This is a genomic window from Pseudomonas sp. GL-B-26 (assembly GCF_019947405.1).
In the GTDB taxonomy this organism is placed as follows: domain Bacteria; phylum Pseudomonadota; class Gammaproteobacteria; order Pseudomonadales; family Pseudomonadaceae; genus Aquipseudomonas.
This window is the reverse complement of record NZ_JAGYGJ010000057.1, coordinates 1-43,217: the sequence shown is the minus strand read 5'-3', so window position 1 is coordinate 43,217 and position 43,217 is coordinate 1. Positions and strand designations below refer to the sequence as shown.

General features: G+C 60.4%; 24 protein-coding genes, 2 rRNA genes and 3 pseudogenes. 9 read left to right on the top strand and 20 right to left on the bottom strand.

What is annotated here, in order from left to right:
• Positions 1–82 precede the first annotated feature (82 nt).
• Genes KGB23_RS26585 through KGB23_RS26570 form a run of 4 tightly spaced genes read right to left on the bottom strand, consistent with a single transcriptional unit; the run spans position 83 to position 4,778 of the window.
• Positions 83–580 carry a GNAT family N-acetyltransferase gene (locus tag KGB23_RS26585; protein ID WP_223433188.1) on the bottom strand — a complete coding sequence of 166 codons (498 nt, stop codon included), beginning with the start codon at positions 578–580 and terminating at the stop codon, positions 83–85.
• Between the two features lie 11 nt (positions 581–591).
• Positions 592–2,688: a biotin/lipoyl-binding protein gene (locus KGB23_RS26580; protein WP_223433187.1), complete on the bottom strand. Its 2,097-nt coding sequence runs from the start codon at positions 2,686–2,688 to the stop codon at positions 592–594.
• Entirely contained in the window at positions 2,689–4,008 is a 1,320-nt protein-coding gene (locus KGB23_RS26575) for an efflux RND transporter periplasmic adaptor subunit (protein ID WP_223433186.1), read from the bottom strand.
• Entirely contained in the window at positions 4,005–4,778 is a 774-nt protein-coding gene (locus KGB23_RS26570; protein ID WP_223433185.1) for an efflux RND transporter periplasmic adaptor subunit, read from the bottom strand. Before KGB23_RS26570 ends, KGB23_RS26575 begins: the two co-directional genes overlap by 4 nt.
• A 496-nt stretch (positions 4,779–5,274) precedes the next feature.
• On the opposite strand from KGB23_RS26570, the pseudogene KGB23_RS26565 reads away from it, so the two are divergent.
• A pseudogene (locus KGB23_RS26565) lies at positions 5,275–5,963 on the top strand (NYN domain-containing protein).
• Here the strand turns inward: KGB23_RS26565 and KGB23_RS26560 are convergent.
• The 11 genes and pseudogenes from KGB23_RS26560 to KGB23_RS26505 form a co-directional block, all read right to left on the bottom strand.
• Complete coding sequence (locus KGB23_RS26560) at positions 5,944–7,500, bottom strand: efflux transporter outer membrane subunit (RefSeq protein ID WP_223433184.1); 1,557 nt, start codon at positions 7,498–7,500, stop codon at positions 5,944–5,946. The pseudogene KGB23_RS26565 and the gene KGB23_RS26560 overlap by 20 nt on opposite strands.
• Positions 7,497–8,567, bottom strand: coding sequence for an HlyD family secretion protein (locus tag KGB23_RS26555; protein ID WP_223433183.1), 1,071 nt, complete (start codon positions 8,565–8,567; stop codon positions 7,497–7,499). Before KGB23_RS26555 ends, KGB23_RS26560 begins: the two co-directional genes overlap by 4 nt.
• Positions 8,568–8,593: 26 nt before the next feature.
• Positions 8,594–10,129 carry an MFS transporter gene (locus tag KGB23_RS26550; RefSeq protein WP_223433182.1) on the bottom strand — a complete coding sequence of 512 codons (1,536 nt, stop codon included), beginning with the start codon at positions 10,127–10,129 and terminating at the stop codon, positions 8,594–8,596.
• 215 nt (positions 10,130–10,344) lie between these two features.
• The gene (locus KGB23_RS26540; RefSeq protein WP_223433181.1) at positions 10,345–11,271 is read right to left on the bottom strand and encodes a LysR family transcriptional regulator; all 927 of its coding nucleotides are present in this window, start codon (positions 11,269–11,271) and stop codon (positions 10,345–10,347) included.
• Positions 11,272–11,471: 200 nt separating this feature from the next.
• Positions 11,472–12,338 (bottom strand): ABC transporter permease, encoded by an 867-nt coding sequence (locus KGB23_RS26535; protein ID WP_223433180.1) that lies wholly within the window; start codon positions 12,336–12,338, stop codon positions 11,472–11,474.
• A gap of 20 nt (positions 12,339–12,358) precedes the next feature.
• Positions 12,359–13,219, bottom strand: a complete 861-nt coding sequence (locus KGB23_RS26530) for an ABC transporter ATP-binding protein (protein WP_223433179.1) — start codon at positions 13,217–13,219, stop codon at positions 12,359–12,361.
• A gap of 5 nt (positions 13,220–13,224) precedes the next feature.
• Positions 13,225–14,250 carry an ABC transporter substrate-binding protein gene (locus KGB23_RS26525; protein WP_046047244.1) on the bottom strand — a complete coding sequence of 342 codons (1,026 nt, stop codon included), beginning with the start codon at positions 14,248–14,250 and terminating at the stop codon, positions 13,225–13,227.
• Between the two features lie 18 nt (positions 14,251–14,268).
• Complete coding sequence (locus tag KGB23_RS26520) at positions 14,269–15,165, bottom strand: TauD/TfdA dioxygenase family protein (protein WP_223433178.1); 897 nt, start codon at positions 15,163–15,165, stop codon at positions 14,269–14,271.
• 302 nt (positions 15,166–15,467) lie between these two features.
• Complete coding sequence (locus KGB23_RS26515; RefSeq protein WP_223433177.1) at positions 15,468–16,835, bottom strand: HlyD family type I secretion periplasmic adaptor subunit; 1,368 nt, start codon at positions 16,833–16,835, stop codon at positions 15,468–15,470.
• Positions 16,825–18,981: a type I secretion system permease/ATPase gene (locus KGB23_RS26510; RefSeq protein ID WP_223433176.1), complete on the bottom strand. Its 2,157-nt coding sequence runs from the start codon at positions 18,979–18,981 to the stop codon at positions 16,825–16,827. The genes KGB23_RS26515 and KGB23_RS26510 overlap by 11 nt, the downstream gene beginning before the upstream one ends.
• A 42-nt stretch (positions 18,982–19,023) precedes the next feature.
• Positions 19,024–19,660, bottom strand: a pseudogene (locus KGB23_RS26505) (TolC family protein).
• Positions 19,661–19,853: 193 nt separating this feature from the next.
• On the opposite strand from KGB23_RS26505, the gene KGB23_RS26500 reads away from it, so the two are divergent.
• Positions 19,854–29,834: a retention module-containing protein gene (locus KGB23_RS26500; RefSeq protein WP_223433175.1), complete on the top strand. Its 9,981-nt coding sequence runs from the start codon at positions 19,854–19,856 to the stop codon at positions 29,832–29,834.
• A gap of 148 nt (positions 29,835–29,982) precedes the next feature.
• The gene (locus KGB23_RS26495) at positions 29,983–30,321 is read left to right on the top strand and encodes a tryptophan synthase subunit beta (RefSeq protein WP_123369205.1); all 339 of its coding nucleotides are present in this window, start codon (positions 29,983–29,985) and stop codon (positions 30,319–30,321) included.
• 48 nt (positions 30,322–30,369) lie between these two features.
• Here the strand turns inward: KGB23_RS26495 and lapD are convergent, their stop codons facing one another.
• Positions 30,370–32,316, bottom strand: coding sequence for a cyclic di-GMP receptor LapD (lapD, locus tag KGB23_RS26490; protein WP_223433174.1), 1,947 nt, complete (start codon positions 32,314–32,316; stop codon positions 30,370–30,372).
• Positions 32,317–32,330: 14 nt separating this feature from the next.
• On the bottom strand, positions 32,331–33,023 hold the full coding sequence (gene lapG / locus KGB23_RS26485) for a cysteine protease LapG (RefSeq protein ID WP_223433173.1): 693 nt from the start codon (positions 33,021–33,023) through the stop codon (positions 32,331–32,333).
• Between the two features lie 231 nt (positions 33,024–33,254).
• Here lapG and KGB23_RS26480 point away from each other — a divergent pair, with 231 nt between their 5' ends.
• From KGB23_RS26480 to KGB23_RS26460, 5 genes are all read left to right on the top strand, one after another.
• The gene (locus tag KGB23_RS26480; RefSeq protein ID WP_223433172.1) at positions 33,255–33,965 is read left to right on the top strand and encodes a GntR family transcriptional regulator; all 711 of its coding nucleotides are present in this window, start codon (positions 33,255–33,257) and stop codon (positions 33,963–33,965) included.
• Between the two features lie 677 nt (positions 33,966–34,642).
• A complete protein-coding gene (locus tag KGB23_RS26475; protein ID WP_150656920.1) occupies positions 34,643–35,419 on the top strand; it encodes a DUF3050 domain-containing protein in 777 nt (258 codons plus the stop codon).
• Positions 35,416–36,345 carry a diiron oxygenase gene (locus tag KGB23_RS26470; RefSeq protein WP_223433171.1) on the top strand — a complete coding sequence of 310 codons (930 nt, stop codon included), beginning with the start codon at positions 35,416–35,418 and terminating at the stop codon, positions 36,343–36,345. Before KGB23_RS26475 ends, KGB23_RS26470 begins: the two co-directional genes overlap by 4 nt.
• Positions 36,346–36,358: 13 nt before the next feature.
• The gene (locus KGB23_RS26465; RefSeq protein ID WP_223433170.1) at positions 36,359–39,775 is read left to right on the top strand and encodes a non-ribosomal peptide synthetase; all 3,417 of its coding nucleotides are present in this window, start codon (positions 36,359–36,361) and stop codon (positions 39,773–39,775) included.
• A gap of 22 nt (positions 39,776–39,797) precedes the next feature.
• Positions 39,798–40,265, top strand: coding sequence for an SRPBCC family protein (locus tag KGB23_RS26460; protein WP_223433169.1), 468 nt, complete (start codon positions 39,798–39,800; stop codon positions 40,263–40,265).
• A 57-nt stretch (positions 40,266–40,322) separates the two neighbouring features.
• Here KGB23_RS26460 and KGB23_RS26455 read toward each other — a convergent pair whose 3' ends face one another.
• A complete protein-coding gene (locus KGB23_RS26455; protein ID WP_223433168.1) occupies positions 40,323–42,203 on the bottom strand; it encodes a methyl-accepting chemotaxis protein in 1,881 nt (626 codons plus the stop codon).
• Between the two features lie 242 nt (positions 42,204–42,445).
• Here KGB23_RS26455 and KGB23_RS26450 point away from each other — a divergent pair.
• Positions 42,446–42,785: pseudogene (locus KGB23_RS26450) on the top strand (RNA polymerase subunit sigma); the annotation flags it as partial.
• A 107-nt stretch (positions 42,786–42,892) separates the two neighbouring features.
• Here the strand turns inward: KGB23_RS26450 and rrf (KGB23_RS26445) are convergent.
• Positions 42,893–43,008 (bottom strand): 5S ribosomal RNA (gene rrf, locus KGB23_RS26445).
• 106 nt (positions 43,009–43,114) lie between these two features.
• Positions 43,115–43,217 (bottom strand): 5S ribosomal RNA (gene rrf / locus KGB23_RS26440); the annotation flags it as partial.

Sequence of the window (43,217 nt, the reverse complement as noted above, 5' to 3'; positions counted from 1 at the left end):
AGCGGTGGGTCAGTCGGTACAAATGCCACTGACCCACCGCTTTCGCGAGCAAGCCCGCTCCCACATTTGATTGGTGGTGTATTCAACCCTGTGGATACCACACCAACCGCTCCGCCGCCGGGTTGCGCTCCTCGACCTGAAACCCCAGCGCCAGGTAATGCTGGCGCGCATGGGGATTATTGGCCCAGACCACCGTCGCTACCGGGCAACGAACCTGTTGCGCGGCTTGCTGCACACCTTGCAGTACCTTGCGGCCATAGCCCTGGCCGCGAGCCTTTGGAATGAACGCCAGGTACAGCACACGAATCTCATTCGGGCCAAAATCGGTGGTCAGCGCACCGATGGCCGTGTCGAGCTTCTCGATCACGTAATGCATTGCGTTGGGGAAGCGCTCCCCCAGCCCTTGTTCCTGTACCTGAAATTGCTGAGCCACCACCTGCTCAACCATTTCCGGCTCACCGTCAATCCATTGCAGATCCGGCCGTGCCGACTGATAAAGACTCTGCAAAAAAGCCCCATCGCTGGCCCGCGAAGGCCGAACCACCAAGCCGTCGGCCGCCACTGAATCGGTATTTGCCATCGTTGCGCTCCTTAAAAACCGCTTTCCCTTACGCCTAGCGCTGCCAACCGCCGCCAGGCGACACCCAGCAACGACTCGCCTCGCCCTTGCAACACCACAATGCCGCGCAAGGGTTGCACCGGGGTCGGTACGTCCTCGAGGACGCTCAACCGCGCCCCATATTGAGCCTGTACCGGCTCCGCCCTTTGATGCTGATCCCGGCGCACGGCAATCGGCCCATGGTGATCGGAGGTCAACGCTTCCTGATCGACAAAGGCCGCACCGTTGGTGTCGATTTCGCTCAGTTGCACGGCGATCGCCGGGTGCATCGGATCGTCGGCGATGAAGCGTCCGCTGGCGCCCGTGGCGACACGCCAGAGCTCGACTTCGGCCAGATAACCGCGCAACCGCGCGCCGTCTTCGACCACCCGCGCCAGCGGATCTTTGGTCGATAACCAGCGACCGACCGCCAACTGAGGCAACAGATCGCGCACCTTGCCGGCGTGGGGCGCTCGCAGCAGCAGGCGCTCACGCTGGGCGGCCAGGCCTCGGTATTCGGCGACCGCTTCGGCCAGGCGCTGTTCGACGATACCGGCGTCGGCGGCGGTTTCACTGCGGCTGGCCTGACGGCGCATCTGCAACTGCTGGATCTGGATTTCGCGGCGGACGATGGCCTGACGCGAATCCAGGTCCGGGGATTCCAGTTCAATCAACACCTGGCCCTGGGCAACCGCTTGACCATCGTGAACATTCACCGTTTTCACCCGCGCCGCGACTGGCGCGTGCAAGGCACTGGCGCGGCCAGCCTCCAGCATCGTCGGCAACTCCACGGCGCTGCGCCACGGCACGACCAGCATCAGCAACAGCCCAAGCAAGGCCAGGCCACTGAGCAGCACCCGAGGCGCATGCGCCTGTTCACGGCGAGTCCACCATTGCCGCCATTCACTCATGATCGGCAGGAAGATGAACCACACCAGTTCCACCAGCATCAGGAAAATCCCCAACACCTTGAAGAACAGGTGGTAGACCGCCAGCGCAATCCCGAAAAACAATGCCGCGCGCCACAGCCACGAGCCGTAACCCCAGATCAGCAAACGCCGTTGCATCTTCGGCGACCATGGCTCCGGCGCCGGCGCACCGTAACCGAATAAAAACTCACGCAAGCGCCAGCGACAAAGGTCAAACGCTCGACCTTGAAGGTTGTCGACCTGCCAATAGTCGCTGAGCAAAAAATAGCCATCAAACCGCATGAACGGGTTGAGGTTGATCACCAACGTGGTCATCCAGGTGGCGCTGGCGAGCATGAAGGCCGCCGTGCGTCCGGGACCGTCTGGCAGCAGCGACCAGGCGAGCAGCGCGATGCTCGCCAAAAGCAATTCCGCCAGCACGCCGCCGGCGCCAATCAGCAGTCGAGCGCGACGATCATTGACCCGCCAGGCGTCGCTGACATCGGTGTAAAACATCGGCAGCAACACCATGAACGCCACGCCCATGCTCTGCACTCGACAACCGGCGCGCTTGGCCATGAAGGCGTGACCGAACTCGTGACAAAGCTTGGCGAAGAACAGCGCCACGCCGAACGCCAGCGCGCCACCGAGGCTGAACAGATGCGGAAAAGTCGCGATAAAGCGCTGCCAGTCCCGTGACACCAGAAACACGCCAAGGCCCAGGGTTGCCGGCAACCCGTAGCGCAACGCGCGCGGACCGAAGCGCTCCAGCCATGGCCAGGCCCGATTGAGAAAAGCGTCCGGACGCCACAGCGGAATGCGAAAAAACAGGTATTGGTGCAGCAAGATCTGCCATATCGATTGCCGTTGAGCGGCCGCTTTGAGGCTGTAACTGGCACGCTGTTGGGGATCGAGGGCGGTGATCAGATCGTGGCTGCGCAAAAAAACCAGCAATTGCTCAAGCTCCGCGCCATCGAGCGGTAAACCCGGTTCGCGGTTGGCTGCACGCAGCACTTGCTCGGGATCACCCAAGGACCAATGGCGCAGCAGGCGCATCGCCGCCACGCCAAGTTTGAAATAGCGACCGCGCACCGGATCGGCCAAGGTCCAGCGCGGCGAGCCATCGAGCGCCGGTGATGCAGGCGTCAGCTGCAAATCTGCACGCAGGTTCGGCAGGCTCATCTAAAGCCCCACGCTCTGGCGCAAACCGGCCAGGGGTTTACGTAACAGGTACAGCGCCAGCGGCGCACGGTCACCGAAGACTTTCGCTGTCCCTCGCAACCCGATACGCGGTGGTGTTTGCTGGAAACTGGCGTCGAGTCGATACGCCAATTGTCCGCCAGCCGTGGGCTGTGCTTCATAAGCCGCGCGCTCGAGCCGGGCCAGATGCCGTTGCAACGGATCACTGTCGAGAAACAACGCGACCTGTGCGCCAGGTTCCAGCGCAATCGCATCGCCCACCGCCAGTTCGATGCGTAACTCCGCCTGGGTCGGGTCGGCGATTTCCATCAACCGCTCGCCGGTCTGCACCGGTTTACCGGTCCAGCGTTCCGCATCGGCGAACACCGCAATACCGCCCCGTTCGGCGCGTACTTCGCTGCGCTTGAGCAATTCGCGGGCGTAATCGCGTTCAGCGCGTTTTTGCTCGACTCGCGCAGCCAGCAGATCGATTTTCGAGCTCGATTCGGCATCGGCGAACGAGCGTTGGGAATTGGCCTTCAGCTCAGCTTCAGCAACACCCAAGGCGCGCTCGGCCACGTCGGCCTGGGCCCTAAGCGTGGTGCTTTCAAAGCGCAACAACAGGTCGCCGGCTTTCACCGTCTGATTGGGTTTGACCAGAAACTCGGCAATCACCCCGTCCAGCGGCGCCGCAACAACTCGGCCGCCCAGCGGAACGACTTCGGCCGGAGCCAGCACTGATTGGCGCACCGGAATGAGCAGCCCGAGCAACACCACCGCGACCAGCGCCACCTGACGTTTTCGCGTCCAGCGCAGCCGCCACGGTTTGCGCGGTTGCAGCGCCAGCCAGGCGTGGCTGTAGGTGTCACCCAATTGCGACAGCAACACTTGCTCGGAAGGATTCCACGGCAGATCCCGCGCCAGCCACAGACCGCCAAACACCTCACCTTGGTGATCAATCAGCGGCAGCCAGAACACCTGAGCCGCGGAAAGACTTTGCCAGTCCGCCTGAATCGATTCGCTGAGAACATTCGCCTGAATCACCCGCGCCTGTTTCAGCACCTCGAGCTTGAGCAACTGCGCCACTGCCTGCTCGACAAACGCCACGAACGGTGCATTCGGCTCCACTGCACTGACGCCCGTCACGGCCTGCACTTTGCCGGCAATCAACAGCGCCGCGTGGCGAAAACCGAACAGCGCCTGACCGTCATTGACCAGGCTGTAGGCCAGTTGCGCAGGCGTGCGAGCAGCGCGGGTCAGGCGTTCGAGATCCAGAAACCTTGCGAACACCTGCTCAGCGCCGCCCGTGACCGGGGCGTTCACTTGAACTCCGCGAAACGCGCCGTGCCACTCATGCCGGCCAGCAAACCGTTGGCGTTGGGAAGCGTTGCCACCAACAGCAAGGTCTGACTGCCTTCGTCAATCCGCGCGCCGAGGCGTTTGACCGTGGCATCCAGTGGCTGACCGGTTTCATCGGGAACAAAACTGAAGATCTGGCCAGGCTTGAGCCGGGCCATCCAGCGTGACGGCACCAGCAGATGAATTTCCAGGGTGCGGTTGTCGACCACGTCCAGTAACGGCGTGCCGGCAGCGACGCTTTCATAACGCTTGACCTTGCGCTCGACGACCTGGCCATCGAACGGCGCCAGCACGCTGCAACGTTTGACCTGAACCTGATAAACCTGGGACTGCGCCTGAGTCTCGCTGACCTTGGCCTCGGCCCGCGCCACTTCAAAACGCCCGACCGAATTCAACGCCGCCAGTTGCTTGTTGTGGGACAGCTCTTCTCCAGCGCCACGGCTGGCAGCCTGGGCCGCATTGAGCTGGGCCTGATAAGCCGAACAGTCAAAACGCGCCAGGGTGTCGCCCTTCTTGAACGACTCACCCTCACTGAACGGCAACTCGACAATACGCCCGGACAACTCACTGGCCAGCACCGCCTGATCCCGGGCTCGCAGCACGCCACGGGCCTCGCTGCTGGCGTTTGCACTGCCGCTGCTGTCCAGCAGCGGATCATCGGGCGCAGGTGTTTGCGCCTGTACAACACACGTTACAAAGGTCAATCCAATAACCCACACACGAACACGCCGCATAACCGTTACTCCCTGACGGATGAGCGGAGTCTATGACAGCGTGGGTGGACGTCAAGGAGATAGATGTCCTTGGATAGAAATGTGCTGTTTCAAAATAGACAAATTTCTCAGCACAGATACTTGGGCTTTCCTCCAGTACCTCTCGGTAATAAATCCCACATCAAATTGGGAACATACATTCAATCGATACGGAGAGCAGCGGTGGACACTTCAAACTTTTATCGAAATGCAGCACCTCGTCACTCTTCCTGTAGCAATCACTAATAGATCAGGCCAACAACGCCTTGACCATCACCTAGGCCGGTGATCAAAACTGACTCGCCGGCGCTGGAGTGCATGCCGTCGTGCAGCTCCTGGTCAATCGGTGGTTGACGTGCGTGGCGAGCACGACTTAGGATTGCTCCAACTCAACCCCGTACGCAGAGATTCAGTTCTCTGGCAGTTGGGGTGAAGAAACCGGCCTAGGCCGGTTTTTTCGTTTTTGAGGATTAAGTTAGTGCGCACCGCTTTTTTTGTTGATGGCTACAATCTGTTTTACGGGTTGCTCGCGGGCACTCCCTATAAGTGGCTCAACCTCAAAGGTCTGCTGGCCCATGTCGCACATATCGAAAACCCGCAAAGCTCAATCATCTCCGTTGATTACTTCACTTCTTCCGTCAAACCGATACTCGCCACTCGGGGCAGAATCTCGAAAGAGGCTCAAGACTCCTATGTGCGAGCACTGAAAGCGACCAAAGTAGCAGTGCACTATGGCCGGCACTCGCTCGAGCCGGCGAAAGCTCCGCGCTTCATAGACAGGAAAACAGGTGCTTCACGTCAAGACAAGGTCGACATTTGGAAGCTTGAAGAGAAAGAAACGGATGTTCACATCGCGATCAGCATGTACCGCACTGCTACCAAGCAAGCCGCTCTTGAAGTGCATGACCGTATTGAACAACTCGTACTGGTTTCCAGCGACACAGACATGACTCCAGCCCTTAAAGCTATTCGCGAAGATTTTCCTGACATAACTATCGGGGTCATTCTTCCTCATCGAGCTGAATTGAACTGTCCTTCACCAGGTTCGCTAAAGGAACATTCCCATTGGATGCGTCGAGTCATCTCTGCAGAAGAGTTGCAGTCACACCAGTTCCCGGAACGCGTGCCTACCCGTAAACGCCTGCCATCAAACCGGATTATTGGTAACAACATCTGCCAGCGGATACACCGACTCCCATCCCCCACCCAACGCCTTGTACAACCCGACCATCGCCAACGACACCCCGGTCGAACTTTCCACAAACTGCTCCTGAGTCGCCAACAGCGCGCCTTGCACGGTCAGCACGTTAACGAAATCCACCACCCCTTCCACGTATTGCTGTTGCGCGGTACGCAGGGCGATCTGGTTCTGGCGGACGGCTTCGGCAAGGCTGTCGCGGCGCAGTTGGCTGGCGTTGTAGGCGGTCAGTTGATCGTCGATTTCATGCCAGGCGCGCAGCACGGTTTGCTGGTAGGCGATGGCGGCTTCCTGTTGTTGGGCTTCGCGCAAGTGCAGCACGCCGCGCAGGCGACCGCCGTCAAACAGCGGCAAGCTGAATTGCGGGCCGATACCGAACGAACGCGAACCCCAGGAGCCGAAATCACTGAGCTGCATGGCTTGCGATCCGATGTTGCCCGACAGGGTGATCCGCGGATAGAAATCGCCCTTGGCCACACCGATGCTCGCGGTTGCGGCATGCAGGTGGGCTTCGGCCTGGCGGATGTCCGGACGGCGTTCGGCCAGTTGCGACGGCAGCCCGATAGCGACCTGACGCGGGGTTTGCGGCACCGGGGCGTCTGTGGATAACTCGGCGGACAGCGCTTGCGGCGGCTCGCCCATCAGCAGGCTCAAGGCGTTGATCAGTTGCGACTGGCGCTGCTCCAGCGCAGGCAAACGCGAATCGATGGCCGCTACCTGGGCGGCGGCTTCGGCGACATCCAGGTCGGTGGCGACACCGTCGGCCAGGCGCAGCTGCGAGAGTTTCAGGCTGTGGCGGGCGACGTCGAGGTTCTCCTCGGTGACAGCTCGCGTACTTTGCACACCGCGCAGCTGAATGTAGGCCTGGGCGGTTTCGGCGAGCACCGACAACAGCACGCCGCGCTGGTCGTTTTCCGCGACTTCCAGGGTGGCGTCGGCGGCTTCGGTTTCGCGACGCACACGGCCCCAGAAATCCAATTCCCAAGACGCGGAGAAGCCTGCGTCCCACAGGTTGTACGCCGAGTCACCGTTGTGTCCCGACGGATCGTTCAAGCCTTCGCCGCTGTTGCGTTTACGCCCGTAACTGCCAGTGGCGGCGGTATTCGGGTAACGGTCGGCGGTGATCACCTGACGCACAGCGCGGCTTTGCTGCAAACGGCTGCTGGCGAGTTTCAGGTCGAGGTTGTCGGTCAGGGCACGTTGAGTCAGGGCCGAGAGTTTCGGGTCGTTGAACACCTCCCACCAGCGTTCGTCCATGGTCTCGGCGACGGCTTGGCTGGCGGCGGACGTAGATGGTTTCGACCACTCGGCGATTTGCGGTGCCTGAGGCTTTTGAAAGTCCGGGCCGACGGTGCAGGCTGAAAGGCTTACGATCAGCAAGGCGCAAAAGGTCAGTTGAGGCTGACGGCCTCTTCGCGAGCAAGCCCGCTCCCACAGGGGACCGCGTTTCAATGTGGGAGCGGGCTTGCTCGCGAAGACGTCAGCCCTATCAATGAAAATCTTCATCGTTGCGCGACCTCATGCTCATTGGCGCTGGCGCTTGCAGTATCAATACTCGCCTCAACCGACATCCCAACCCGCAACCGCTCGGCCAATGCCTGACCCGGATCAAGGACGATTTTCACCGGAATCCGCTGCACCACCTTGGTGAAGTTGCCGGTAGCGTTGTCCGGCTTGACCGAGGCGAACGTCACACCCGTGGCCGGTGCGATGCTCTCGACGCGACCGCTCAGGGCCTGGCCGCCGAGGCTGTCGACACGCACTTGCACGTCCTGCCCTGGCTGCACGTCGGTCAGTTGGGTCTCCTGAAAATTGGCGACCACATAGGCCTGCGCAAGCGGCACCACCGCGAGGATTTTGCTCCCCGGCGTGACATAGGCGCCGACCCGAACGGCGCGCTCGCCGACCATACCGTCCTGAGGTGCAACGATGCGCGTGTAGGACAGCTCGTAGCTGGCCATTTCCAGCGCCGCTTGCGCCCGTTTCAGTCCGCCTTCAGCCGCGTCACGCTGAGCGGTGAGGATCTCCACCTGCTTGCGCTCCGCCGCCAGCATTGCCGTCACGTTAGCCAGCCGCGCGGTGGCCTGATCGATGCGGGTCCGCGCTTGTTGAGCGTTCTGCACCGTGCCGGCGCCCACTCCGGCGAGGTGGTTGTAGCGATTCAGTTCATGCTCGGCGAAGGCCATTTCAGCCTTGGCCGACACGACCGTGGCTTGGGCCTGAGCGATCACCGAAGCCTGACGTTCAAGGGTCGCACGGGCATTTTGCAGTTGCGCCCTGGCCACCAGGGTTTCGGCGTCTGCCGCTTGGGCGGCGGCTCGCAGATCGCGGTCATCAATCAACGCCAGCAACTGCCCGGCCTTGACCTGCTGGTTGTCCTCCACCAGCACTTCCTTGATGAACCCGGCCACGCGCGGCACCACCAGCGTGAAGTCCGCCGAGACAAAGGCGTCATTGGTGTTCTGCTGCGTGCGCTTGCCGAACAGGCCGGGCGCCAGCCAATACACCAGCACCCCGAGCGCCACCACCGCGGCGACGCCAACGGCCACTTTTTGCTTTGATTGAGTCGTCATAAAAACCTTCTGTTTCAGTGAAGCATTCAAGTCGGCCCGCGCGGCGGATAGATCCGCGTCGGCAGCCAGAAAATCAGCAGGATCAACGCCAGTGCGACGCCGGCCATGCACAGATAAAGGTCCGATGCCGTCAGCACCACGGCCTGCTCATGCAGCCGGTGGGCAAGGCCCGCGCTGTCGCTGTCGACCAGGGGTGAGTTGCCGAGGCTGTCCACCAGCATCACCGAGTGGAAATGCAGCCTTGAGGTGGTCAACGCCTCCAGTACGCCGGTGGCGATTACCGCCGCCAGGCCTTTTACGGTGTTGAACCAGGCCGAAGCGAAGGGCCCTTCCATCGGGCTGATGCTGCCGGTGGAGAGCATCAACAACGGCAACACCGCCATCGGCTGACCGAAGATTTGCAGCAGTTGCAGGACGTAGAAGTCGTCGCGAATCCACACCGACGTCAGCTGCGACCCCCCGATGCAGGACAGCGTCAGCATGCTCAGGCCGATCCCCAGCACCCAGCGGCAATCGACCCAACGCAGGTTGCACAACGCCGCCACCAACGGCAGCGCGATCAACTGCGGCAACGCGGCCAGCAACATGATCGGCGCGGTCTGAACCGGGCGATAACCTTGAACCTGCGCCAGGTAGCTGGACGGAATAATGATCACCGCCAGCAACACCACCAACACCCCGGCCAGGGTCAGCAAAGCGAACGACAGGTTGCGGATGCCGAGCATCTGCAGCTTGAAAAACGGCATTGGCTGCGACCATTCATTGATCAGAAACAACACCAGCAACAGCAACCCACCCCCGAGTAATCCGCAGATCAGGCTCGACTCGAACCAGTCCAGCCGATTGCCTTGCAAAATGCCGATCACCAGCATGCAGATCGCCGGAAACCCCAGCAGCAAGCCGCGCCAGTTGAATTGTTTGAAGCGCTCCAGGCGTAGCGGGTCCTGGGGCAAGCCATACGCCACCGCGACCATGGCGATCAGGCACGGCACGATGATTTGCCAGAAGGTCCACTGCCATCCGACGTGTTCGGTCCACAACCCGGCCAGTGGCGTGCCGAGGCCTGGGCCGAACGTCGCGGTCAGCGCGTAACCCGCCAGACCATAAAGCTTCACGTTGGCCGGTAAAAAGCGCAGCGCGACGGTCATCAGCATCGGCGGCAACGCACCGCCCGCCAAGCCTTGCAAGGTGCGCATGACCAACAGGCTTTCGTAGTTTGGAGCGAACGGGCACAACACGCCCAACAGGGTGAATGCGCTGATGGCGCAGAGGGTGAACCGTCGCAGCGAGAACGTCACCGAGCACCACGGCGCAAACGCCATGGCCGCCACCGAGGTTGCGGTGTAACTGGCGACCAGCCAGGTGCCTTCGTCGTAGCCGATGGCCAATGCGCCGCGGATGTCGGCCAGGGCAACCTTGGTCACCATCTCGTTCAGGCCCGACACCAGCACCGCCAACAACACGCCCACCAGGCCGATGATGATCCGCGGACCAAAGACCGGTGGCGTGACGGCAGCCGGGCTGGCCGCGGCGAGAGGTGCCGTGACCGTGAGGGAAGTCATGACTGCACGCTCCGGGAGTTTGAATACCGAAGCATTTTAAGAAGTGCGGGACCTTACGAAAATTGACTTATTGGCAGCTTATAAGTGCGCTGGACGCAGCAATACAAAACCCCTGTGGGAGCGGGCTTGCTCGCGAAGGGGCCATCACATTCAACATCAATGGTGACTGATACACCGCTTTCGCGAGCAAGCCCGCTCCCACAGTAGATCCGTGATCAACTTGAGGTGGGTTGCGCGGCCAGCCACGTCTCGTCGCAACAGGCCTTGAGGGTTTCACGTAGCCAGCGATGGGCCGGATCCTTGTCGAAACGTGGGTGCCAGGACTGGGTCAACATAATGGTCGGCAACGGAATCGGTAGCGTAAATGACCGCAGCTTCAAGCCCAGCCGCTGGACGCTCAGCAATGCCTCCTTGGGCACCGGCAGAATCAAATCGGAATCAGGCAAGGCAAACATCGCCGCATGGAAACTCGGTGCAATCACCGCCACCCGCCGCTCCAGCCCCAACGCATTGAGCGCGGTATCGATCGGGCCACGGGCGATGCCGCGACGGGACATGCTGATATGGGAAAACCCGGCGAAACGCTCGGCCGTAATCTCTTCGTTGAACAGCGGATGGTCTTCGCGAACCAGGCCGACGAAATGAGTAGAGAACAGATTCTGAATCTTCACTTCCGGGGTCAACGGCCGGGTATTGCTGATGCTCAGGTCGATCCGCCCTTCCCGCAGCGCTTCGTCATCGCCATCGCCTTCCGGCACAAAACGCAGTTCGCAGTACGGCGCCTGGCGATCCAGGGTGTCGAACAGCTTTCCGCCGTAAACGCCGACGAAAAAGTCATTGGCGCGAATGCTGAACCGACGGCGCAACGTGCCCAGCTCCACCGCATCGGCCGAACGAAACAACAGCGCGGCCTGTTCCACCACGTCACGCACCTGCTCGCGCAACGCCAGCGCCTTGGGTGTCGGCACCAAACCGCGACCGGCGCGCACCAGGATCGGGTCACCGATGGCCTCGCGAATGCGCGTCAGCGTCCGGCTCATGGCCGCCGGGCTGAGGTTCATCCGCCGCGCGGCGCCCACCACACTGCCCTCGTCGAGCAAGGCGTCGAGGGCGACCAACAAGTTCATGTCCGGGAGTTGCATGCTGAGCACTCGTGACTGATCTGGATTGATTCAGACGCAATGCTAGCAAACATCCCCGATCCATGCGGTGGCAGGTCCGGCCCCTTCGCGAGCAAGCCCGCTCCCACAGGTTTTGTGTCGAAAACAAAATCTGTATCCGCTCAAGATCCACTGTGGGAGCGGGCTTGCTCGCGAAGGGGCCAGACCTGCCACCGCAGAATTTAGCGCTGCATCCCCCACTGCTTCACCGTGACCCGCTCCAACGTGCTGAACACCAGGTTTTCCACCAACAAGCCGATCAGGATCACCACCGCCAACCCGGCAAACACCTTGTCGGTGTATAGCTCATTGCGGTTCTGGAAGATGTACCAGCCCAAGCCGCCCTTGCCACTGGTGGCGCCGAACACCAATTCAGCGGCGATCAGCGTGCGCCAGGCGAAGGCCCAGCCGATTTTCAGCCCGGCGAGAATCGATGGCAGCGCTGCCGGAATCAGGATGAACAGCACGAAGCGCATGCCTTTGAGGCCGTAATTGCGCCCGGCCATGCGCAAGGTTTCCGAGACACCGAGGAACCCGGCATAGGTGTTCAAGGCCAGCGCCCAGAGTACCGAATGCACCAACACAAAAATGAGGCTGTTCTGCCCCAGACCGAACCACAGCAGCGCCAACGGCAACAGCGCAATCGCCGGCAGCGGGTTGAACATCGAGGTCAACGTACTCAACAGGTCGCGACCAAACTGCGTCGACACCGCCAGCGTGGTCAGGGCAAACGCCAGCACGATGCCGATCAGGTAACCCTTGAGCAGCACCACCAGCGAAATCCACACCTTGCTCAGCAATTCGCCACTGAGCAAACCGTCATACAGCGCGCTCCCGGTTTGCAGAAAACTCGGCAGCAGCAGGTCGTTGTTCTGAACACGGGCAACCACCTCCCACAGGACCGCGAGCAAAATCAGGATCAGGCTTTTGCGTAACCAGCCTTGTTGCCACAGGCGCTGACCGAGCGGTAATTCACGCTCCAGCGGCACACTCGTCAGCGGCCGCAGCACCGTTTCAAATTCTTCACGCGGGGATGATAAAAGGCTCATCGGGCACTCCTCTCAATGGCTCAATAAGCGATGCGGATGTCGGAGAAATCCAGCTCACGCTCGGTTTGCGGGGACTGACCTTCATCGAACAACAACCGATGAATGCGCCGCGCCGACTCCTGAAAGGCCACGCCGCCGAGGCTGTGCAAGTCGTATTGATGGCTGTGGACTTCCGCCCGCACCCGACCCGGATGCGGCGACAGCAGCAGGATTCGATTGCCCACCACCAGCGCTTCTTCGATGGAGTGCGTGACGAACAGCAGCGTGAAGCGCACTTCTTCCCAGAGCAGCAGCAATTCTTCCTGCATCTTGCGGCGAGTCAGCGCGTCGAGGGCGGCGAAGGGTTCGTCCATCAAGAGGATTTTCGGCTGCATGGCCAACGCACGAGCAATCGCCACACGCGCTTTCATGCCGCCGGACAAGGTATGCGGGTAGGCGTCGGCAAACGCCGCCAGACCGACCTTGTCCAGATAGTACAGCGCTCGTTCCTCGGCCTCTTTGCGCTTCAGGGTTTTCGAAGCAAGCAGCGGAAACATCACGTTCTGTTTGACGGTTTTCCACGGCGGCAGTTGATCGAATTCCTGGAACACCACGATCCGGTCCGGCCCCGGGGCATGAACGGTTTGCCCCTGAAGACGAATCTCGCCTTCACACGGCTGGATGAACCCGGCGACCGCCTTGAGCAACGTTGATTTGCCGCAACCGGACGGACCGAGCAGCACAAAGCGGTCCGCAGGATCGATTTCAAAACTGACCTGATGGGTCGCTCGAACCACCCGCTGAGGCGTGCGGTATTCGAGGCTGACGTTGTCGACCGACAGCAGCGCCTGGGCTGCCGCGATCGGTTTGCTGACCGTGTGGCCTTGCAAAGGGGCGTTCATCTCGGTCAGCTCCCTTGCAGCGGTTTGGCGTCCTGGAAGAAGTAGTCCTTCCACGAGTCCGGTTTGTTTTTGATCGCGCCGACGCGGTAGAGGAACTCGGCCAGCGGGTAAGTATTTTTCGGTGTGACGCTGAATTCGAACTGCGGGTTATCAATGATTTTCAGCAACGCGGCACGGTCGATTTTGGCCTTGGTGACGCGGATGTACGTGTCCGCCGCCGCGCCTTTATCGTTCTGGGCAAACTCGGCCGCCTCAGTCAGCGCCTGGACGAACGCCTTGTAGGTTTTCGGGTTCTCGTCGCGGAATTTCTCGGTGGCGAACAGCACCGTCGGCGAGTTCGGGCCGAGCACGTCATTGGAATTGAGAACAACGTGAACGTTAGGGTTGGCCAGCTCTTGATCCTGGAACGGCGGGTTGGAAAAGTGCCCGGTCAACTCGGTGCCGCCGGCAATCAGCGCTGCGGTGGCGTCCGGGTGAGGAACCGCAATGGTGTACTTGTCGAGGCGATTGAATTCCTTGTCGCCCCACTGCTTGGCGGCCGCGTATTGCAGGATGCGCGACTGCACCGACACGCCGACCGCCGGCACCGCGATGCGGTCCTTCTCGGTGAAGTCAGCGATGGTTTTGACCTTGGGATTGTTGCTCACCAGGTAGTACGGGAAGTTGCCGAGGGAAGCCACGGCTTTGACGTTCTGCTTGCCATGGGTGCGGTCCCAAATCGTCAGCAGCGGGCCGACGCCCGCACCGGCGATATCAATGGAACCGGAGAGCAACGCATCGTTGACCGCCGCACCACCGGAGAGCTGGGTCCAGTCGACCTTGATGTCGATGCCTTCCTGCTTGCCGTACTTCTCGATCAGGTTTTGATCGCGCACCACATTGAGCAACAGATAAACGATGCCGAACTGCTCGGCGATGCGGATCTCACCTTCAGCGTGGGCCACGGTCGGCGCCACCAGGCTGCCGGCGATCAGGCTGAAACCCAGGCCGATGGCCGCAGCCAGCGGTGCAAATGGAAGACGTTTGGACATGTGAGTTTCTCCGACAAATCAGAAAGGCGCGTCGCCCTGGATGGTGGTGCGATACAACTTGCGGCGCAGGTAGCTTGGGCATCCGGCGGCGAGATGAATCAGCGAACGGTTGTCCCAGAACACCAGGTCGTGGGCCTGCCATTGATGGCGGTAGATGTTTTGCGGCAGCACGCTGTGGGCGTAGAGCTCGTCGAGCAGTTGCTTGCTTTCGTCTTCCGGCAAACCAACGATGCGCGTGGTGAAACCCTCGCTGACGAACAACGCCTTACGGCCGTTTTCCGGGTGGGTACGAACAATCGGGTGGACCACTTCAGCGACCTGAGCCAGTTGCTCGGGCGTCAGCGTCGGGCGCCAGTTGCCTTCGAATTTGGTCTCGCTGTAGCGCGCCGTATAGGAGTGCGCCGCCGAGCGACCTTCGACGGCTTTGCGCAGGGCTTCGGGCAGGTTGTCCCAGGCTTTGTGCATGTCGGCGAACAGCGTGTCGCCGCCTTCGGACGGCAACTCCTGGGCGTGCAGCATCGAGCCCAGGCTTGGCAGTTCTTTATAGGAAAGATCGGAATGCCAGAACTTGCCGGCGTCGCCGAGGCCGATGGACTCGCCGTTTTCGATGATGTTGGAAACGATGAGAATTTCCGGATGCCCGGCCAGCAGGAATTGCTTGAGCACGTGGATCTGCAACACACCAAAACGGCGGCTGAAGGCAATTTGTTGCTCGGGGATAATGCGCTGGTCGCGGAACACCACGACGTGATGATCCAGGTGCGCGCGGTGGATGCGGGCGAAGTCTTGATCATTGATCGGGCGGGACAGGTCGAGGCCGATGATTTCGGCACCGACAGCGCCACTGAACGGGCGGATGTCGAAGGTTTGCGACGCGATATTCGCGGCGCTTGGGGAAGCCGTTGCTGCAGACATAAATCACTCCCACGCACGGCACGCTCAAGGGCGCGCGCGTCGATCAAGAAACTCACGGAGGTCCCGTGTTGGTTCGTGTCGTGCGGCGCGCCGATTGGTCGGCAGGTACGCAGGAGAATGACTTTATAGATATAAGAACTGAAATTTAAATACCGTTAGCGCATAACTATATGGCTTTTGAGGTGTGTTGCCTTTTGGGCCTCTTCGCGAGCAAGCCCGCTCCCACATTGGATGTGTGTTGATCACAGAACCAATGTGGGAGCGGGCTTGCTCGCGAAGGGGCCATTAGCCCCAGCCGAGAACTATCGCTCGTGCAGCGCTTCGGCGCGGGCCCGAATAATCGGCTTGAGCAGGTAGCTGAGAATGGTCTTCTTGCCCGTGATGATGTCCACCGAAGCCACCATCCCCGGGATGATCAGCAACGGTTTTTCATCCGTCCCCAAGTGGCTGCGGTCAGTGCGCAGTTTGATGATGTAGTAAGTGGTTTTCTTGTCTTCATCGGTAATGGTGTCAGCACCGATCTGCTCAAGCTTGGCTTTGAGCCCACCATAAATGGTGTAGTCATACGCCGTGAACTTAACCGTTGCCTCTTGCCCCGGATGCAGGAAGGCAATGTCTTGCGGGCGAACTTTTGCCTCCACCAGCAAGGTGTCGTCCAGCGGCACGATTTCCACCAGGTCGCTGCCCGGCTGGATCACGCCGCCAATGGTGTTCACCAGCAGCTTGTTGACGATGCCGCGCACCGGCGATGTCACCAGCGTCCGGCTGACCCGGTCCTCCAGCGCCTTGCCGGTAGCCTGGGCCTTGTTCAGATCAGTGCGCGCTTCATTGAGTTGAGTCAGCGCTTCGCTGCGGAATTTGCCACGAGTCTCGTCAATCTTGCGCTGCACTTCCTTGATCGCCGATTGGGCACGAGGAATGGCCAGGGTGGTCGCGTCCAGTTGCCCGCGGGTTTCAACCTCGGCGCGCTTGAGTCGCAGCACTTCAACCGGCGATACCGCGCCCTGGGCCACCAACGGCTCGGACATGTTGATTTCCTGGCGTTGCAACGCAAGACCGTTGCGGTACTGCGACTGTTTGGAAGTGAACTCTCGCAGCTCTTGCTGACGCTGGATCAACTGCTCCTCCAAACCGCCAATTTCATCGTGCAACTGCTGACGGCGGCTGATGTACAGCGACTCTTCGCTGGCTGCCTGACCGGGCACGGCCTTCAGTACGTCAGCGGGGAAGTTCAGCGGACGGTCGTCGACTTCCGCGCTCAAGCGTTCGACTCGCAGCAGCATCGACAGCCGATCGGCCTCGGTTTCGCCGACGTTGGAGGCGAATCGCGTGTCGTCCAGGCGAATCAGCGGCGCGCCGGCCTCAACGATCTGCCCTTCGGTCACGAACAACTCGGAGACGATGCCGCCCTCAAGGTTCTGGATTTTCTGGATCTTGGACGACGGAATGGCTTTGCCGTCGCCCTTGGTGACTTCGTCGATCACGGCGAAGTTGGCCCAAAGCATCAGGAACACGAAGAAGCCGATGATCGCCCAGATGGTCAGCCGCACCACGCGTGGGGCGTCTTCGATCAGCGCTTTGTTGACCTCGGGAAGTGGCTGGCCATGCAGCGAATCGGAGCCTTTGAAATAACGGCCGATCGAATTCTTGAAACCCGACTTAAGCAACACCGATCTGCCCCTTCTTCAATGCTTCCATCACGGCGGCTTTCGGGCCGTCGGCGAGAATCTGCCCGCGGTCGATGACGATCAGACGATCCACCAGCGACAACAGCGAAGCCCGGTGCGTTACCAGCACCACGGTTTTGCTTTCAACCACCGCCGCGAGGCGTTGCTTGAGGCGTTCTTCACCGGTGTTGTCCATGGCGCTGGTCGGTTCGTCGAGCAGCAGGATCGGCGGGTTGAGCAGCAATGCACGGGCCAGGGCAACGTTCTGGCGCTGACCGCCAGACAGGTTCTGCCCGCGCTCGCCGACTTGCAGCTCATAACCTTGGGGATGAAGACGGGCGAATTCGTGGACGCCGGCCAGTTCGGCAGCTTGCAGCACCATTTCGTCTTCGACATAGCGCGCACCCGACACCAGGTTGTCGCGCAGGGTGCCGGCCAGCAGCTGGATGTCCTGCGCCACGTAACCAATGTTGTGGCGCAATTCGCTGACGTCGATCTGACGGATATCGACGCCATCCACCAACAGCGCGCCGTCGTCCGGCTGGTAGAGGCCTACGAGCAGTTTGGCCAGGGAGCTTTTCCCCGAGCCGCTGCGCCCGATGATGCCGATCTTCTCGCCAGGCTTGATGATCAGGTTGATGTTCTTCAACGCCGCGTTCTGTTGGTTCGGGTAGGTGAAGTTCATCTGCCGGCATTCGATGGCGCCTTGCAGGACCTTGCGGCTCAGTGGGCGTTCCTCGAAGTTGCGCTCTTGCGGCAGCTCCATCATCTGATCGACTGAAGTCATGGTCACCCGCGCCTGCTGGTAACGCGTCAGCAGGCCGGACAGCGAAGCCAGCGGGCTGAGCGCGCGACCGCTGAGCATGTAGCAAGCAATCAAACCGCCCATGCTCAGGTGACCGTCGATGATCTGGTACACGCCGAAGACGATCATGATCACCCCGGCCAGTTGCTGGATCAGCAAGGTGATGTTCATCGCCAGACCGGAGAGCATTTTCACCCGCAACTCGAGGCGGCTGAGGGTGCCGATGGTCTGCTCCCACTGATACTGGCGTTCGCTTTCGGCGTTGTTGACCTTCACCGCATCGAGGCCGGCGAGGGTTTCGATCAGGCTCGACTGCCGCTCGGCGCCCAGCGCCATGGTTCGCTCCATGGTCGCCACCAACGGCTTCTGCAAGGCATAGCCGATCAGCAGGGCAATCGGGAACGCCAGCACCGGGATCCATACCAGATGCCCGCCGAGAATCGCGATGACCATGAAGATCAGCAGCGTAAACGGCAAGTCGATCAAACTGGTGAGCGTCAGCGAGGCGAGGAAGTCCCGCAGGCTCTGAAACTCATGGATGTTCTGGGCGAAGCTGCCGACCCGGGCCGGGCGGTACTTCATGGCCATACCGACGATGCGCTCGAACAACGTGGCCGAGATGATCAGGTCGGTTTTCTTCCCGGCCAGGTCCAGGCAGAGGCTGCGCAGGCTCTTGAGGATCAGGTCGAACAGGTACGCCCCGGTGATGCCAATGGCCAACACCCACAAGGTCGATTCGGCCTGGTTCGGCACGACGCGATCGTAGACGTTCATCACGAACAGCGGCGCGGCCATGGCAATGATGTTGATCAGGAAACTGGCGGCGATGGCGTCGGCGTACAGCCAGCGCGACCGCTTGAGGGTATCGCGGAACCACGAGCGCGCGCGCGGGATCAGCGTGCCGTGATTGACGTCGAATTTGTGCTGGGGCTGGGCGAAGAACACTTTACCGATGTAGTCATCGGCCAGCAGTTCTCGGCTGACGACACTTTCACCGCCATCGCTTTCGCTGAGCAGCAGGCGCGCCTGGTCTTCACCTTGCCAACCGAGCAGGACGGCACTGCGACCATCCTTGAGCAGCAACAGCGCCGGCATGGCAATCGCCGGGATCTGTTCCAGTTTGCGTACCAGCACCCGCCCTTGCAGGCCGGCGCGAGCGGCCGCGCGGGGCAGCAACTCAACGCTCAGGCGCTGCTTGGGCAACGGCAGGCCGGTGGTCAACATCGCGGCGCTGGCCGGTTTCTGATGCAGGGTGCAAAGAGCCAGCAAGCCATCCAGTAACGGATCGTCGTGCAGCGCGCGTGGATCATGAATGAGTTGAACTCGACTGACTTCTGATTCCACGCTCGGCACTCTTGGCTAACATTTGAACAATGAAGGTTCTGCTCAATTCATACCAGGCAGTTGAACCTTGGGCTTCACGTCGTTTTGCACCACGGATGCCAACGGTGCGACCACTCCCTGGCTCTTGAGCAACTCGCCCATGGTCGCCTTGATTCGGTACTGAGTAAATAACTGAATGTTCTTGATCTCCGCCAGGCGACGAGACGCCGAGAACAGCTCGTTTTCACTGTCGAGCAGGTCGAGCAGGTCGAGCAAGGTGCGCTCGCCGAGACTGAACTGCTTCTGATAGGCGGTGCGCACGCGGGTGCTGTGATCGACATATTGCTGGCCGTGAGGCCCCACTTCACTCGACGTCGCAAAACCGTCAAAAACCATTTGTGACAACCGCACGCTCGATTCGCTGCGATTCAGGTTTTCCCAGTGATTGTTGTTGCCGGCGGCACGCGTGGTGATGTTATCAGTGCCTTCGCGACCATAACCGCTCAGCAGATCGACCCGTGGGAGGTATCCCCCTTTGGCTGCCTTTAACTGATAATCCGCGGCCAATCGACTATTAACGCCTGCCTGGATTTCCGGATGGACATCTCAGTGCCTGTTGCGTGGCTTCCGGAAGGGACTGCGCCTGAACAAAACTGGCGGCAAGGACTAAGGGTAAAGCCGTGAGCAGGTGCAAACGCATTATTGGAGTTTCCCGGAATTGCTTGTCTTGAATCACTGCAGAACCTGCCGCTGCATCGAATGATGACAACCGGAATGACCGCGTGTCGGAAAGTTGGATTTTTGAATACCTTTGAAAGTACGTCCGGACTGTTTGGCAAACACGCCGTCAAGTCCATGGAAGTCAACTGAATGCGACACCCGGAGAGTCTTCAATGAGCAGTGTTGTGGCCATCGTCAAAAGCATTGTCGGTCAGGTTTTCGCGGTGTCCCCAGAGGGCGTCCGCCGCGTGCTCGTTGAAGGCGACCGCTTGTTTGTCGGCGATCAGGTAGACACTGGCGCAGCAGGCGCCGTCACGCTCGAACTGGCTGACGGCCGGACCCTGGACCTGGGCCGCGACACTCAGTGGAGCGGCAGCGATCCGGACTCCAGCACTGACCTTGCACAAGCCACCGCACAAGCCGCGCCATCGGTTGAAGAGCTGCAGCAAGCCATCGCTGCCGGCGCCGACCCGACCACTGATCTTGAAGCCACTGCGGCCGGCCCGACGGCTGCCGGCACAGGCGGCGCGGCAGGTGGCGGCCATAGCTTCGTGATGCTGGATGCAACCGCTGGCCGGGTGGACCCGACCATTGGTTTCCCGACTGCGGGCATCGGCACTGCCGCGTTGGCTGCACAGAACACCATCGGCGGCCAGACGGCCGATACCATCGCCAACGTGCAGCGCGAATCGACCCTGACCTTGAGCGCCACGCCGACAACCCCGGCCGCGACCCAGGTCACCGACACCGTTGATACCACCACGGTCACCTTGACCGCCGGCGCCAACGTTACCGAAGGCGGCCAGATCACCTACACCGCGACATTGACCAACCCGGCGCAGACGCCGGTCACCATCACGTTGTCCAACGGCTCGATCATCACCATCGAAGCCGGCAAAACCACCGGTTCCGTGAACGTCGACACCCCGGCCAATGACGTTTATCAGAACGGCAGCACCGTTAGCACCACGATCACTGGCGCCACCGGCGGCAACTTCGAGAATCTGGTGCCGAGCACCACGCCAGCGGTCACCACCATTACCGACTCGGCCGACAACACCGGCCTGAGCCTGACGGCTACCGATTCGGTTGCTGAAGGCGGCTCCATCGTTTACACCGCAACACTGACCAACGCTGCCGGCACGCCAGTGACCGTCACCCTGAGCAACGGCGCGGTGATCACCATCGCCGCCAATGCCACCAGCGGCTCCGTCACCGTCGCGGCGCCGAAAGACGATGCCTACATCGACGCCGGCAAAGTCAGCGCCACGATCAGCACCGCCACCGGCGGCAACTTCGAAAACCTGGTCCCGAGCATTGTCCCGGCAGTGACCGAGGTGACCGACACGATCAACACCTCGACAGTCAGCCTGACCGCCAACGACACTGTGGCCGAAGGTGGCACCGTGGTTTACGCCGCGTCCGTGTCTGCTGAAGTTACCGGCTCGCCAGTGGTCGTGACCCTGTCTAACGGCCAGAGCATCACCATTCCGGTCGGATCGAGCAGCGCCAGCGTGAACTTCACCGCGCCGAACGATGCCCTCGTCGGCGGCGGTTCGCTGAGCGTCAAAATCGACGACGCCAAGGGCGGTAATTACGAGAAGCTGGAAGTCGACAGCAAGCCGGCGAATACATCGATTACCGATACGGCTGACACCACCACATTGAGCCTGACGGCTACCGATTCGGTTGCTGAAGGCGGCTCCATCGTTTACACCGCAACACTGACCAACGCTGCCGGCACGCCAGTGACCGTTACCCTGAGCAACGGCGCCGTGATCACCATCGCCGCCAACGCCACCAGCGGTTCCGTCACCGTCGCCGCCCCGGAGGACGATGCTTACATCGACGCCGGCAAGGTCAGCGCCACGATCACCACCGCCACCGGCGGCAACTTTGAAAACCTGGTCACCAGCCCGACCCCGGCCGTGACCAACGTGGCCGACACAGTCAACACGACGCACCTGACGCTCAGCGCTGAAAAAACGGTACTCGAAGGCTCGCACATCACCTACACCGCGACCCTCACCAACGCCGCGCAAACGCCGGTGACCGTCAAGCTGAGCAACGGCGAGACCATCACCATCGACGCCGGCAAAACCAGCGGTTCGGTGACCATCGCGGCGCCAAGCGACGATGTCCACAAGGATGCCGGCAAGCTCACCGTAACGATGACGGATGCCAGCGGTGGCAACTTTGAAAAACTCGACATCAGCAAAGCGTCAGTGACCACCACCGTCAAAGACACGGTCGACTCCACGGCCCTGTCGCTGTCGGCCAGCAATACCGTCAGCGAAGGTGGCCAGATCACCTACACCGCGACCCTGAGCAACCCGACAGACACGGCCATGACCGTGAAGTTGAACAACGGCGCCGTGATCAACATCGCCGCCGGCGCCACCACCGGTTCGGTCAACTTCGCCGCACCGGCTAACACTCCGTACATCGACGGCGGCAAAGTCCAGGCTAAGATTGCCAGCCAGAGCGGCGGCAACTTCGAAAAAGTCGTCACCGACCATTCGCTGGCGGTCACCACCGTCACCGATTCTGTAGATACCACCGGCCTGAGCCTGAGCGCCACCGGTTCGGTCGCCGAGGGCGGTTCGATCGTCTACACCGCGACCCTGACCAACGCCGCTGGCTCCGCCATGACCGTGACGTTGAACAACGGCGCGGTGATCCACATCGCCAAGGGTGCCACCACCGGCTCGGTGAACTTCGCCGCCCCGAAGGATGACGTTTACAAAGACGCCGGCAAAGTCGAAGCCAGCATCACCAAGACTGCCGGTGGCAACTTCGAGAACCTGGTGGCCGATAAGACGCCAGCGGTTACCGACGTGACCGACACCCTCAATACGTCGACAGTCAGTCTGACGGCCAACAGCACTGTGGCTGAAGGCGGCACCGTGGTGTACACCGCTTCGGTCAACGCGCCAGTGACCGGTTCGCCGGTGGTTGTGACCTTGTCCAACGGCCAGACCATCACCATTCCGGTTGGCGCCAGCAGCGCCAGCGTGAAATTCACCGCACCGAATGACGCACTGGCTGACGGCGGTTCGCTGAGCGTGAAAATCGACGACACCACCGGTGGCAATTACGAAAACCTGGTGGCGAATAAAACCCCGGCAGTCACGTCGGTAACCGACGTCAAAGACACCACCACCCTGAGCCTGAGCGCTACGGATTCGGTGGCGGAAGGCGGTTCGATTGTCTACACCGCGACGCTGACTCACGCTGCCGGCACGCCGGTGACCGTGAACCTGTCGAACGGCGCCGTGATCACCATCGCCGCCAACGCTATCAGCGGTTCCGTGACCGTCAAGGCGCCTGCCGATGACGTCTACAAAGACGCTGGCAAAGTTGAAGCGACCATCAAGGACGCCAGCGGCGGCAACTTCGAAAACCTGGTGACCAGCCCGGCGGCAGCAGTCACTGCTGTGACTGACACCCTCGATACTTCGAAGGTTAGTCTGACGGCCAACGGCACTGCGGCCGAAGGCGGCACTGTGGTTTACACCGCGTCCGTGTCTGCTGAAGTCACTGGTTCGCCGGTCGTGGTGACCTTGTCCAACGGCCAGACCATCACCATTCCGGTTGGCGCCAGCAGCGCCAGCGTGAACTTCACCGCACCGAACGATGCCCTCGCCGGCGGCGGTTCGCTGAGCGTCAAAATCGACGACGCCAAGGGCGGCAATTACGAGAAGCTGGAAGTTAACGGCAAGTCGGCGGATACCTCGATTACCGACACGGCTGACACCACGACGGTCAGCCTGACCGCTACCGATTCGGTCGCTGAAGGTGGCTCGATCGTTTACACCGCGAACCTGACCCATGCGGCCGGCACACCCGTGACCGTCACCCTGAGCAACGGCGCCGTGATCACCATCGCCGCCAATGCCACCAGCGGCTCCGTCATCGTCAAGGCACCTGCCGATGACGTCTACAAAGACGCCGGCAAAACCGAAGCGACCATCAAGGACGCCAGCGGCGGCAACTTCGAAAACCTGGTGACCAGCCCGGCGGCAGCATTCACTGCTGTGACTGACACCCTCGATACGTCGATGGTCAGCCTAACCGCCAACGGCACTGTGACCGAAGGTGGCACCGTGGTTTACACCGCCTCCGTGTCGGCGGAAGTCACCGGTTCGCCGGTGGTCGTGACCTTGTCCAACGGCCAGACCATCACCATTCCGGTTGGCGCCAGCAGCGCCAGCGTGAACTTCACCGCACCGAACGATGCCCTCGCTGGCGGCGGCTCCCTGAGCGTCAAAATCGACGACGCCAAGGGCGGCAATTACGAGAAGCTGGAAGTTAACGGCAAGTCGGCGGATACCTCGATTACCGACACGGCTGACACCACGACGGTCAGCCTCAGCGCGACGGAGTCGGTGACTGAAGGTGGTTCGATCGTTTACACCGCGAACCTGACCCATGCGGCCGGCACACCAGTGACCGTCACCCTGAGCAACGGCGCGGTGATCACCATCGCCGCCAACACTACCAGCGGCTCCGTCACCGTCAAGGCACCTGCCGATGACGTCTACAAAGACGCCGGCAAAGTCGAAGCAACCATCAAAGGCGCCACCGGCGGCAACTTCGAAAACCTGGTCACCAGCCCGGCGGCAGCAGTCACTGCGGTGACTGACACCCTCGATACGTCGACGGTCAGCCTGAAGGCAACGCCCACCGCAGCCGAAGGCGGCAACGTGGTGTACACCGCTTCCGTGACCTCCAAGGTCACCGGCAAGGACGTAGTCGTCACCCTGGCCAACGGTGAAAAAATCACCATCCCGGTCGGTGAAAGCACAGCCTCGATCACCGTTAGAGCCCCGAATGATGCATTGATCGGCCACGAGCCGCTGACCAACGCGATCAAGGATGTGACCGGCGGCAACTACGAGAATCTGGTCGCCGACAAGACCCCGACCTCGACCGCCATCAGCGACACCCTGGACATCACCAAAGTGACCATGACCGCCAGCGGTCAGGTGCTTGAAGGCGGCAACATCACCTACACCGCCAACCTGACGAATGCCGCTGGCAGCGACATGACGGTCAAGTTGAGCAACGGCGAAAGCATCGTGATCAAGGCCGGCGACAAGTCGGGCTCCATTACCGTTCCTGCACCGGCCGATGACGTCTACAAGGACGGCAGCAAAATCACCGTCCGCATCGACAGCACCAGCGGCGGCGACTTCGAGAAGCTCAACGTCAACAAAGCCATGCACATCACCACCGTCAAAGATACGATCGACACCACCACGCTGAAACTCAGCGCAGACGTGGGCACCGTCGGCGAAGGCGGTCAGATCAACTACACCGCAACACTGAACCACCCAGCGGACACGGCGATGACCGTGACCCTGAACAATGGTCTGGTGATCAACATCAAGGCCGGCGAGTCCAGCGGCTCTGCGTCATTCACCGTACCGAATAATGTCTACACCGGCGCAGCGGACGTCCTTGCCTCGATCAAGGAAACCACCGGCGGTAACTTCGAAAAACTGGACACTGATCACTCGGCCATTGTCACCAAAGTCACCGACACTGCTGACACCACCAACCTGACCTTGAGCGCTAGCGGCTCGGTGCAGGAAGGCGGCCAGATCGTCTACACCGCGACCCTGTCCCAGGCCGCCGGCAGCAACATGACCGTGAAGCTGAGCAACGGCGCGACCATAACCATCCTCAAGGATGCGGTGTCCGGCCATGTCAGCGTTGCCGCACCGAAAGACGACGTCTACAAAGACGCGGGCAAAGTTGAAGCGACCATCAAGGACGCCACCGGCGGCAACTTCGAAAACCTGGTCACCAGCCCGACGGCGGCAGTCACGGGAGTGACTGACACGATCAACACCTCAACAGTCAGCCTGACCGCCAACGGCACGGTGGCCGAAGGCGGCACCGTGGTTTACACCGCCTCCGTGTCGGCTGAAGTCACTGGTTCGCCGGTCGTCGTGACCTTGTCCAACGGCCAGACCATCACCATTCCGGTCGGATCGAGCAGCGCCAGCGTTAACTTTACCGCGCCAAACGATGCCCTCGTGGGTGGCGGTTCGCTGAGCGTCAAAATCGACGATGCCAAGGGCGGCAACTACGAGAAGCTGGAAGTTAACGGCAAGTCGGCGGACACCTCGATTACCGATACGGCTGACACCACGACGGTCAGCCTCGGCGCGACTGGGTCGGTGGCTGAAGGTGGCCAGATCGTCTACACCGCGACCTTGTCCCATGCCGCCGGCAGCGACATGACGGTAAAACTGAGTAACGGCGCGACCATCACCATCCTCAAGGATACGGTGTCCGGCCAGGTCAGCGTTGATGCGCCAAAAGACGATGCCTACATCGATGCCGGCAAAGTCAGCACCACGATCACCACCGCCACCGGCGGCAACTTCGAAAACCTGGTCACCAGCCCGACGGCGGCAGTGACCAACGTCACCGACACCTTCGACAAGACCGAAGTCAGCATCAGCGGCAGCACCTCGGTAACCGAAGATCAGACCGCCAGCTACACCGTCAGCCTGACAAACCCGGCGCAGACTGAAGTCACCCTGAAAATCACCTACAGCGGCACCGCCGCCGACGGTTCGGACTTCACCGGTGTGTACACCGTGAAGATCCCGGCGGGCAGCAGCACTGCGAGCTTCAACGTCGCGACCCTGGACGACAGGTTCACCGAAGGCACTGAAAACTTCGTGGTCAAGATCGACTCGGCCACCGGCGGCAACTTCGAAAACCTGGCGATCAGCGCTTCCAACGGCAGCGTCAGCACCTCGATCATCGACAACGATGCGCCACCGGTGCTCGACCTGGACGCCAACAACTCCAGCGGCGCCACGGGTGCCAACTACAATGTGACGTTCACCGAAGGCACCACCGGCCAGGGCGTATCGATCGGCGACACCGACCTGGAAATCACCGACCCGGACAGCACCCTGCTGACCGGCGCTACCATCGTGCTGACTAACTTTCAGCCGGGCGACGCACTGAACCTGGGCAATAAAGTCAACGGCATCAACATCACGCCCACCAGCACGGATGGCACCATCACCTTGACCCTGACGGGCAACGCGACGCGCGCCGACTACACGCAACAGATCAAAAACATCAGCTTCACCAACAACAGTGAGGACCCGAGCACGGTGCCGCGGATCATCACCGTGACGGTGACTGATGGCAGTAACAACTCCAACACCGCGACCACCACCGTCAACGTGGTCGGCGTAAACGACGCACCGACCGCCGCACCGGTTAACGTCACCGGCACCGAAGACACGCCACTGATCCTTGGCTGGTCGACCTTCGGCGTCAGTGATGTCGACAGCGCCGCCGCCAACCTGGGCGTGAAAATCACCCAACTGCCGGGTGATCACCAGTTGCAGTATCTGGACGGCGCGACCTGGAAAGACGTGACGCTCAACCAGACCTTCAGTAAGGCCGACATCGATGCCGGCAAGCTGCGCTTCATGCCTGACGCCAACGAATCCGGTGCTAATGGCTACGGCGGCACCGAAGTGGGCAACATCAAGGCCGACTACGCACAGATCAAATTCCAGCCAACCGACGGCTCGCTGCTGGGCAACACCGGCACGATCAAAATCGACATCACGCCAGTGGCCGACGCCCCATCCCTGAGTGTTGCCGACAACAGCGCCAAATCCACAGGCCTGATCAAAGAAGTCTGGACCGGCCTGCCGCTCGGCACCAATGGCAGCGGCGCAGCCACCGATACCCTGAAAAGTGTCATCGACGGCGCGGGCAAACCGAACTCCAGTGGCACGGTGACCAACGTGCAGTCCGACGGCAGCGTCGCGGCTGGCACGGCATCGAAAACCTCCGGGCTGATCTACCTCGAAGCCGGCAAGATCTACACCTTCAGCGGCACCGGTGACGACAGCCTGCTGGTGACCATCGGCGGTAAAAACGTGGCGGCCACGACGTGGGGCGCGGGCGGCAGCCTGAACGGTTCGTTCACCCCGACCACCAGCGGTTACTACACCCTGGACATTTACCACCACAACCAGAGCGGCCCGGGTAACTATGACGTCAACCTGTCGGTCAACGGCAGTGCCGCGGTCGACCTGAGCAGCGCCGGCGTGCCGCTGTACACCGGCATCGCGGACCTTGCCGCTTCCGGCGTGACAGTGTCCGATTTGCACGGCACCAGCGGCGAAGGCTACTACGAAGGCTACAAACTCAATGAAGCCGCGGAAGGGACCAGCGTTCATCTGTCCGCGATCAAGACGGCCCTGACGGATATCGATGGCTCCGAAAGCCTGAGCGTGAAAATCAGCGGCATTCCGGCGGGCTCGGTACTCACCGATGACGCCGGCCACACCTTCACCGCCAGCGCGACGTCCGGCGAAGCCAACGTCACGGGCTGGAACCTCGGCACCCTGACCGTCACTCCGCCGCCGTACTACAACGGCCAGTTCAACCTGACCGTGACCTCGACCTCCACCGAATCGCTCGGCGGTTCGGCGCAAAGCACCGCGACGATCCCGGTCACGGTTTACCCGGCGGTCTACAACGCCACCACCGCCACGGCGGCGGATGACACCATCACCGGCACTGACGGCAACGACATCATGGTCGCCGACATCGGCGGGCTGACCGTGGTGCCGGGCACCAACTACAACATCGCGTTCATGGTCGACAGCTCGGGCAGTATGAACGACGCCTCGGTCAAGGCCGCGAAGGACTCGCTGACATCGGTGTTCAACACCCTCAAACAGAGCATGGGCGGCAACTCGGGGACGGTGAATATCTTCCTGGTGGACTTCGACACCCAGATCAACAGGTCGGTGTCAGTCAACCTGAAGGATCCGAACGCACTGACCTTACTCAAATCTGTTCTGGATTCCATGTCGTCCGGCGGCGGTACCAACTACGAAGACGTGTTCAAAACCACGGCCAACTGGTTCCAGAGCGCCGACGCCGTAGCCAACACCGGGGCGAAGAACCTCACGTACTTCATCACCGACGGCAAGCCGACCTACTACCAGAGCGGTGAGTCGACCAACCCGACCTTGTTCGGCAACGTGAAGCTCGATGAAGTCATCACCACCGCCAATTACAAATTGGGACAGAGCTACTCCGCTTATCTGGACAGCACTCACTACCTGACCATCGACACTTCCGGCACGGTCACGCTGCAGACGTACAAGAACTCATGGGGTGGTTACTGGAGCAGCGACGAGCTGGGCACCCTGCATGCCGAGGGCAACGGCACATACGAGCTGTCCTATCGCGACGGCAACGGCAGCAGCACCGGCTCCAAAGCCATCGACAACTCGACCGACAGCTTCGCGCTGCTGGGCAAGGTCTCGACGGTAGAAGCCATTGGTTTGAACAAAGACGTCACCCTTGGCGATCTGAAGCCGTACGACTCGGATAAAACACCGCAAACCAACATCGACCCGAAAGACCTGGCCAACTCGATCATCGGTCACACCGAAGCGACAATGCCAGGCGCCGACACGGTCAATGGCGGCGATGGCAATGACATCCTGTTCGGCGATCTGGTGAGCTTCAACGGCGTTGCCGGCGAGGGTTATCAGGCGATGCAGGCGTTCGTCGCCCAGCAAACCGGCGTGGACGTCAGCAAAGTCACCACCAGCAACGTGCATCAGTTCATCACCGAGCACTACACCGCGTTCGATGTGTCCGGGGCGCATGACGGTAATGACTCGCTGCTGGGCGGTGCCGGTAATGACATTCTCTTCGGCCAGGGTGGCAACGACCTCCTCGACGCCGGCAAGGGCAATGACATCCTGCTCGGTGGCTCGGGTAATGACTCGCTGATGGGTGGTTTGGGCGCCGACACCTTCGTCTGGAAGGCTGGCGACACTGGCAGCGACGTGATCAAGGACTTCAAGGCCAGCGAGGGTGACCGCATCGACTTGCGCGATCTGCTGCAGGGCGAAACCGGCAGCACCATCGACAACTTCCTGAAGATCATCACCGTGGATGGCGTTTCGTCCCTGCAAGTCAGCTCCGCCGGCAAGTTCAACGGCGCCGACGCCGCAGCGGCAGCGGCAGCACCGGATGTGACGATCAAGCTGGAAGGCAACAACTGGTCCAGCGCCAACATCAACTCGTTGATTGCCGGCAGTGACCCGACCATCAAAATCGATCACAACAACACCTGATCCAACGAAAAACGGCCGCCCTCATGGGGCGGCCGTCACGTTTGCGCCCAACATCCCGGTGACGATTTCGTCGCCGCACCGCATACTCGCGTCCAGTTGGCCTATGCTGCTGACAGCATGACGCCGGTCCATTTCCGAGGGATGTTCAATGTTCTACGTGCAACGCGATGCGCAAGGTCAGTTAGTGCGCGTGGAAGCCACGGCCTACGCCGAGGCCACGGAAACACTGCCGGCCGACCACCATGAAATCCAGGCCTGGTATGCCAATGAAGTAGTGGAAACCAGCCTCAAACAACTCAAGCAGAGCGACCTGGAAATGATCCGGGTACTCGACGACTTGATCCAGGTGTTGACCAGCAAGGGGGTGATCCGCGTCACCGACCTGCCGCCGGCCGCACAAGCCAAGCTGATGGACCGGACTCAGGCCCGTGAGGCGTTGGGTGGGTTGAGTCAATTGATCGATGATGATGAGACGGGGTTGATCTAACGCCTCAGACCGATCGCTCCCACGCTGAGCGTGGGAGCGATCGGTAGGTTACTGCCAAGGCTTCGGCTCACCAAACAACTGCCCCTGAACCCCATACAACCCCATCTCACGAATCACCACCAACTCTCCTTCCGTCTCGACCCGCTCGGCAATCAACGGCAAATCAATGCTGTGCGCCGCCCGCTGAATCGCCTCGATGAACAGGCGCTTGTCGCTCTCCTGATCAATCGCCCGGATGTAACTGCCGTCGATCTTCAGATACGCCAACCCAAGCCGCGCCAGGTTGCCGATCATGCTGAAGCGCCCGCCAAAGCGTTGCAGGCTCAGGGAGAACCCGAGTTCGTGCAGACGTCGCGTCAGCTCTTCCAGCATGGCTTGCTCCGGCAACTGCTCCTCGCCGATTTCCAGGGTCAATCGCGCCCCGAGATCCGAATGCTGACGCAGGATGTCGAAGACTTTATTCAGTGCCTGCGGATCGGCCAGCGTCGCTGAAGACAAGTTCAGCGCCAGCGACTCTTTATGGTCGGCCATCTGCTCAAGTACCAGCTCCAACATCAGCCGATCAAGCCGCGCGGTCCAGCCAAAGCGCTCGAGCCACGGCAGGAAGCGCCCGGCGGGAATGGTCTGGCCCTCGTCGTCGATCAAACGCGACAGCACCTTGTGATGCAGCACCAACTGCGTGTCCTGGGCGGCCACCACCGGCTGGAAATACAGCTCGAAGCGCTGCTCGTTCAACGCCTGTTCCAGTAAGTTGTGCCAGGCATGATGGTCGTCGCCGACGCTGGCCGACGCACTGTGATCCAGGCAGACCCAGCTCGAATCGCCCTGGCTTTCCGCCTGAGCCAACGCCTGATCGCCCAGCCCGAGCACCGCTTGCGGGGAGTCGCCATAAACAAACGGCGCCAGCCCGATCGAGGCCACCGAGGCCACGTCGGTGGCGCCCGTCGCGTGCAGGCTTGCCAACGCGCTGTCGAGGTTCTGCGCCAGTTGCAACGCTTCTTCACGCACCAGCCCCGGCGCCAGCACGGCGAACTCGCCGCCGCGAATCCGCGTCACGAGGTTCAGGGTTTCCGGGTATTTGGCGCACTCTCGGGACAACTGCTCGCCAACCGCTTTCAACAACTGGTCAGTGCGTTGACCGCCCAACCGCTGGTTCAACCCGGCCAGGTCCCTGACCCGTAATAGCAGCAAATAACCGGAACTCGCCTGCTCCGGATTGCTCACTCGGGCGTTCAGTTGCATTTCGAAATAACGACGGTTGGCCAGCCCCGTCAGGTTGTCCTGATAGGACTCGGCCCGCAGCTTTTCACTGCGCTCGGCCTGTTCCTGGAACAGCGCTTTAAGCTTCTCGACCATCTGGTTCATGGCCTGCACCACGCGGCGCAGTTCCGGCGTGCGCGGCAGTTGCGGCAGGCTGAGGAATTCGCGGCGAGCGATGGCGTGGGATTGCTTGACCATGTAATCCAGCGGCTTCAGTTGCCGGCGCAACAACAGCGCGCCCAGCACCGCGCTCACCGCCCCGCAGATCAGTAACCAGCCAAGACTGCCCAGCGCGCTCTGCCAGAGTTTGGCCAACGCGAACATCGGGTGACTGACCACCTCGACCCGCGCCGCCTGCTCCCAGCCACGGCTGACGAGGGCATCACCACCGGCCGCCTCCAGCCCGATCATCTTGACGAACCAGTCCGGCACATTGTTCACCGCTGGAATGCCGCTGCGCTCGACGATGGTCTGATCGGTCTTGAGGTCGACCACGCGGATGCTCGCGTAATAACCGCTGTCGAAGATCGAACTGACCAGCAACTCGACCATCGCCGGATCGTCGATGTTCGGTGTCAGGGACAGTGCCAATGCTGTCGCGGCATCCTGGGCGTGGGAGCGCAACTGGTTGACGTATTGGGTGCGCGAGCTTTCCAGGCTGACCACGAAGCTACCGGTGAAGGCGATTACCAGGAACAGACAGATAGCGATCAACAGCTGTTTGAACAAGGACATCTGAGCGCGTGCTCCTAGTTAGTCGTCTCGACTGGGAAACCTTCGGCCTGCATTTTCTTCAACACATCCTGCCAACGAGACAGGCGTTTGGTGTCACCGACTTTCTTGTTGCCCTTGGCGCCCGGCAACCACAACCCTTCGGCATTAAAAGAGTAGACCGGCAGCAAATCGGTTCGCTGGCTGGCCGGTTTGATCGCATCGATCAGGCTGTCGAGTACCAGCGGCATGGCCTCGGGGCTTGAGTAGTAGGTCAACACCATGTGCGCCCGATTCAGGCGCAAGGCCTTGACGTACGTGATGCGCAGCTTGTCGCTGGCAACGCCGAGATGACGCAGGCTGAAATACTTGGCGATCGCGTAATCTTCGCAATCGCCGGCGCCCTTCCACAGGGCCTCGATGGGTGTTTCCCAATAATCGACCTCGTGCCACAGGTCGATGTCTTCCTCGTAACGCATCTGCTTATTGAAGAACTGGTTGACCACTTCAAGCTGTTCCAGCTCGCCGACTTGCTTTTGCGTGACCAATAAGTGCTGCCAGGCATCAATGCGTGGCTGTCCTTCGCCCAATGGCCCGTACAATGCCTGCGCGCGACGGCTGATCAGCGAAAAATCCCAATCGGCATGCAGCCCGCCCAGCATAACGCCGGCCAGCAGCAACGCGCAGCACAGCCAGCGCAAAGTCCGAGGGATCGCGAAACGTACCGCCAATGCGAGGCATCCAGGTCAGGCAGGTGGAAATCGGTCGATGGTGCAGGTTAGCCCGGTAAAAGACAATGGCACGGTGAGATCACTGCTGGCGCGCTAAACTTTGTATGGCAGGTGTCATTAAAAACACCGTGGCCAGGTCAGGGCGACCTTTTGTCCGTTTGACAACCTGTCAGGCAGTCACTAGGGTCCTCGTGGATCCAAATTCATTTCAGTCAAACAGGGTGCGTAGTTGTGACACAGAAGCCCAATCCTCTGAACAGCATCAAGGTCAACGGGCCGATTCCCGCTCACCTGGCACGCTCGGTGATCGAAGAAACCCTGCGTTCGGCCATTCTCGACGGTCGCATACCCTGCGGCACCGCCCTGCGTCAGCAAGATTTGGCCGATCTTTTCGGTGTCAGCCGCATGCCGGTGCGCGAAGCCTTGCGCCAGCTCGAAGCCCAGGCGCTGCTCAACGTCATCGCCCATAAAGGCGCCGTGGTCGCACCGCTGGTTCAGGGCGATGCCGTGGAAACCTACGCGCTGCGGATCCTGCTGGAATCCGAAGCGTTGCGCCTGTCGATCCCGTTAATGGTCAATGAGGATTTCGAACAGGCTGCCCGCTACATCGACGAACTGGAAACAGAAAACAACTACACCGAAATCGGCCGGCTCAATCGGCTTTTCCACATGGCGCTGTACTGCAAGGCGCCGAACCAACGGCTATTGAGGCTGGTGGAAGACGGACTGAACGAAGAGGAGCGTTTCCTGCGCTTCAACCTGGAAGCCATGGGCCTGGGCAAACTGTCCCAGGAAGATCACCGGGCGCTGTTGCAGGCCGTCGAAGACCGGGACGTCGAGCGCGCAGTGAAGTTGCTCGAACAACACCTCAACCGGGGCGTCGAGGTCATCACCCGCTACCTCAACAGCCCCGAAGCGCTGAACAAGAAAACCTCCAGGTAAACTGCGCCGGCAAGCCTGAGCGAGCAGATCGAACTGCTCGTTCTCGCTTGCCGCGCTGCGCTGCGCCCCTCTCCAAAGCCCTGCCCTCGATTTACCCCTCTCAAAACCAACAATGACTCCGAGTCGATGACGCGCCGGTGATAGCGGCTGTCGTGATTTACGCTCACTCTTGGGCTGCCAACAAATAATGAACGGGCGACGCACCGCACGAGCGGAGCAGTCCCCGCACCAAGAACCTACGGAAGGAGTCTTGCCACGGGAAAGGAAGAACCGACGTTGATCCCAGTCAACTTCCGCCCCCTCAATTCACTTCAACGACTCAGTTAGAAAGTTGCTTCGAGTGAGGCATTCACTCTTTATTTTAATTCTGACTTATATAAGCCGGAAGGAGTAACTGCATCCAAATGAAACTCAAATGAAAAGTTTTATTGGAACTTGTCGCGCGCCAGAAAGTTAAACTTTCAAATAATATAAAAATAACTTGCCCGACACTTTATTCATGTATTAGTTTTTCTCCGCCGCCTTCAATACAGGCGCCCGGCCGTCACTTAACGACGCATTGCAACTTACCCACATCAATTCGCTTGAGGCCTCCGCTCGCCAGCGAAAAGCTTTAACTGACGATCGCTTATTCATTAAACCGCAACGGTATATCCAATTCACTTATAGGCTCGCCCATGAAACCGACTAAAGACCGTCTCAACCAGAAGAAAGCAGAACTTAGCGCTCATCCGATCTTTTCTGAAATCAACTCAATGTCGGTATTGCAACGTTTCATGGAAACCCATGTGTTTGCGGTATGGGATTTCATGTCACTGACCAAACGCCTGCAACAGGAACTGACCTGCGTCCAGCTACCCTGGCTGCCACCGCGAGATCCGCAGGCGGCGCGTTTGATCAACGAGATCGTGCTGGGTGAAGAGTCCGATGATCGTCCGGCTCACGGTCACTACAGCCATTTCGAGTTGTACCTGGATGCCATGCGCGAAGTTGGCGCCAGCACGGTGGTGGTCGAACGCTTCGTCGCGCTGCAAAAAGAAGGCGTGAGTTACGACGTGGCACTGCAAAGCGTGGACGTCGATCCGGCGGCAGCGCAGTTCGTGCGCAACACGTTGCACACCGCGTTGCATGCGCCGGGGCACAGCGTTGCGGCGGCATTTCTGCATGGTCGCGAGAGCGTCATCCCGCAGATGTTCCAGCGAATTCTTGATGACTGGGGCATCGGCATCGAACAGGCGCCGACCTTCCGTTACTACCTCGAACGGCACATCGAAGTCGATTCCGAAGACCACGGCCCCGCCGCTGAAAAACTCCTCGCCCGACTGGTCAATGGCGATCCGCAACGCGAAGAAGACGTCTACGCCAGCGCCATCGCTGCCGTGGAAAGCCGCATCGCGCTGTGGGACGGCCTGCGCCTGAGCATGAGCGAACCGGTTGCCGAGGTGAATGCATGAACGCCGCCGACTACCAATCCTTCGCCGATGCCTGGGAAAGCCGCGCGACCATCCGTACCCGCCCCCGGCGCGTGCTGGAAAACGACGACAAGCTGATCTACCCGTTGAGCCGCCAACCGTTGGTGCTGAGCGAAACCTTCCTGCGCGAATGCCCGGAGCAGCGCGACTTTGCGCTGGTGCAGACGCTCTACAAATTCATCAACGACGTGGTGATCTTCGAAACCGAAATCGTCGACAAGACCGCCCGCAGCATCGCCAAGAATCGCTTCGCCGTGGCCTTCCCGTTTGCCTGCCGCTACGACGCCATGACCGTGGTGGTGGACGAGGATTACCACGCACTCGTGGCGATGGACTTCATGCAACAGACCGTCGCCATGACCGGCATCACGCCCATCGAACTGCCGGATGAAATCGAACTCAGCCGAGCCATTCCAGCGGCCGTGGCGCTCGCGCCGGAACACCTGCGCAGCGCCGTGGAATTGATCTGCGTGGCCATCGCCGAGAACACCGTGACCGGCGATGTCGCGGCGTTCGCCAAGGACGACACGGTCAAGCAGTCGATCAAGGGCCTGATGGCCGACCACTTGCTCGACGAAGGTCGCCACTCCGGATTCTGGGCGCGGCTGGTGCGCATCTACTGGCACACCGCGAGCGAAGACGACCGCCGCTGCATCGCGCACATCCTGCCGGTGTTCATCGGCCATTACCTGACCAACGACATTCAGAAATCGTTCGACTTCCGGCTGATCGAGTCCTTGCAGATCAGCGATGGCGCACGCCACGCACTGAAGAGCGAAGTCTCGGGGCTGGCCTTCCCGATCAATCGCCATCACCCGCTGGTCGCCAACATCGTGCGGTTTTTCCGAAGCAGTTCGCTGCTCGATTCGCCGTGCGTGCAAGACGCCCTCAGCGATTACCTGGTTTAACGAGGAGCCCATCATGAGACGTCTCGACATTCTGCTCATTGGACACAGCCAGGCCTTGACCGACCTGGCGCTGGAACTTGAACAACACGGTCATTCTCTGGTGCGCCTGAAGGCTGTCGACGAGCAGCCGCTGAGTAACGCTGATTTGCTGATCGACGACGCCAGCCTGCCGGTTCAATACGTCGGCGATGCACCGCGACTGACGCTGCAACTGGGTATCGGTGTGCCTGGGATTTCTGGCCTGCCGCCGCTGGACCTGCTGTGCACGTACGGTTCAACGCTGTTCACTCGCGTGCCGATCACCGATGAACCTTCGGGCAACGGTCAGGCATTGCGCCTGCGTGCAGTGGCAGAACTGGTCGATCACGTAGCGCTACTGGTCAGCCGTTTCTCTCGCGATGCCGACTATTTTCTATTGGCCGGCCCTGCTGCTCCCACTTGCTTCGAGCACGTGGAAAATCTGCTCTACTTGGAGAACCTCGCGTTTTTCCATCAGCTCAATCTCACGGCGGCACCCGCGCTGCTGGCGCTCAGCCAAATCCCGATGATCGAGCGCCTTGAGCAGCGCTTCATCCAGTGTGCCGAACGACCCGCGCTGAACATTGCCGGCACGTCTCTGAACTATCGGCACTTGCACGCCCACAGCCGCGCCATCCAGCAACGTTTGCAGCCGTTGCTCGCTCAGCATCACGGGCCGTTGGTGATCGGGATCTGCCTGCCAAAATGCAGCGCGTTGTATGCGGGAATTCTCGCGATTCTTGGCAGTGGCGCGGTGTACTTGCCGCTGGAGCCGAGTCATCCCCTGCAACGTCAGCAGTACATTCTGGAAAACGCCGGGGCAATGTTTTTGCTGCATGACGGTGAGCATCCGCTCGCGGCGCAAATGCCGGGACTCGACATCAGCCGCATCGACATCGGTGACGTGGATCTCGATCAACCCTTGATGCGCCAACGACCCGATCCAGATGCGCCGTGCATGGCGCTCTATACCTCGGGCACCACCGGCCATCCCAAAGGCGTATTGCTCAGCCAGGCCAACCTCGCGCACTTCACCGCGTGGTACGCCGACTATGTGCAGCTGACCGAACAGAGCCGGGTACTGCAGTTTTCGTCGTTGAGTTTCGACTCGTCGCTGATCGATATCTTCCCGACCCTGCTCCAGGGCGCCGAGCTGATCGTGCCCGGCGACGATCAGCGCCGCGATCCGTTGCAACTGGTCGAGCTGATCCGCCATCAACAACTGAGCCACGCCTTTTTGCCGCCGGCGTTGTTGAGCATCCTGCCGCTGGATCAATTGCACTGCCTCGATCACGTGATGACCGGCGGCGATGTCTGCGAACCCTACGTCATCGAGCAGCTCACCCGTCAGGGCAACCTCTACAACCTCTATGGCCCTACCGAAGCGACAGTGTTGATTACCGCGCGGCAACTGCGCACCGGCGACAGCAACCGCACCCTCGGCGCGCCTATCGCCAACAGTCAGGTGCTGATTCTCGATGAGGATTTTCAACCGGTGGCCGAGCAGACCATCGGTGAGTTGTACATCGTCGGGCCGGGCGTGTGCCTGGGCTACCTGAACAACCCGCAACAGACTGCCGAACGTTATCTGAATCTGAATTTGCCGAATGGTCAGAGCCTGCGCGCCTACCGCACCGGCGACATGGCGAAGTGGACGCGCGACGGCATCGAGCTGTGCGGGCGGCGCGACAATCAGGTGAAGATTCGCGGCTTCCGGGTCGAGCCGGAAGAGATCGAACGCTGCCTGCGTGACAGTCAGTTGTACCGCCAGGTGGCGGTGGTTATCGACAGCCAGCGCCGGATTCTGGCCTTCCTCGCGCAGCCTCAGGAGGATCAACCCGGCACCGCTCGGGAAGCGCTGAAAGCTCACGCGACACAGTTTCTGCCGGATTACATGCAGCCCACAGCGTGGACCGAACTTCCGAACATGCCGTTCGCCAGCAACGGCAAAGTCGACCGCAAGGCGCTGCTGGCAATGCCTGTGAATGTGTCCGAAAACACGCTGCGGCGCTTGCCCGCCAGTGCCGATGAGGCGTTGCTGTTGGAGATCTGGGCCGAGCTGCTGGAGCTGCCGGCCAGCGATATTTCCACCGACGAAAGTTTCTTCAACCTGGGCGGCCACTCGATCCTGCTGTCGCGCATGCTCTTGCGGTTGCGGGAAGAGTTCGGTCGCAGCATCTCGATCAACCGCTTCATCGAATTGCCGACCATCGCGAAGTTGGCGACCTTGGTGCGCGGCTCCGGTACCGAAGAAGTATTGAGCGAAAAAGCCTTGGCCGATGCCTTCCGCGAACTGGATATCCAGCCGTTGCCAGTCAACCGCATGGGCGATGTGCACAAGGTGATCGTTACCGGCGCCAACAGCTTTGTCGGCGTGCACATCGTCGAAGCGTTGCTCGCCTGGGGCGCCAGCGAAGTCGCCTGCCTGGTGCGCGACGGCGGTGGGCAATCGGCGGCCGAGCGGTTTGCCCATGCACTGCGAGAAAACCGTCTGGAGCATCTGGACCTGAGTCGGGTGCGGGTTTATGCGGCGGACATTACGCGTCCGTCATTGGGGCTCGAAGCGGATGTTTACGAGCGACTGGATCGGCAGTTCGGTGCGTTGGTGCATAACGCCGCCAACGTCAATCACGTACTCGATTACGAGTCGCTGGCGCGGGACAACGTCGAGCCGATTTTCGAGTGCCTTCGGTTGTGCGAAGGGCGCAGCAAGAAGATCTTCAACTTCGTCTCGACGCTCTCGGCTTCCAGCACGATTGCCGCCGATGGCCGGGTGCTGGAATTGCCCGCCGCGCAGACCCCGCCGATCTACATCAAGAACGGCTACAACCTGTCCAAATGGGTCGGTGAGCGGATCCTCGAACGCGCTCGCGAACGTGGCGTATGGGTCAATCTTTATCGCCCCGGCAACATCAGTTTCAACAGCCTCACGGGTGTCTGCCAGCCGCATAAAAACCGCTTGATGCTGATGCTCAAAGGCTCGATCCAGCTCGGCCAGGTGCCGGAATTCGCGCTGAATTTCGACCTGATGCCGGTGGACTTTCTGGCCCGATTCATCGCCTTCCACGCCAGCCGTTATTCATCCGAAAAAGCGGTGTTCAACCTGCACAACCCCGAACCTCTGAGCTGGGACAACTACGTCGCGTCATTCCGTGAGGCGGGTCGGGAGTTTTCCATGGTCAGCGTCGCCGACTGGCAGCAGCAACTGGGCCGGGTCGACAGCGACAACGCGTTGTTCGGCGTGCTTGGTTTCTACCTGAACGGCTTCGAGGAAGACATCGGCGACATCTCAATGATCGGCCACGCCAACGCCCAGGCGGGCGTACGGCAGATGGGCGCGCATTACCCGGAAAAATCCCCGGCGCTGCTGCGGCGCGGCTGCGACTACCTCAAAGAAATCAACTTCATCTGATTCACTCAACCGGAGCAAAACCATGAAAACCCTACAACCCGACACCCTGATCAAAAACCCTCAAGGCTGCCACGTCGTGTCTTCGGTGGAAGTGCCGGCCGATGCCAGGAAGGTCTGGGCAGTGGTCGGTAACTTTGCCGGCTTCGATCAATTCATTCCGGCGCTGTCGCACATCGAGATGACCGGCGAAGGCGTGTCGTCCCTGCGCAAGAAATTCTTCAAGGACGGCAACCTGGTGGTCGAGCAACTCAACTCCCGGGATGACCAGGCGCTGAACATGACCTGGACCACGATTTACAACACCTTGGGCGTGGCCAATTTGTGGGCGGCGATGAGTGTCGAACCGCTGGGCGCGGGTAAATCCCGAGCGACCTGGACCATCATCGCCGAACCCGCACAGGGCGGCGCCGAGGCGTTGCCGGGGTTCACGGATTTCGTGCAGGGCTTTGCCGATGACTCGATGAACAATGTGTTGAAGCTGTTTGCGTAGGGCATGAAAAAGCCCGCTGTGGATGACTCCACAGCGGGCTTCTTTTACATCGTTTGATCAGATTTTGAAGCTGTCGACCAACTGCTTCAACCGGTTCGCCTGCAGGGACAACGCATCGCAATCCTTCAACGTTTCATTGAGGTTGGCCACGCTCTGCTGGTTCAGCAGGTTGATCTGGTTAACGTCGACGTTGAGAGTTTCCACGACCGCCGTCTGCTCTTCGGTCGCCGCGGCCACCGACTGGTTCATGCCATCGATTTCGCCGATGCGCTGGGTCACGCTGACCAGACGCAGACCGGCCTGGTTCGCCACTTCGACGCTCTGCTCGCTGGAGACCTGACTGGCGTTCATGGTCGTCACCGCTTCACGAGAACCGATCTGCAGCGAGGTGATCATCTTGTGGATCTCCTCCGCCGATTCCTGAGTACGGTGAGCGAGGTTGCGCACCTCGTCCGCCACCACCGCAAAACCACGACCGGCTTCACCGGCGCGGGCCGCTTCGATGGCCGCGTTGAGCGCGAGCAAGTTGGTCTGCTGAGAGATGCCTTTGATCACATCCAGAATGTGCCCGATGTTGTCGGTGCTGGCGTTCAGGGTTTCGATCTGCGTGCAGGACAGGCTGATTTTCTGCGACAACTCGGTCATCGCCAGAATGGTTTTCTCCACCACCTGACGACCATCATCGGCCTGCTCGCTCGCGCCGCTGGCGTGCTGGGAAGCATCGGCGGCGTTGCGGGCGATTTCCTGGGTGGCGGCGCCCAACTGGTTGATCGCCGCGGCCACACTGTTGGTGCGGGCGCTTTGCTCGTCGGAGCCGACGATCGAGGCGTTGGACGAAGCCATCACCCGTTGCGACAGGTCGTGAACCTGGCGGGTTGCCGACGACACTTCGGAAATCGACGCGTGAATTCGCTCCACGAACTGGTTGAACGAACCGCCCAGCTCACCGAACTCGTCTTTGCTTTCCACGGCCAGACGTCGGGTCAGGTCGCCCTCGCCTTGAGCGATGTCCTGCATCGCACGACCCATGGTGGTCAGCGGACGCATCAGCACGTTGATCAGCAGGCTCAGCAGCACGGCAATGGCCGTCACGGCGATGAACATCGCGATCAGCGCAGAAGTACGGAACTGGCTGAGGGGTGCGTAGGCCTTGTCCTTGTCGATCGACAGACCGATGTACCACTCGGCATTCGGCAAACCACTGACCGGAGTAAACGAAAGGATACGGTCCTGCTTGTTCAGGGTGACTTCCTGATTGCCCTTCTCGATGCGCACGCCGGCGTTCGAGTAGATGTCCTTCAGGTTTTTCATTACCTGGTCCTTGTCCGGGCTGACGATCACCTGACCGTCGGCACTGACCAGGAATGCGTGGCCGATACCACCGAAGTCCACCGAGTTGATGATCTTCACCAGCGTTTCCAGGCTCAGGTCACCACCGACCACGCCGAGCAACTCGCCGTTCTTTTTCACCGGCAGGGCGATGGTCACCACCAGCCCACCGACGGCGGCCATGTAAGGCGGGGTCAGCATGGTCTTGTCGGCAGCCACGGCCTGTTTGTACCAGGGACGCTGACGCGGGTCGTAACCGTCAGGCATCTTCGCGTCTGGGCGCTGAGTGAATACACCGTTGGACTGGCCAACGTAGGTGAACTGGAAGTTCGAGGTCAGGGCCGGTTGACTGACCAGCCCCGGGAGGTCGGCATTGGCACCTTGATGGGCGACGTTTTGCGCGAGGTTTTCCAGCACCAGCACGCGGCCGCTCATCCAGTTCTGCACGCTGCTGGCGGTCAGATCGCCGGCCTGCTGGACGCTCGATTCAAGGTTTTGACGGATGGTGTTTCGCTGCAGATAGTCGTTGTACAAAGTGAACAACGCAAAAGCCAGCACCACGACGCCGGAGGCGGCCAGAAGGATTTTATGACTGAATTTGAGATTCATTTCATGGGACTTCTTATGCAAAAAGTGGGGATGCGTTCCGGGTTGCAACATTCCATGTAACAGCGCAGGCAGGGCTCTGTGGCCGCTCTACTTTGGTGCACGCATGTCTTATCAGGCTGTCGGCACAAACCGGAGAAAACTTAGGCGTTTGTACGAAATGGTCGGCATTCCTGTCAGATACCCGCCGAACGGCGTGCCAGAGCGGCTGATCAATCCTTTTGTGGTAGCGGTAGTTCGTACAGCAGTTGCAAATTTCCCGCGCCTTTGTGCGAACGATCGCCCGTGCCTGGTGATCGACCATTGGCGGTGTGAAAAAACGAACGCGCCTACCTGGAAACCATTGCCCATTTGCCCTAGTCCGCCCCGCGAGTGTCGAAGCGCGGGCATTAGTGCTTGAGTTGCTGGAAAGTATTGCCTGCATGCTCGAAGGCCTGAAGCCGAACGTGCGTCAGGCGTCTCTGCTCGCGCAGTGCGAAGGGTTTACCCACCAACGCTAAGCAAATGGGTTTGTCTCTGCGATCAATGGAGCGCTATGTGGCCGACCGGCTGTATCTCTTCTACGTGCTTCGGTATGAGCAGTGATGCCTGTGGATAACTTGTCGCTGAATCGGCGCGGTGAACCGGCGTTTAGCGAGCCCATAACGACAAAACCCCTGTCTGCGTTAGCAGACAGGGGTTTTGGAATTCAATCTTGACGATGACCTACTCTCACATGGGGAAACCCCACACTACCATCGGCGATGCATCGTTTCACTGCTGAGTTCGGGATGGGATCAGGTGGTTCCAATGCTCTATGGTCGTCAAGAAATTCTGTGACCGGCCCGTTACAGCGTAACGTGCCAGCAAAATGGGTGACTTCTACTAAAACAAAACCCCTACCTGCAGATGCAGATAGGGGTTTCGGAATTTAATCTTGACGATGACCTACTCTCACATGGGGAAACCCCACACTACCATCGGCGATGCATCGTTTCACTGCTGAGTTCGGGATGGGATCAGGTGGTTCCAATGCTC

Bases quoted from the DNA above. Each gene is read 5' to 3' on its own strand.
- KGB23_RS26585 (WP_223433188.1), bottom strand. From the start codon at position 580: ATGGCAAATACCGATTCAGTGGCGGCCGACGGCTTGGTGGTTCGGCCT.
- KGB23_RS26580 (WP_223433187.1), bottom strand. From the start codon at position 2,688: ATGAGCCTGCCGAACCTGCGTGCAGATTTGCAGCTGACGCCTGCATCA.
- KGB23_RS26570 (WP_223433185.1), bottom strand. From the start codon at position 4,778: ATGCGGCGTGTTCGTGTGTGGGTTATTGGATTGACCTTTGTAACGTGT.
- KGB23_RS26560 (WP_223433184.1), bottom strand. From the start codon at position 7,500: ATGAAGATTTTCATTGATAGGGCTGACGTCTTCGCGAGCAAGCCCGCT.
- KGB23_RS26555 (WP_223433183.1), bottom strand. From the start codon at position 8,567: ATGACGACTCAATCAAAGCAAAAAGTGGCCGTTGGCGTCGCCGCGGTG.
- KGB23_RS26550 (WP_223433182.1), bottom strand. From the start codon at position 10,129: ATGACTTCCCTCACGGTCACGGCACCTCTCGCCGCGGCCAGCCCGGCT.
- KGB23_RS26540 (WP_223433181.1), bottom strand. From the start codon at position 11,271: ATGCAACTCCCGGACATGAACTTGTTGGTCGCCCTCGACGCCTTGCTC.
- KGB23_RS26535 (WP_223433180.1), bottom strand. From the start codon at position 12,338: ATGAGCCTTTTATCATCCCCGCGTGAAGAATTTGAAACGGTGCTGCGG.
- KGB23_RS26530 (WP_223433179.1), bottom strand. From the start codon at position 13,219: ATGAACGCCCCTTTGCAAGGCCACACGGTCAGCAAACCGATCGCGGCA.
- KGB23_RS26525 (WP_046047244.1), bottom strand. From the start codon at position 14,250: ATGTCCAAACGTCTTCCATTTGCACCGCTGGCTGCGGCCATCGGCCTG.
- KGB23_RS26520 (WP_223433178.1), bottom strand. From the start codon at position 15,165: ATGTCTGCAGCAACGGCTTCCCCAAGCGCCGCGAATATCGCGTCGCAA.
- KGB23_RS26500 (WP_223433175.1), top strand. From the start codon at position 19,854: ATGAGCAGTGTTGTGGCCATCGTCAAAAGCATTGTCGGTCAGGTTTTC.
- KGB23_RS26495 (WP_123369205.1), top strand. From the start codon at position 29,983: ATGTTCTACGTGCAACGCGATGCGCAAGGTCAGTTAGTGCGCGTGGAA.
- lapD (WP_223433174.1), bottom strand. From the start codon at position 32,316: ATGTCCTTGTTCAAACAGCTGTTGATCGCTATCTGTCTGTTCCTGGTA.
- KGB23_RS26475 (WP_150656920.1), top strand. From the start codon at position 34,643: ATGAAACCGACTAAAGACCGTCTCAACCAGAAGAAAGCAGAACTTAGC.
- KGB23_RS26470 (WP_223433171.1), top strand. From the start codon at position 35,416: ATGAACGCCGCCGACTACCAATCCTTCGCCGATGCCTGGGAAAGCCGC.
- KGB23_RS26465 (WP_223433170.1), top strand. From the start codon at position 36,359: ATGAGACGTCTCGACATTCTGCTCATTGGACACAGCCAGGCCTTGACC.
- KGB23_RS26460 (WP_223433169.1), top strand. From the start codon at position 39,798: ATGAAAACCCTACAACCCGACACCCTGATCAAAAACCCTCAAGGCTGC.
- KGB23_RS26455 (WP_223433168.1), bottom strand. From the start codon at position 42,203: ATGAATCTCAAATTCAGTCATAAAATCCTTCTGGCCGCCTCCGGCGTC.